Consider the following 57333-nt stretch of genomic DNA (forward strand, 5'->3'; position numbering starts at 1 on the left):
AACTCCGCCAGCAAGGCGTGCATGCGGTACCGGTGCGGCCACGGCTCCTCCACCAGTGACGTGTCGGCGAGCTCGTCGAGGACCGTGCGCGTGCGGTCCAGCGGCTCGCCGATCACCGCCGCGGCGGCGTGAGCCCCGAACTCGGGCACGGGGTGCAGGCCCAGACGGAGGAACGCCGCACGCGCGACCGGGCTCAGCGCGGACAGGCTCACCCGGAACGCCGCCTCCACGCTGGCCCTGCCCATGTTGAACGCCAGGAGCCGGTCGTGCGCCTGATCAAGTCGCCCGATGAGGTCGCAGAGGCACCATTCCGGATGCCGGCGCCACCGGTTCGCGAGCAGCCGCAGCGCCAACGGCAGGCACTCCGCCCGCCGCACCAGCTCCGCATACTGTGAGTACTCGTCCTCGGGATCCCGGCCCGCCAGCATGGCGAACATCCGGATCGCCTCATCCGGTGGCGGGGTAGCCAGCCGGTGTTCGCGCGCCCCTTCGAGCTCCGGCATCCGGTGCCGACTGGTGACCAGGACGGTACAGTCCGGCCCGCCCGGCAGGAGCCAGCGCACCTGGTTCTCGTCGCGGGCGTCGTCCAGGATCAGCAGCGCGCGCAGCCCGGACGTGGCGTCGCGCCACTGCCCCGCGCGCAGCTCCAGGGTCGAGTCCGCCTGCTCCCCCGGAACACCGAGCATGGTGAGCAGTTCGTACAGCGCCTCCATAGGGTCCTTGGGCGCGTGCTCCCGGTTGCCGTGCAGGTCGAGATGGAGTCGCGCGTCAGGGAAATCCTCGCGCAGCACGTGGCCGGCGCGGGTCGCCAGGGCGCTCTTGCCTACCCCCGGCATGCCGCTGATGACGTACACATCAGTGGCAGTGGTGCTGCCGCCGCGGGCGGATTCCAGGAGCGTTGCGAGCTCCGAGGCGCGCGCGGAGAAGTCCGGTACCCCGCGTGGCAGGTTGTCGCGTACCGGAAGGGCGGACGCGCGGTTCCCGCTCCGCCGTTCGAGCTTCGCGGATTGGCCCGCTCTGTCGCCCCGGTTCAGGACGCGGTCGCCGGTCCGGGATCCCAGCAGCGACTGGAAGGTCTCCTGTAGTTGCGAGTCGGGGTCGGTTCCCTGGGCCTCGGCGAGTCGGCCGCGCAGGCTGTCGTAGGTGTCCAGCGCCTCCTCCGTACGGCCGGCCTCGTGCAGGGCGAGCATCAGGTTCCGGGTGAGTGGCCCGCTGAGCGGGTACTGGTTGGCGTCCTCGGCGAGCTGACCGATCAGTTCGCCGGCCGGCCGTTTCCGCAGGGCGACGCGTCCCCAGTCGGCCAGGACCGAGCGGTGCAGCTTCCGCATCGCCTCGCGCATGTCGTCCGCCCAGGTTCCACGCAGTCCGGCGAGCGGCTCACCGCGCCACAACTCGCGCGCCTCCTCCAGCTTCGGCAGGACGACGTCGTCGTCTCCCGTTGGTTCGATCCGGAGTGCCTCGCTATGCAGGCGACTGAACCGCATCCAGTCGACGTTCTCGGGATCGATCGCCAACGAGTAACCGCCCGATCGCTCTGTCAGTACACTCCGATCAGCCCCGGCGCCTTGCAACCGGTTACGCAACCGCGCGATGTAAGAATGCAACGTGGCGGGATTGGGAGTGTCCCCATCGAAGATTCGCTCCAGCATGGACTCCTGGGGAAGCGGCTTTCCGCCGTTCAGGCCGAGCAGTGCCACCAGCAAGGCGAGTTTCCGACCGCGCCCGAGGTTCACCCAGCGGTTGCCGATGCGGAGCTCGATGGGGCCCAGAACACGCAGTTCCATCGCCCCTCCCTTACGAAGACTCGTTCCCATACTGGTAATTCCCGAAGTTTCGGATAATATAATCGCCGAAATCTGCCGACCAAGAACACCGCATCGACACCGGTTGGCCACAATCGCACTGACCTGCGCTTATCCTGGATCCTTCGACCGAATAGTACGTTTCCCGGTTACAGACGTCGCACCACAAGGTGAATTTCCGACCTTGTCATATGCAATTGCAAACGACTTTTCGGATGCATCTGCAGTACGAATGGGATAAATTCCCGGGATTCGTGAAACCGCGGATCACTATTGGTATTCGTGTGGCCGTTCGGGGACTGCACCGGGTCGAGTGTCTCCTGCTCTCGCGAGCACCGCTCTGGCCAGCCGAAACACCATGCCAGAGCAGTACGACTCGACCGTGGGAGCGGCCACGTCATGGTCAGGGCCGGTTGTCGCCCTCCAGGGGCGCTGCGGCGTAGCGGGCGACGGCACGGGACGGCTCCGTCACGGCGTCCATGTCGGCGAGTTGGTGATCGGGGGCGTGGAACCCGTCGACCGAACTGCGGGACTGGGCGCGTTCACGCAATCGGCGATCGTGGTGTCGAGGCGCCACTGGGCGACACCGAGCTATTTCGCGACCATCAGAGCGTTTCCCGGCCTCAGCGCGCCGCTTACCTCCGTGTCGCCGCCGGCACCAGCGGAAGCGTCCGCCGCGGAGCGTCAACCACACCGGCGACGTGGGGTTACGTCGATTCAGTTGACCGGTCTCGGATTTATCTCTCGGGAAGCTTCGCTGGTCAGCGGTGGTGGCTGTGACGTTGGGACCATCGCGGCAGTGTGACGGCGTTCATGCTCGGCAGAGCCGAGTTGGCTGTTGGCCGAGCAGGAACACCGTCACAGTTCACGCGTTCAGGAGAAACCTCTACGGGCATCCCGAGCCGTGAACCCCGGATTCACAGGCATCCACCAGACGAAACAATCTCAGCACCATGCCTGTCGAGTTGCTTGGCACAACCGGCCCCGCTAGCTGAGACCAGAACCACACTGCTTCCGCTCAACGGGTGAGCTGTACCTGGAGCGCGTCACGCCCGAACACGTCACCCCTGGTGTGGAGGATGACTGGGTGCGGTGCCGCCGCGCGGAGGCGGCGCCCGTTTTTGTCATAGCCAGGAAGAAAAATACGTGTGATGTCCGTTGCGACAGGAGTACCGTGACTTCGGTTCTCTTCCGCTCCTGCCGCTGAATCCACGCCATGTGAGGTACTACCCATGTCTGACGCCGTGAGCGCGTCCACGGCCCCCGAGGAGCGACCAGCGGCTCCCCGGGCCGCACTGCTGATCGGAGTGCTGGTCGTCTCCGCCTTCGTCATGATCCTCAACGAGACGATCCTGAGCGTCGCGCTGCGGGACCTGAGCGTCGAGCTTGATGTCTCGACCACGACAGTGCAATGGCTGACCAGCGGTTTCCTGCTGACCATGGCCGTGGTCATCCCGACCACCGGTTTCCTGCTGGAACGTTTCACCCCGCGTCAGATCTTTCTGGCCTCGCTCACCCTGTTCATCCTGGGCACGTTGATCAGCGGGTTCGCCCCGAGCTTCGGGGTGCTGCTGGCCGGGCGCGTCGTGCAGGCCGGTGGAACCGCGGTCATGGTTCCGCTACTGATGACCTCGGTGATGCGACTGGTTCCGCCCGAGCGGCGCGGAGCGACGATGGGCACGATCACCATCGTCATCGCCGTGGCACCCGCGGTCGGGCCGACCATCGGCGGTGCGCTGCTGTCCACCCTGGGGTGGCGCTGGATGTTCTTCACTGTCCTGCCCCTGGCGGTAGCGGCCCTGGTGATCGGCGCCGTGTGGCTGCGCCTCGACAGCCAGACCCGCCAGGTGCCGCTGGATCTGTTGTCGGTGGTGCTCTCCGCGGTCGGCTTCGGCGGGGTGCTCTACGGCCTGTCCTCGTTCGGGGAGTCCGGTGGCGGACAGCACTCGCTGCCCCCGTGGCTGCCGCTGGTCGTGGGGATCGCCGCGATCGCGGTGTTCGCGTGGCGTCAGATCCGCCTTCAGCAAGACGACCGCGCCCTGCTCGACCTGCGCCCCTTCACCCACCGCAGCTTCGTGGTAGCCCTGGCCCTGGCCGCCCTGGTGTTCATGTGCCTGCTGGGGGCCGCGTCGATCCTGCTGCCGCTGTTCATGCAGACCGTCCTCAACACCACCACGTTCGTCAGCGGACTGGCCGTACTTCCCGGTGGTCTACTGATGGGTCTGCTCGGTCGTCCCGTCGGCGCGTTGTACGACCGTTTCGGGGCCCGCCCCCTGGTGATCCCGGGAGCGATGGCCATGGCGACGGCGATGTGGCTGTTCTCCGCGCTGGGCCCGACCTCGCCGTTGGCCGCGGTCGTCGTCATCCACCTGGTGCTCATGGGCGGGCTCGGGTTGATGATGACCCCGCTGATGACCGACTCGCTGAGTGCCCTGCCCGACCACCTCTATTCCCACGGCAGCGCCATCCTCACCACACTGCAGCAGATCTCCGGCGCGTTGGGCACCGCCCTGTTCGTCACCGTCGCCGCGCTTGGCAGCGCCACCTCGTCCAACGCCCCTGACGCCGACGGTCTACGGAGTGCGTTCATGGTCGGCGGGGTGATCGGTGTACTCGCGTTGGTGGCGGCGTTGAGCTTCCGTCGCCGGACGAGCCCCGAAACCGCCGGCTCCGAGCCCGCCGACGCGACGGTGGCCGAGGTGAGCGGCAGCGGCGCGTCCCAGTAAGCGGCGGCACACGCCTGGCTGGCCTCGACGGATGCGGGGAGCTCCCGGGCTCATCCTCGTGGCCAGCCTGCTCGAGGGGATCCTCCTACAGGCGAGCAGACGGAGCGGAGGGCCGGTGCGGGGAGCAGGAGCAGTGCGCTTGCGTGATGGAGAGCTCAACCTGGTCCTTCCCCTCCCGCAGGAATCCGCCGTACTGGCGGTACGAGAGATGGACATGCCCGGCACCGCTATGGCGCAAGCCGTCGACACGACGAACCTCGCCACGCTCGGTCCGGAGGTCGCCATTGACGGGTACGCATGCCCGGCAACGCTCGACGCTGACAACGGCGGAGTGCGCACGGCCATCATCGGTTACAGTCCGCAGGCACTACGTACCTGGGATCCGTTCACCGGTGCCCTGGTGGCAGAGACTGCGCTTGGCGGTGCGGAAGACGTTCGTGATGCCATGGCGATCGCAGCCTGGCCGGCGCGGAGCACAACGACCGTCTTCGTCTTCGGAGAGTTCACCCCCAACTGGTACGGCTGGCGCGCGCATGATCTGCGCACCGGCCAGAAGGCCGAGCATTTGGGCACTGACGACTACGGATGGTTCATCCAGGAGGCCCGAGTCCAGGCGGTGGCTGACTTCCTGGTGCTTCCGGCACAGACCACACGATTCGATGAGAGATGGAGCGAAGTCGTCCACGATGGGCGTCTCGACGTCTTCCGGCTCCCCGAAGGGACGCTGTGCGGCTCTCTCGACCACCACGCGCCGGCACATTTCAGCACCGCTGTCGTTGGCGGGCGTCCGCTGCTGGCTGCGCAGGACGGAGTCTACGGGTTACCGGGTTTGGAGAAGGTCGCCTCCCTTCCGCACAGTTGCTTCTCGGGGCCGTGCACCCTGGGAGAGTTCGGTGGAGACGGCGTCGTTATAGGCCAATCGCCGGGAAGTCCGCAAGCCCTGGCAGTGTGGACACTCGACACCCCGGAACGGTCTCTCGGCGAGATTCCGGTTCCATGGGTAGGGCCAACCTACGACCTCGCCCTGACCGAGGGCGGAACGCTGTTCGCGGCCACTCAGTCAGGCCTCTACGCAGTCCCGGTGGCCGACATGTGTCGATCCCCTGGCCCCGGGAGCGCATCGCCGAGTAAGGCACACGATCCCAGTACTCCGGGGCACTGAGGAAACGAGTGCGGAGCTAGTGCCAGACCCCGGCGGCCGCATGTGGCACTAGCTCCACGGTGAGCGCTGGGGGAAGGGTGTTCCGGCCGGGCTTCCCTCAGGCGTGGGTGCCGCCGTCGATACGGACCTCGGTTCCGGTGACGAAGGCGCCGTCGGAGGAGGCCAGCGTGGCCACGACGCCGGCCACGGTCTCCGGCCCGCCGAAGCCGTCACCGATCATCGGGGACAGCTTGGCCAACAGGTCCATGTCGGCGTCGGCGGGCAGTCCCGGCCCGGCGTTGGCCTGGCTGCTGCCGCTGGCGTCGGTCATGCCGCTGGACACGGAACCCGGCGCCACGGCCACAGCTCGCAGGCCCTGCTTGCTGTACTCCACCGCCAGGGCGTGGGTCATCGACTGGATACCGCCCTTACTGGCGGCGTAGGCCGCCATGTAGGGGTGGGCGAAGGTCGCCGAGGTGGAGCTGAAGTTCACGATGACCGGCTGCTCGCCCCGCAGCAGGGCGGGGATGCACTCCCGGATCACCAGGAAGGTGCCGGTCAGGTTCACACCGATCACCCTGTTGAACCGCTCCAGGCTCATGGTGTGGGTGTGCTCGGAGCGCAGTATCCCCGCGGCGTTGACCAGGACGTCCAGTCCGCCCATCTCGTCCAGGGCCGCCGCGACCCCGGAACGCACCGACTCCTCCTGGGATATGTCCATCACGCGGGTGGTCAGCAACTGCCCGCACCGCTGGGCCTCCGCCTTCCTGGCAGTGGCGGCCAGCCCCTGCTCGTCGGCATCGACCGCCACGACCCGGCCGCCCTCGGCCAGTACCCGTAGCACCGTGGCCTGACCGATCCCGGATCCACCGCCGGTGACCAGCACCCGGCGCCCTACGAAACGTTCCATTGCGTCCTCCCCGTCGCTAACCGCCCGTTGCGGTTACACCGTATGTCTGTATGGCACAACATGCCACTATGGCTTTTTATGCCAAACGGTGGGGAGTGCTATAGGGTGGTCGCCGTGTCCGCTCGCAGCTCCCTCACCCAGCGCCGCAAAGCCGCCACGCAGTTGGACATTGCTCGCGCCGCCGCAGCGCTGTTCGCGGAACAGGGGGTGGAGGCCACCACGGCCGAGGAGATCGCCGAACGCGCGGGAGTCGCGGTCCGGACGTTCTACCGCTACTTCCCGACCAAGCAGGACGCGGTAGAACCGCTGCTCACCGCGGGCGGTGGACAGTGGCGCTCCCTGCTGGAGTCCGCCGATGCCGAGCAGGGCGTGCTGGCCGCGTTGGAGGAGGCCGCGACGCGGGTGCTGAGCGTGGCCCCGGAGCAGGAGGCGATGCTGGGCTGGACCCGGGAGCTGTTGCGCGCCGCCGGTGCGGACGCCGCGCTGCGCTCGGTGTGGCAGCGGGTCAACCGGGAGTCGGAGGAGCTGCTGCGTCCGGCGCTGACACGCCTGGCCGGTGACACGGCCTCGGAGCTGGAGGTGCGGCTGGCCGCCGCGGCGGCCACCGACTCCATCCGCGTCGCCCTGGAGACCTGGGCCGCCAGCGAGGCCGGGATGAGCGGCCCCGGCTGCCCCGCGGACCTCGCGGTGCGATGCCTACGCCACTTCTCCGGCGGCGTCCCGCTGCTCCGCCCGACCCAATCCTCCCAGGTGGAACCCACCGCAACGCCGTAGCGTTCGCGGGCGCAAGCGACGTCGGTCCGTGGTCTTCATCGCGCCCGTGGGGGCGCACGTGGCCGGTTGAGGACACTTCGTGGTTTTCTTCCGTTTCGCTGATGTGTGTCGGTGGCTGCTGCTATGACTGACTGTCAACGCCGTTGGGGTGAAGGAGGTGAGCACGCGTGCGGTTCCGGGTGGACGTCGCGGCCGCAGAACCCGAGATGGCCTGGACGGACGTACACGGCGCGGCCCGCTCCGTGGTCTATGACCTGATCAGCGCCCAGGACGCCGAACTGGCCACACAGTTACATGACACCGGGTGGAACAACTCCCCGCTGCGCCCCGTGGGGATCCGACCGCCCGTATTCCCCAACGCGGCCCGTGTGAAGGGGCGCTATGCCACCGCGGGCGCGGGCCTGCTCCAGCTGTCATCGCCCGTGCCGCGCATTGCCGCCTGCCTGCTGGCCGGAGCCGCCCAACGCAGCGACCTGCGGTGGGGATCGAGCCCACTCGCGGTCCAGGGGGTCCAGGTCGCCGCCACCCCCGACCACACCGGCGGAGAGGCGGTGCTGGAGACCGCCACCCCGGTGGTGGTCAAACACGACGGGCGCTTCCTCCTGCCCGACGACCCCGGATTCACCCACCGGCTGGAACACAACACCGCCCACAAGGCCGACGTGCTGGGGCTGGACAACGAGGTCGACATCACGGTGCTGGACTCCGGCCCGCGCCGCCGGTTCTCCACCCCCAAGGGCTTCCGGATCGGGGCCCGGGTGAGCGTGCGGATGGCGGCCGCACCGCCACTGCTGGACGCCATCCACGACTGGGGACTGGGACTGGCCACCAACCAAGGCTTCGGATGGATCGCATGACCACGACAACAACCGGCGCGGCAACACTGCGCCTGACAGAACACCCGCTGCAACGGTGCGGGAGGTGGCCCTGGTGAACGTCGGCCGTACCGAGCGCGGTTTCCGCGAAGAGGGAGACGCAGCGGCACTGGGCGACTCCGGCGTGGTGTGCAACGATAGCGCGGTGGCCAGCAAACCCGCCGCGGCACAGCGCTTGCACGACCTCGCGCGGCTGCGTCGTGTCCGCGACCGGATCGACCGGGAGTACGCCCACCCGTTGGACGTCGAGACGCTCGCCCGCGGGGAGAGCATGTCGGCCGGGCACCTCAGCCGCCGGTTCCGGGCCGCCTATGGCGAGTCGCCGTATGCCTATCTGATGACCCGGCGCGTCGAGCGGGCGATGGCGCTGCTGCGACGCGGCGACCTCAGCGTCACCGAGGTCTGCTTCACGGTCGGGTGCTCGTCGCTGGGTACCTTCAGCAGCCGCTTCACCGAGTTGGTCGGGGTGCCGCCCAGCGTCTACCAGCGCCAGGCCACGCGCGCGACGGCGGGTATGCCGTCCTGCGTGGCGAAACGGGTTACCAAACCGGTCAGGAATCGAGAAGCGCCGGCCAACGATCCGCGCGTAGCGTGACTCCCATGGGCATCACCGTTCACGCGAGTTTTCTCCCGCACGACGACCCGGACGCCTCCCTGGCTTTCTACCGCGACGCTCTCGGCTTCGAGGTCCGAGACGACGTCGGATATGACAGGATGCGCTGGATCACGGTCGGTCCCGCCGACCAGCCCGGCACGTCCATCGTCCTGGAGCCGCCCGTCTCCGATCCCGGTGTCACCGACGCCGAGCGCCGCACCGTCCTCGAGATGATGGCCAAAGGCACCTACGCCGGCATCCTCCTGGCCACCGCCGACCTCGACGCCACCTTCGCGCGGCTGCAGGACAGCGCCGAGGTCGTCCAGGAGCCGGCCGATCAGCCCTACGGCGTCCGGGACTGCGCCGTCCGCGATCCGGCGGGCAACCTGCTCCGCATCCAACAATCGCGCTGAGCCCGCCAGCGGGCAGCTCCGGCGCGGACCCGGACAGGTGCAGCTACGGAGGCCGCGAGCGTGGCCCCTCGAACAGATTGGAGACACGACGGGTATGGCCACGAGGACGGACACGCAGCCGCATGGGCGACACCCTGCCGACAGCCACGACCTGATCCGTGTGCGCGGTGCGCGCGAGAACAACCTCTCCGAGGTCAGCGTCGATATTCCGAAGCGTCGGTTGACGGTGTTCACCGGTGTCTCCGGGTCGGGGAAGAGCTCGCTGGTGTTCGACACGATCGCCGCCGAGTCGCAGCGGATGATCAACGAGACCTACAGCGCCTTCGTGCAGGGCTTCATGCCGCACCTGGCGCGGCCCGACGTCGACGTGCTGGACGGCCTGACGACAGCGATCATCGTCGACCAGGAGCGGATGGGTGCCGACGTCCGTTCCACCGTCGGCACCGCCACCGACGTCCACGCGATGCTGCGCGTCCTCTTCAGCCGCATCGGGGATCCGTATATCGGTCCACCCGGCGCGTTCTCGTTCAACACCGCGTCGGTGCAGGCGTCCGGGATGATCAAACGGGGAGAAGGCAAGGCCGAGAAGGCGACCTTCTCCCGCACCGGCGGCATGTGTCCGCGCTGCGAGGGGCGGGGCTCGGTCACCGACGTCGACGTGTCCGCGCTGTACGACGACAGCAAGTCCCTCAACGGGGGCGCTCTCACCATTCCCGGCTACAGCATGGACGGGTGGTACGGCCGCATCTTTCGCGGCTGCGGCTTCCTCGACCCGGACAAACCGATCCGCGAGTACACCGAGCGGGAGCTACACGACCTGCTTCACAAGGAACCGACCAAGATCAGGGTCGAGGGGACCAACCTGACGTACGCGGGATTGATCCCCACGATCCGGAAGTCGATGCTCGCCAAGGACCGGGAGGCGATGCAGCCGCACATCCGGGCCTTCGTGGACCGCGCGGTTGTCTTCATCACCTGCCCCGAGTGCGGCGGCACCCGGCTGAGCGAGGCCGCCCGCTCCGCGCGGATCGCGGGACTCAGCATCGCCGACGCCTGCGCCATGCAGGTCAGCGACCTGGCCGAGTGGGTACGTGGGCTTGAGGAGCCCGGGGGTGCCACCCGCGCGCACGATGGCTCCAGCAACGCGCGGGAGACGGTGGCGCCGCTGCTCACCACGCTGCGGCAGGCCCTCGACTCGTTCGTGGAGATCGGACTGGGATACCTCTCGCTCGACCGGCCGTCGGGAACACTGTCGGGCGGTGAGGCGCAGCGCACCAAGATGGTCCGCCACCTCGGCTCCTCGCTCACCGACGTCACCTACGTCTTCGACGAACCCAGCATCGGCCTGCATCCCCATGACGTCCGGCGGATGAACGACCTGCTGTTGCGGCTGCGCGACAAGGGCAACACGGTGCTCGTCGTGGAGCACGATCCGGAGACGATCACGACCGCCGACCACGTCGTCGACCTCGGCCCCGGCGCCGGTGCGGCGGGCGGCACCGTCTGCTTCGAGGGCAGCGTCGAGGGACTGCGGTCCAGCGGAACCGTCACCGGGCGTCATCTCGACGACCGGTCCGCCCCCAAGGAGACGGTGCGCGCACCCGCCGGCATGCTGAAGATCCGCGGCGCGGACGCGCACAACCTGCAGAACCTCGACGTCGACATCCCCCTCGGTGTGCTCTGCGTCGTCACCGGCGTCGCCGGCTCCGGCAAGAGCTCGCTCGTGCACGACTCGGTTCCCGGCGACGCGGGTGTGGTGTCGATCGACCAGGGCGCGATCCGCGGCTCGCGACGGAGCAACCCGGCGACCTACACCGGGCTGCTGGACCCGATCCGCAAGGCGTTCGCCAAGGCCAACGGTGTGAAACCGGCGCTGTTCAGCGCCAACTCCGAGGGAGCTTGCCCCAACTGCAACGGCACCGGCGTCATCCACACCGACCTGGCGATGATGTCCGGCGTCACCAGCACCTGCGAGGAGTGTGAGGGCAACCGTTTCCAGGCCGAGGTGCTGGACCACCACCTCGGCGGCCGCGACATCAGCGAGGTTCTCGCGATGCCGGTGTCGGAGGCCAGGGAGTTCTTCGGTTCCGGCGAGGCACGCACGCCGGCCGCCCGCAGGATCCTCGACCGGCTCGCCGACGTCGGACTCGGCTATCTCAGCCTCGGCCAGCCGCTCACCACGCTGTCGGGCGGCGAGCGGCAGCGGCTCAAGCTCGCCACCCGCATGGGTGAGAAGGGCGGGATCTACGTCCTCGACGAGCCCACCACGGGCCTGCATCTCACCGACGTCGAGCAGCTGCTCGGCCTGCTCGACCGGCTCGTCGACTCCGGCAAGTCGGTCATCGTCGTCGAGCACCACCAGGCGGTCGTGGCCCACGCCGACTGGATCGTCGACCTCGGCCCCGGAGCCGGCCACGACGGCGGCCGGATCGTCTTCGAGGGCACCCCCGCCGACCTCGCCGCCGCCCGTACCACCCGCACCGGCGAACACCTCGCGGCCTACGTCGGCGCGACCGGCTGAGACGCAGGGGGCGGAAGCGAGCTTCCTCCCCCGAGCCGGCCGGCCTGGGACGGGAACGCACGGGTGCGGCCCCGCTCAGGCGGTGTCAGTCGCTGGTGAACCGGTATTCGGACACGTGCTCGTACACCTCGCCGGGACGCACGACGGTGCTCGGGAACCGCGGGTGGTGCAGCGCGTCCGGGAAGTACTGCGGCTCCAGGCACAGCGCGCCATGCCGATCGTAGGTCCGTCCGAGCTTCCCGACGGGCGAGGACAGCCCGTTGCCCGAGTAGAACTGCAATCCTGGCTGGTTCGTCGACAGTTCCAGCACGCGCCCGGAGCCGGGGTGTCGCAGTGTGGCCGCCAGGCGCTTCTCGCCCTGGCCGCCGCGGAGGACGAAGTTGTGGTCGTAGCCGCCGGCGTTCGTCGGTCGTGGCAGCTCCCGCATAGCCGCACCGACGGGACCCCCGCCGCGAAAGTCCAGCGGGGTGTCAGCCACGTCGGCGTACTCCCCCGTCGGGATGAGGTCGTCGCGGACCGGTGTGTACTGGTCCGCGCGTATCTCCAGCTCGTGGTCGAGAATGGTGCCGGTGCCCGCCCCGCCCAGGTTGAGGTAGGCGTGGTTGGTCATGTTGAGCGGGGTGGGCTCGTCCGTCCTGGCCCGGTAGGTGACGGTCAGCGCGTCCCCGGTCACGTGGTAGACAGCCGATACCTCTACCTGGCCGGGATACCCTTCCTCCCCCGCCGGGGATACGTGGTGGAACTCCACCGTCCGCTCGTCGGCGCGCACGAGGCGCCAGACAACCCTGTCGAAGGATCGGAGCCCGCCACCGTGCAGGTGGTGGGGCGGCTCGTTGCGTGTGAGCTCGTACTCCTCGCCGTCCACGGTGAGCGCGCCGTGGGCGGTGCGGTTGGCGACACGGCCGACCGTGGCGCCGCAGTACGGGACCGCCGCCGACTGGTAGCCCTCCACCGAGTCGAACCCGAGCACGACGTCGGCCGGTTCGCCTCCGCGCCCCGGGACGTGCAACTGGACCAGAGTTGCCCCGTAGTCCGTCACTCTCGCCACGAGACCGCGCCCGTTGTCCAGCTCGAACAGCCGCGCGGGACCGCCAGCGTCCGTAGCCGCGAATGGTTCGCCTGTCACTTTCCTACCTAACCTTCCGGTCCTGTCGGTTTGGGATCGGATCCCTGGGTGATGGTTCCGGGACCAGTCGCGAGTGTCCAAGAAGCGCGCAATGCGTGCCATGGTCGTTTTTGTCGCGACTAGGGCCTGTTTGGTAATTGGTGCGATCAGGGGAAAACGCACCGATCCGGTCACACCAGGCGTGTCACCCCGCACATAAGCGAAGCCTTCGGTAGACGAGTCAACGACCAAGAAGACCACACCCACCGAAGGCTTCACTGTGACCCTACCCGGCCCCGCACGCGGTGACCTCACCGACGCCCAATGGGCGCTGCTCGAACCACTCCTGCCCACCCCCGCCGCCGGCCGCCCACCCTCACGCTCCAAACGCCAACTGATCAACGGCATCCGCTGGCGGGTACGGGTCGGCGCTCCCTGGCGCGACGTGCCCGAACGCTACGGCCCCTGGCAAAGCGTCTATGACCTCTTCCGCCGCTGGACCCGCAACGGCACCTGGGCCCGGATCCTGACCGCCCTGCGCTCGCGGGCCGACGCGGCGGGGCTGATCACCTGGGACATCAACGTGGACTCCACCGCGGTGCGCGCCCACCAGCACGCCGCCGGGGCCGCGGAAAGGGGGAAGGCCGGGATCACGAAACGGTCGAGCCCGACGATCACGGGCTGGGCCGCTCACGCGGAGGGTTGAGCACGAAGATCCATCTGGCCTGCGAACAGGGACAAAAGCCGATGTCGGTGGTGGTCACCGCCGGGCAGCGGGGAGACGCACCGCAATTCGCACCGGTGGTGGAGGGCATCCGGGTGGCCGGACACCAGCGGAGCGGTCCCGCGCGCACCCGACCGGTGCGGGTGCGCGCGGATAAGGCCTACAGCTCGACGGAGATCCGTGCCTACCTGCGCAGACGCAAGATCAAGGCGACGATTCCCGAACCCGCGGACCGGGTGCGCAACCGCAAACGCACCGGGCATCGCGGGGGCCGCCCGCCGGGGTTCGACAAGGTCGATTATCGGGCCCGTCACGCGGTGGAGTGCGGGATCAACCGGCTCAAACGGCACCGGGCGGTGGCCACGCGCTATGACAAGCTCGCGCTTCGCTACGAGGCCACCATCCAGATCGCGGCCATCAACGAATGGCTCTAACTTCCCAAACAGGCCCTAGGGGGACTGGCGGGACGAAGGCAACCGGAGCCCCGGGTGCGGGAGCCACGTCAACGTTCCGTGCGCGGCCGAATTTCTGGGACTGGCTGACACACTCCCCCGAGAAGAGCATCCTTCCTGTATGCGAACCCAATCCCCCATATCCTCACAGAGTTCCGATAGCGGAATTCGTATAACCCTGTCCCTTATCGGAACTCTGTTCGTTGTCGCCGTGGTCCTCGGCGGCATCCAAGGCTGCTCCAGTGGCAGTGCCGACGAGACCGGTGCTGCGGCACCGTCCACCTCCGCCGCGCCGACGGTGACGGTGTCCACCACACGGACGCAGGAAGTGGAGGTGACCACAACCGAGACCGTGGAGACCACCGCTACCGAGACCGTGCGGGAGACCGCCACCGAGGAGGAACCCGCCCAGGGTGGGAACGGCCCCGACGAGTACTACGAGAACTGCGACGCGGCCCGTGCGGCGGGCGCGGCGCCCGTACGGGAGGGCGATCCCGGCTACGGGCCCCACCTCGACCGCGACGGGGACGGTGTCGGATGTGAGTAGGGGTGCCTCCTCGGTACGCGGCCGTCTACAGTGAACGACCATGGACAGTCACCCCAAGGACGAGATCGACGCCGCGCGGTTCGCGGCGGTGGACATGCGGGTGGGACAGGTGAGCGCGGTCGAGGACTTTCCCGAGGCGCGCAACCCCGCGTGGAAGGTCGCGGTGGACTTCGGCCCGCTGGGCACGCTATGGACCAGCGCCCAGGTGCGGAACTACTCCCGCGACGAGCTGCTGGGCCGGCTCGTCGTGGGAGCCGTGAACCTGGGCACGCGGCGCGTCGCCGGTTTCCGCAGCCAGTTCCTGCTGCTGGGCGCCGTGGACGGCGACAGTGTGGTCCGGCTGCTGTCACCCGACGCGGGAGCCAAGCCCGGGGACCCCGTAGCCTGACTTCGGTGCCGCACCGAAGGAAAGCCGGGAACGGTCACTCCACGATGGGGACATCGGTGAACCGCCCGAAGTCGGCCCCGTTGAACGTCACCGACTCCACACTCTCAGGAGGAGCCGGAACGTACATGTAGGCGTAGGCGGTCTCCCCTGCCTGCTTCGCGGACGGCCAGGACAGGGAGGCCACCCTGTACGTGGCGTCCGCCGGATCGCCGAGCACGACCTCCTGGTAGATCTTGCCCGTCTTCGGGTCGACAACGCTGAAGTCGAACTTCCCGAAGGTCGAGCCGAACGGGTTGTACGAGGGAGCGATGTCGCCACCCTCGAATGTGAGGTCGAACCGAGCGACCAGATAGGCACCGTCCCGGTAGAACGGGTATACCCGCATAGTCCACGTCCGGTCCTGCCACCGGTCCCTGCTGAGTTCACCAGTGGCCACCGGCTCCGCGTCGGCGTGACTGCGGAAGTCCGCGGGTTCCCCGGCCTCGGCCGGGTCCACCTCGACGACCTCCTCCTCTACCTCCTTTTCCTCCGTCTCCTCGACGACCTCATCCTTGTAGGCGTAGGAGACCTCCACACGGCGGTTCTGCGCCCGCGCCCACGCGTCATCGTCACCGCCCTCGGTCTCCACCGGGTCAGAAGAACCGTGCCCCTCGGTCTCGTACTCGTACCCATCGCCGAGCTCCTCCGCCAACACCTGCTTGACCGACTCAGCACGCTCCTCGGACAGTTCCTGGTTGTAGTCGTCCCCACCGACACCGTCAGTGTGACCAGCGATCGTGATGGGGGGATTGTCCGGGTCGGCCCGTTCGCGGGTGTCCTCGATCACGTCCTCGAGGACCGACTCCGCGTTGTCCGTGAGGGCGGATTCATCGAACTCGAACAGCACGTCCGCGCGCAGTGACACGGTCTCCTCGTCCTCGGAGGTGTCTCGGCCCTGGACGACGTTGTGCACCACACCGCGCAGCTCGGCGTAGTCGCTCTCCAGCGGTTCCGGATCACCGGTGTCGACCGGGAAGGTGACCTCATCACCGCTGCTGGGACTCTCCTCGGGATCCTCGGTGGGATAGGTCCGCGGTTCCCCCTCCGTCACGGGAACACCGGCGAACTCCCCGATACCGCCGGGAGCGTGCACTGTCACCCGGTCGACACCATCCTGCAGCGGCGGAGAGAACACGACGATCTCGTAGGTGACCCCGGGCTGCCACTGCTGGCCCACTGGCAGCTCGGTTCCGATGTCGGAGTAGACGCCGTAGTCGCGCTGGTTCACCGGGTCGAGCAGGCGGAAGCCGTTGATGTTCTGGTCGAGCACCCCGGAGATAGCGAAAACGCTGCTGGACATGTCGACCGGCTCCTCCTCCAGACTGGTGAGGTGGACCGTGGTCCGGGTGCGGTCGTCCAGTCTGGCGACCTCGGCGACCTCCACCCGGGCATTGAGGTAGTGGTCGAACCGCCCGACGTAACCTTCCTGGACGAAACCGTCCGGACCCCCGCCCTTACCTTCCTCGCCCTTCCCGTCTCCGTCCTTTCCACCCTTGTCCGCGTCGTTGACCAGGCCGCAACCGCCGAGCAGCAGCCCTCCCGTGGCAAGGAGAGAGACGAGGGCAAGGGGGGTTCTCCGGATCACAGTTTCTCCACCTTCTCAGGACTCAGCTGTCACAACTGGAAAAGGGTGGCAGAACCGGTGAACCCCGACCAAGCTCGTGGCCGGATCCGGACACGCCGCCTCCGTGAGGCGGCACACCGCGGAGACGGCGCGGCGGCACGCTCTGCCCGGCGGCGACGAAGCGATGTCAAGACAGGGCGGCTCCGGACAGCCGCCGCAGGCGGTTACACGTGACGCTCCTCACCCAGTGCCGCGGGAAGGGGGTGCGCGTGCGCGATCCGCAGGGTGCTCACCGCACGGGTGAGGGCGACGTACAGGCGGTTGAGGCCGCGTTCGTCGGCGGCGATACTGGCGGGTTCGGCGACGACGGCCGCGTCGAACTCCAGCCCCTTGGCGAGGGACGCCGGGACGCACACCATACGGGATGCCTCCAGCGCGTCCTCGTCCTCTCCCACCAGGGCGGGGTCGAGGGCCTCGGCGGCGAGGCGGTCGCGGAGGGCCGCGATGTCGGCGTCGGCAGCGACCAGACCGACCGATCCCGCCCCCTTCAGCGCCTCCCGGCACGCCAGCACGAGCGTGTCCTCCAGCGCATCGGGGCCGGTCGCGGTCACCTCCAACGCGTCGGGAGAGTGGCGCACTCCGGTGGGGGTTCCCAACCCGGGGGCGATCTCCGGCAGGAGCCGGGCGGCGTAGTCGATGATCTCCGCCGGTACACGGAACCCGCGGTTCAGCACCGCCGGTTGGGCCTCGGGCTGGCCCAGATGGGTGAGGAGTGCGGGCCAGTCTCCGACCGCCCCCGCACTGGTTCCCTGGGCGATGTCGCCCAGCACGGTCAGCGACCCCCGGTTGCAGCGGCGGCTGATCACACGGCACTGCATCGGCGTGAGGTCCTGGACCTCGTCCACGACGACGTGGCCCAGGGTGGTGGGACGTTCGATGAGGGAGGAGGCCTCGTCGATCAGGGCGAGGTCGGCTGCGGACCATTTCGCCGTTTTGGCCCCGCGTGGTTTGCCCGGTAGGGAGACCGCCTCCTGCTCCTCTGGGGTGAGGATGCCGTCGGCGGCGCGGGCCAGCCGCTCGCGGTCGGTGAGCAGTCCCAGGACGAGCCGGGCGGGGTCGGTTTTGGGCCACATCCGCCGCACCGCGGCGGTGACCGCCTTGTTCCGGCGCAGCTGGCCCAGCGCGCGGGTGTCGTACTCCTTGCCGGAGTCCTCGATACGCCGCATGACCAGGTCGGCGATGCGTTGGGTGAGCAGCCCGGGCCCCGCGCCGTAACCGATCCCGCGGCTGCGCAGCTCGGTCAGTGCCTCGGCCAGCTCCTCCGGCGGGATCCGCCACTTGCGGGATGCGTGTTCCACGACCAAGGGCTCGTCGGGGGGTTGCACCTGGCTCCACAGGTCCCGGTGGATGACGTCGCCCATACGCGCATCCCCTTTGACGCGCGCCTCGTGCGCGGTGGCCGAGCGGCGCACGGTGACGTGCCCCGCGAGCTCCTCGATGGTGGTCTGGCGCACGCCCACCTCGCCCAGGGCGGGCAGGACCTTACGGATGTAGGAGAGGAAGGAGCGGTTCGGCCCGATGATCGCGACTCCCCCGTCCTGGCTGAGCCGTTCCCGCTCGGTGTAGAGCAGGTAGGCGATGCGGTGCAGCCCGACCGCGGTCTTCCCGGTTCCGGGGGCTCCCTGCACGCACACGGCGGGCCGTATGGGTGCTCGCACCAGGTCGTCCTGTTCCGGCTGGATCGTGGCGACGATGTCACGCATGGGGCCGGAGCGCGGGCGTTCGATCTCGGCCGCAAGCAGCCCGTCCGGCTCCGCGTCGTGGGAGGCGCCACCGGCGTGGGTGAGGTACTCGTCCTCGTAGGCGGTGAGTTCCGCGCCGTCGGAGAACCCGTATCGGCGCCGCATCAGCGCGTTCCGGGGGTTCTCGGGGGTGGCCTGGTAGAAGGCGGACGATATCGGTGCCCGCCAGTCGATCACCAGCGGGGTGCCGTTCTCGTCGTGCACGTGGCGGCGCCCGATGTAGACCCGGTCGGCGGTTCCCGTACGGGTCGGGGCCGCCTCGGGTTCGTCCTCGTAGACGGTCCCCGCCGGGTAGTCGAGGCGTCCGAAGAACAGCGGGACGTCGGTCAGGTCCACCAGCGCCTCGGCTCGGCGTTGGCGGGCCTGGTCCATCAGCCAGTTGGTGTAGGTGTAGTCGGCATCCTCGGAGTCGTCCTGGACCGTCTCCGTGGTGACGACGTCCTCGTGCATGCGCCGTAGTTCGGCTCGGGCCGTCTCGAGGAAGGCGCGTTCCGCGGCGATGTCGGAGGGTTCTGCGGGATCGGGGACGTGTTCGTCCATCAGGGGTGGCCTCGGCTTTCGTCAGGACAGCGGTTCGGCGGGCGGGTGGCGGACCGTGGAAACGTCAGGCGCTGGGATTTCCGCGGTCCGCAGGGTCACGACGGAGTCGGGTGGGAATCTGCCGACTCTGCGTCGGAACGCCACCGGTTGTCCTGCTGCGCTGCGGCCGAAGGCGCGACGGCGCGACTGGCGGACGTCTGCCACGGGGACGGAGAGGTCCGTAACGGTCGCGGGGTTCTACCGGAGCTCGTGCTCTTCTCGCGCGGTGCAGGCGGTGGCCGGGAGGAACCAGCGACGATTATAGGCGTGTTGCGTACGGAACCGCGAGTCGACGCGTGTGGCCCGGTTGGGTCCCCGCCCGGTGTCTGCTGCCGGAGCCGACCGTGCGAAAGCGGGAATGCCGGGGGCGGGCTCCCCGTCCCGCCCCCGTGTGGTCATTCCGTTTCGCGTTCCAGCAGTTCGACCAGTTCGGCCAGGTGGGTGTCGGCGTTCTCCCCGTCGGCGTGGAGGGTGACCGTGTCCCCGTGTTTGGCGCCGACGCCCATCACCATGAGCAGGCTTCGGGCGTCCGCGGGCGCGGAACCGTCCTTGGTGATGGTGACGGCGAGACCGGTGGAGCTGGCCGCTTCCACGAACAGGGCGGCCGGACGCGCGTGCAGTCCGACGGGGGAGCCGATGGTGGCGGTGGCGGTGGCCATGTGCGTGTCCTCCTCAGGGATGGCGGTTGGGCGGGACCCGGTCCGGCTCGGCGGGGCCGGGCCGGGTGGACAGGGGCGGTGGCGACGGTGTCAGACGGTCTCCGCGGCGGAGGCGGGTGCGGCCTCGCGGGAATGCCCCAGGGTCTTCGTTCCGATGACGGCTGCCGCTGTCACGGCGCTGCCGACCGCGACCGCCACGAGGAACAACAGCGGCTGCCCGATGAGCGGCGTCACCCAGACCCCGCCGTGCGGCGCGCGCAGTGTCGACCCGGACAGGGCCACCAGCGCTCCCGCTGTTCCGGAACCCGCCATGAGGGCGGGGATCACCCGCAACGGGTCGGCGGCGGCGAAGGGGATGGCGCCTTCGGTGATGAACGAGGCGCCCAACAGCCACGCCGCCTTGCCGTTCTGGCGCTCCGCCGCGCTGAACAGCCGCGCGCGCAGGGCTGTGGCCAGGGCCAGCCCGAGCGGGGGTGTCATACCGCCGGCCATGGTCGCGGCCATGATCGTGAACTCCGTGGAACCGGCCTGGGCCGTGGCTCCGGCCGCGGTGATCCCGGCTGTGGCGAAGGTGTAGGCGGCCTTGTTGACGGGGCCGCCCATGTCGAAGGACATCATGAGGCCCAGGACCGCACCCAGTAGGAGGAGGCTGCCTCCGGAGAGGGCTCCGAGCCAGTCGCTGAGCACCGCCATGAGGCTCGCCAGCGGCTGGCCGAGCACGGTGAACATGACCAGGCCGGTACCGAAGGCGGCCACAAGCGGCGTGACCACGACGGGCATGATGCCGCGTACCGCGGCCGGGACGGGTATCCGGGACATTCCCAGGGCGAGGAAACCGGCGAGGAAACCGGCGACGAGACCGCCGAGGAAGCCGGCTTCGGTGGCGATGGCGACGGCGCCTCCGAGGACCCCGGGGACCAGACCGGGCCGGTCGGCGATGGCGAAGGCGATGAAACCCGCCAGGACCGGCACGAGGAACTCGAACGTCAGCGACCCGGTGTGGAAGAGCAACGCCCCCCAGCTCTGGGTGGACAGGAGGGTGAAGTCCTCCACGACGGTGGAGGGGTCCGTGTCGGCGATCTCGTAGCCGCCCACCATGAACCCGAGTGCGATCATGATCCCACCGGCCGCCACGAAGGGGATCATGTAGGACACGCCGGTCATGAGCCACTGCCGGACCCGGGTGCCTACCCCTCCCCCCGAGGCGACCTTGGTCTCCGGGGAGGCCGCCGGAGGTTCGCCGACACCGGTGGAGTCGAGACCGTCGCCACCGCCGCCCTCCGGGGAGGGCTCCCCCGCGGAGGGGGCACTCCCGGTACGGGCCGCCTCGACCGCGGCGTCGAGCACGGCGGAGGCGTCGTGGATGGGGCCTTTCACCCCCACGTCGGTGGACGGTTTCCCGGCGAAACGCTCCTTGTCGCGCACTTCCAGGTCCGCCGCGTAGATGACGGCGTCGGCGTCGGCGATCTGCTGCGCCGTGAGGGGTTGGGCGCCGGTGGCGCCCTGGGTTTCGACGTGGATCTCGTGGCCGGCGTCCCGGGCCGCCTGCTCCAGCGCCTCGGCGGCCATGTAGGTGTGCGCGATCCCGGTCGGGCACGATGTCACGGCGACGAACCTCATGCCTGCCCCACCTCCCGGTTGACCACGGAGGCGATCTCCTCCGGGCCGCTCGCAGCGCGGATCTCGTCCCGGAAGGAGGCGTGGACGAGTTTGCGGGCCAGGGTGGACAGGATGTTCATGTGCTGCTCGCCGCTCTCCGGGGCGGCGATGAGGAAGACCAGCTGCGCCGGACCGTCCGGCCCCTGGAAGTCCACACCGTGCGGTGTGGTCGCGACCGCGAGGCTCGGGGTGCGCACGTGCGCCGAACGCGCGTGCGGCAGCCCGACCTGGCCGGGCATTCCCGTGGCCAGTTGCCCCTCACGTGCCGCCACGTCGTCCAGGAATCCCTCGGCGTCGGTGACGCGTCCCTGCGCGTGCAGCAACCGCACGAGGTGGCGGATGACCTCCTGCCGGTCGGTCAGGTCCAGTTGTGGCGCGACAAGGTCCGCCGTGGTCAGTGGGGATGGGTCGCTCATGGTCACAGCTCCTTGATGGGAAGGGTGGGCGGAAGGTCGGTGCGGACGTCGACGGCCGCGGTGTCGACGTCCGCGGGGCCGGGGACCGTCGTTCCGGGTAGCTCGACCGCGGCGCGCCCCCACGCCGCGGCGTGACGCAGACGTTCCCGCGGCGGGTGGTCCCCGGCGAGGTAACCGGCCAGCGCGCAGTCGCCGGCGCCGACCGTGCTGCGGGGGCTGCGGACCGCTCCCCCGGCCCATTGGCTCTCCTCGGCGGTCACCCGGAGCACGCCGTGGCTGCCGAGCGTGGCGAGGATGACGCCGTTGCCCCGCCGGATGATGTGGCGTGCCGCCGTGACCACCTCACCGACGGTGGGAAGCTCGCGTCCGGCGAGTTCCTGCAGTTCCTCGTGGTTGGGTTTGATCAGGTCGAAACCGCCCCGCTGCGCTGCGGCACGCAGGGTTTCCCCGGAGGTGTCCAGGGCGATGGGGACGTCGTGCTCCGCGGCTATGCGCGCGAAGCGGGAGTACAGCTCCTCCGGTGCCCCGTCGGGCAGGCTTCCGGCTGCCACGAGCCACTGGGGGGACCGGTCCAGCGCCGTGTCGACGGCATCGCAGAGAGCGTCGGACTCGGCCGGGATGAGGGCGGGTCCGGGTTCGTTGATCTTGGTGGCGGTCCCGTCGCTCTCGACGAGCGTTATGTTGCTGCGGGTGGGTGCCTGGCTCGGCACGGTTGTCGTGGTGACACCACAGGCGGACAGCAGCTGCGCGAGTTCGCTGCCGGCCGACCCGCCGCTGGGCAGCAGGGCCAGTGCGGCGTGTTCGTGGCGGGCCAGCGCCCGGGCGACGTTGACCCCCTTCCCCCCGGGGTGGGCGTGGGTGGTGTGGGACCGCGCAACCTCCCCCCGTTCCAGTCGGGGTAGTTCCAGGGTGCGGTCGAGGCTGGGGTTCGGGGTGACGGTGACGATCATGCGGTCCCGCCCCGCAGCACGCGGCGTAACAATGGTGACCTTTCCTCGGGTGGGGTTCCGTCCGTCATCAGTCCAGTTCGTGGACGCACAGTGACTCCACACGCACCTCCCCCTCCTCAGCGAAAAGCCGCACCTGTTCCCCGTCCTCGTCGGGGAACACCAGGTCGCTCAACACGGCCTCGCCGGAACCGCCGAACGCCTCGACACACGAACGGTCCACCACGATCCGCATCCGGACCACGTCGCCCTCCGGACGCAGGCTCATGGTGTGCACCGCCGGGAAGGCGGGTTCGACCTCGGCCCGGCCGTGCGCGGTGCGGTCGAGGAACATCTCCTCCCGGTCGGGCCGGTAGCCGACGCGGGTGCGGCAGTTCGCGCCGGCCAGCACCTCCACACCGAAGGAAAGGGCGCTTTGGAGGCGGAAGACCACGTCGATGTCGAGGGCGGTTCCGCGGGTGATCCGCTCGTTCCGGCCCTCTTCCACGGTGCCGTGCCACCGCCGCCGGACGGTGCGCCGCCGTTCGAGCTCGTCGACGGGCCGCTGGGTGAGCCGGTACCCGGCTCCGGTGCCGGTCAGGCCGAGCTGGCGGGGCAGGGTCATCGCTCCGCGCCAGGGCGTGGTGGGGACGTCGCCGGCGTAGTTCCAGTTGCTCATCCACGCGACCCACAGCCGCCGCCCGTCCCGGTCGGGAACGTCGGACCACGACTGCGCGGCGTAGAAGTCGGAACCCTCGTCCGCCCAGAGCACCCGCTGCGGTGGCCCGTCACTGGTGAAGGCGGTGCCGTCGAAGTCCCCGGTGAAGTACTGCACGGCCGACCCTCCGGCGGGTCCGCCCGGGTTGATGCTGACCACGAGGACCCAGCGGGTGGTATCCGGGTCGCTGTCCACCGGAAGCTCGAACAGCTCGGGGCACTCCCACACCCCGCCGTGCGCGCCGTGCTCGGAGCCGAAGTCGCTGACGTGCTCCCAGTCCCGCAGGTTCGAGGAGCGGTAGAACATGATGCGGTCACCAGCGGCGAGCATGAGCACCCACGCCCCCGAGGGGTCGTGCCGGATCACTTTCGGGTCCCGGAAGTCCGGGATTCCCGGGTTCGGGATGACCGGGTTCCCCTCGTACTTGGTCCAGCTTCGCCCCCGGTCCGCGCTGTAGGCGACGCTCTGGTGCTGCTCCTCCCCCGCGCTGGTGTAGAACGCGACCAGACCGGCCCCTCCGCCGAAGAACCCGCTGGTGTCGTCGTGGTCCACCACGGCCCCGCCGGAGAAGATCTCGCCGAGCTCGTCGGGTTCGAGAGCGACCGGGAGTTCCTCCCACCGCGTCAGGTCATTACTGACCGCGTGGCCCCAGCTCATGTTGGCGTGGTCCAGGCCTTCCGGGTTGTGCTGGAAGAACAGGTGGTACTCGCCGCGGAAGAACACCAACCCGTTGGGGTCGTTGATCCAGTTGCGCTCCGGTGTGAAGTGCAGCAGTGGACGCCACCGCGCGGTGGTCCGCTCCTGGGCTAGGGCGGCGGCGGAGGACGGGGGAAGGAACGCGCCCGTCAGGGCGAGCCCGACCAGGGTTCCGGTTCCGCCCAGGAAACGCCGCCGGCCCACGCCGGAAGCCCGGGGGATGTCACTGTGTCGCGGTTCCAATGTCTCCTCCTGGGGGTGAGGGGATGGGGACGCCGGCTGGCGGGTCGGCCCGGCCGGACGCGTGCTGGTTACTCAGGCGACCGACACCTCGGTGTCGGCGCGTTGCAGTTCCTCCCGCGCGTGCTCGTCCAGTCCGCTGTCGGTGACGACGGTGTCGACCTCCGAGAGAGCGGCGAACCGACTGAACTGGTCGTCTCCGTACTTGCTGTGGTCGACGAGCAGCACCCGCCGCCGGCAGGCGCGCACCATGGCGGCCTTGACGGCGGCCTCGGCGGGCTCGGGGGTGGTACCTCCCCCGCTGACCGAGAACCCGTTGGCGCCGAAGAACCCGATGTCGACGGTGAGTCCGTCCAGCACGTCCAGCGCCCAGGACTCCACCGAGGCCAGCGTGGTGCCGCGGACCCGCCCTCCCAGCAGGTACAGGGTGCAGTTGGCCCGCGCGCAGAGCTGGTTGGCCGCGGGAAGCGAGTTCGTCACCACCGTGAGCTCCCGGTCCTCGGGCAGCAGCCGGGCCAGGCGGGCTGTGGTCGTTCCGGCGTCCAGCAGGACCGTGCCGCGCGTGGGCAGCAGGTCCACCGCCGCCCGGGCGATGCGTTCCTTCGCCGCGGCGTTGGTCTGGTCCCGCGTGGCCACGCCGGGCTCGAAGTCCAGACGCTCGACGGGGATCGCACCGCCGTAGACACGCCGCACCACACCCTGGCGTTCCAGTGCGCTCAGGTCCCGCCGGAGCGTCTCCGGTGCCACACCGAACTCCTCGGCCGCGGCCGACACGTCGATCCGCCCGTCACGCCGCGCCCGCTGCGCCAGCATCTGCCTCCGCTCCGCGCCATGCATGCCCGTTTCCTTCCGATTAAATCTGTGTTGTTGCCTGATTCTGCCTTGTTTTGCCAGAGTTGTCATCCAGGTCACAGAGAAAAGCACGAGGAAGGGACTCCATGCCCGTGGAAACAGCAGAACGGGTCCCCGCACCGGGACAGCGCCTGCGCGGTGTCCCGGTGAGCCCGGGCCGCGCCTTGGGACCGGCCGTCCGGGTAGCCGACCCTCCGGCCGAACCGGGCCCCGCTCCAGCGCCGGAGGACCCCGGTGCCGAGGCGGCACGCATCCGCCCAGCGGCCGAGGCCGTCTCCCGCGCGCTGCGGGAACGGCCGGCGGCCACAGGGGAGACGCGCGCGATCCTGGACACCACGGCGGCCATGGCCAGCGATCCCGCGCTACTGGCGGAGGCGGAGAAGGCCGTCACCGAACGCGGGCTGCCGGCCGGACGGGCGGTGCACGAGGCGGCCGGGTACTTCGCCTCGACACTGGCCGCGAGCGGCGACTACCTCGCCCAGCGCGCCCGGGACATCCGCGACGTCCGCGACCGGATCATCGCCGAGCTCGCCGGGGAGGCCGCTCCGGGAGTACCGGAGATCACCGGTCCCAGCGTGCTCGTGGCCCGGGACCTGGCTCCGGCCGACACCGCTGACCTGGACCCCTCCCTGGTACTGGCACTGGTGACGGAAGAGGGCGGCCCGACCAGCCACACCGCGATCCTGGCCCGGTCGCTGGGGATACCCGCGGTCGTCGCCGCACCCGGTGCCGCCGGTGCCGACGTCGCGGGTGCCAGCGTGGACGGCGAGACGGGAGAGGTGGAACTGTTGGACCACGCCCCTCCGGCCGCCCCAGCGGCCCGGCCCCGTCCCGACCACCAGGTCGCTGCGGGCGCAACGGCCGACGGCCACCCGGTCGCCCTCCTGGCCAACGTCGGCTCCGCGGCCGACGCCCGTTCCGCTGCCGATCTCGGGATGGCGGGCTGCGGGCTTCTCCGTACCGAGTTCTGCTTCCTGGAGGCCGCGACCGAACCCGACGAGGACACGCAACGGGCCGCCTACCGGGAGATCCTGGCTCCGCTGGAGGGAAAGCCGGTCGTCGTCCGCACCCTGGACGCCGGTGCCGACAAACCCTTGCCCTTCCTCGACATGACCGGCGAGCCGAACCCCGCCCTGGGGGTGCGCGGCCTGCGTCTCGCCGCGGACCGCCCCGGGCTGGTGGAGCGCCAGTTGGCGGCGATCGCCGGCGCGGCGGCGGACACCGGAGCGGAGGTCGCCGTGATGGCTCCCATGGTGGCCACACCCGAGGAGGCCGCCTGGTTCGCCGAACGCGCCCGCGCCGCCGGCCACCCGCGAGCCGGGGTCATGGTGGAGACGCCGGCGGCGGTGATGTCGGGGCCCGACCTGCTCGAGGCGGTGGACTTCCTGAGCGTCGGAACCAACGACCTCGCGCAGTACATGTTCGCGGCGGACCGGTTGTCCGGTTCCCTGGCGAGACTGAACGACCCGTGGCAGCCCGCGTTGCTGCGGGCCGTCGCCGAACTCGCCCGCGCCGGCCGGGACCACGACAGTTACGTGGGTGTCTGCGGGGAGGCCGCGGCCGACCCCCTGCTCGCGGGGGTTCTCGCGGGGTTGGGCGTGACCGGGCTGTCCATGGCGGTGTCCGCGGCCCCCGCCGTATCCCACGCCCTGGCGCAGCACACGCACGACGACCACGAGCGGGCCGCCCGCGACGCGCTCAGCGCTACCGGTCCGGACGCCGCGCGGCGCCGTGCCCGCGCCGCCCTCACCCCGTCCGCGACACAGGAGTGACACGGTCACCGGCGTCCTCTCTCCGGTGGGTGGGAGAGAGGACGCCGCGCGGCACCGCACTGTCGCCGCCGGTGGACCGTTCACTCCCGGCCCGCCGTTCGGCCGCCCCGGAAGCGGAACCACCTCACCCGGTACGGCTCCCTTCCCCGTTGTTTCCTCCTCCCCGCTGCCGACGCACCGAACCTCCGCCCACAACGCCCCACCGGTTAATCTGATTACAGAGTTTGATATCTGTCATTCCATCCATGACAATGAAGGTATGCACCACCGCACATTGGGGGATACCGGCCCCCGGGTTTCCGCCCTCGGCCTCGGCCTGATGGGCATGTCCGACTTCTACGGCTCCGCGGACGAGTCCGAGAGCCTCGCCACGATCGACGCCGCCATCGGCAGCGGTGTCACCCTCCTGGACACGGGGGACTTCTACGGGAGTGGCCACAACGAACTACTGCTGGGCAGGGCTCTGCGCGGACACGACCGGGAGCAGCTGCGGATCAGTGTCAAGTTCGGAGCGCTGCGCGACCCCGCCGGTGGTTTCGTCGGTGTCGACGGCCGCCCGGAATCGGTGAAGAACTTCCTCGCCCAGAGCCTGCGCCGCCTGGGGACCGACTACGTCGACGTCTACCGGCCCGCCCGCCTGGATCCGTCCGTTCCCATCGAGGACACCGTGGGTGCCATCGCGGAGATGGTCGAAGCCGGTTACGTCCGCCACGTCGGGCTGTCCGAGGTGGGGCCCGAGACGATCCGCCGCGCGGCCGCGGTACACCCGATCGCCGACCTGCAGATCGAGTACTCGCTGCTCTCGCGCGGGATCGAGGAGGAGATCCTGCCGGCCTGCCGGGAACTCGGCATCGGGACCACCGCCTACGGCGTCCTCTCCCGGGGGCTGCTGTCCGGGGACTGGAGCAGGGAACGCGCGGCCTGGACCCAGGACGCCCGCAGCCACATCCCCCGTTTCGCCGGCGAGAACCTGGAGCACAACCTCGCCCTGGTGGAGGCGCTGCGCGGTGTCGCCGACGCCAAGGGCGCTCGTGTCTCCCAGGTCGCCATCGGGTGGGCGCTGTCCCGCGGTGCGGACATCGTCCCGCTTGTCGGGGCGCGCCGCCGCGACCGGCTGACCGAGGCGTTGCGGGCGCTGGACGTGGAGCTGACACCGCGGGACCTCGCGGAGATCGAACGGGCCGTTCCCAGCGGGGCCGCGGCGGGCGAGCGTTACGACGTCGCCCAGATGGCTCTCCTCGACAGCGAACGCGCTGCGGGTCGGGATGAGTAACGCGCCGCTGACCCCGCAACGGATCCTCGAGGCGGCGGAGGAAACCCTGCGCCGTTTCGGCCCGGACAAGACGACCGTCGTGGACGTCGCCCGGGCGCTGGGGGTGAGCCACGGCAGCGTCTACCGCCACTTCCCGACCAAGGCCGCGCTGCGCGACGCCGTGGCGCAGCGCTGGTTGGAGGGTGTCTGCGCGCCCCTGCGCCCCATCGTCGAGGACGAACGGGAGGAGGCCGCCCCGCGACTGCGGCGGTGGCTGGAGTGCCTCAGCACGACGAAACGCCGGATGGCCCGGGAGGACCCGGAACTGTTCACCACGTACCACAAGCTGGCTCTGGAGTCGCGCGGGGTGGTGGACGAGCACCTCGAAACGCTGGCCCGGATGGTCACCCGGATCGTCGCCGACGGCAGGGCCCGCGGGGAGTTCGCGGTGCGGGAGCCCGAGGCGGCCGCCCGGGCGGTGCTGTCGGCCACCAGCCGGTTCCACGACCCGGTGCACGTGTCTGCCTGGGAGGAGCCCGGCATCGACGCCGAGTTCGAGGAGGTCTGGGCCCTGCTGCTGCACGGGCTCGCCACCCGGTCGGCACCCACCACCTCAGGGGAGTGAAACGCGCCCCGGCCGGGGCGCCTGCCCACGGGAGCGGTCCCGCCCCGGTCTCTCACGAGGTGCCGGTCGCGGTACGCGTCGTGAGTCCCTCGAAAGCCCCCAGGACCAGAAGGAGCACGACGGCGGTGGCGGCCGCCCACAGGGGGCCCGGCAGGACCACCGGTGTGAGGGCGAGCAGCAGCGCGCAGAGCGGGTAGCGGCCTCGCGCCCACCCCGGGACCCCTCGGCCGGCGGGAAGCACGCAGACGAGCCAGAGGGAGAACACGACCACGGCGGCCGCGGCCACCAGCGGGGAGGCGTCGGACGGACGCACGGCCGTCTCGGGCGAGGAAACGGTCTCAGCCAGGAAACGGGCCCCGGCCCCCACGGCGCCGACGGCGCCCACGACCAGGTAGTGCCCGTACTCCCAGAGCCGCCGGTGGGGGCCGCTGGCCAGCTCCGCGTGCGGCAGGGCGTGGTAGAGCCACAGAAGGGGGATGACAGTGGTCACGGCGAGGACCGCCACAGCAACGAGAGAGGCGCGTGGCGGCCCGTCGGCGACGCCCAACTGGACGGCGTGGATGGCGGCGGCGACGACCTGCGCGGCGACCGTGAGAGTGAAACGTCCGTACCGTCCCGCCATGTGGGCGGGGTTGGTGGGGATCCGACCGCGGCGCTGGGCCCAGAAGGGCACGGCGAGTTCCGCCGCAACGAGCACGAGGAACGCGGGTGAGAGCCACTGTTCCGGTAGCGCCAACCGCGTCAGCCACACCACCTGGAGCACCAGAAGGCCGACGGCGTAACGCAGGCACGTCACCCGCCGCGACGGGTCACCGACCGCGGCCCGGCACCACTGCGCCGCCAGAGGCAGCCGCATCACCGCGTAGCCGAACGTGATCACGGCGAAGTCCCGTTCGGTGAGGGCCGCGGGGACTCCGGCCGCCAGCACGCACGCCCCCAGGATCTGAAGCGTGGTGACCGTCCACGTCACACCGTCGTCGGTGTCGTAGGCCGAGGCGTGCCAACTGAAGTTCAGCCAGGCCCACCAGATCGCGAAGAACACCATCGCGAACCCCAGCACCGCCTGCCCCCACCCGCCGGTGGTGAGGCTGCGGGTCAACTGCACGGCGGCGAACCCGGAGGCGGTGGAGAACGCCAGGTCGAACAGCAGCTCCAGCGGTGTCTGGCCGCGCCTCGCGTCCGGGTCGCGGGCCCGCATCGGGCGGTAGAGCGGATGCGCCAGCGGATTCGCGCGGTCCATGGAAGGTACTCACGCACCCGCGGTCTGGGAACGGACGCGGTTGGCGAACACGGCCAGACCCAGCATGCACAGGGTGGTCAGTGCTGCCAGGGCGAGCGGCGTCAGCAGGTGGGTGGCGCTGGCCACCGCCGCCAGTACCAGCAGGAACCCGGCCACGACCAGGCGCGACCAGGCGATGGCCAGGGTCCGGGCGTGGATGTAGAGCAGGTTCCCCAGCAGGTACAGGAGCGGCCCGCCGACCACGCACCCCACCACGGCCGGTTCCGGGTGGCCCATCGGGTGCGCCGTGACCTGTTCGATGGACACCGCGAGGACGATCGCCCCGGCGATCATGACCGCGTGCGCATAGGCGAAGGCGGAGCGTGCGATGTCGGCCTGCTCCGCGGCCTCCGGGTTGGTGGAGCGTTCCTCCTCGAACCGGAACCCGAAGTAGTTCCACCACAGCAGGAGCAGCCCGAGGAAACCGATGATGGTCGCGAGCACGACCGGAGTCGTCAGTTCGACCTCGTCCAGGGTGAAGCCCATGATCAGGATGGACTCCCCCAGTGCGATGATGAAGACGAGCCGGTTGCGTTCGGCGAGGTGTTCGCGGTGCAGCGGCCACGACGTTATGGGCACCGACCCGAAACCGGGCACGGCGAAGTTCGCGATCGGGGCCGCGTAGTCGATCACCACCGCGAGCAGCCACACCCACAGCTGGTACTCCCCCGGGACGAACACCCCCGCCACCCACACGATCCCGGCGAGGACGTTCCAGGCCAGCAGATGGGCGAAGTTCGCCCCCAGCTGCCGCCCGCGCAGCGCCCAGACCATGAAAGCGGTGCGCACCACCTGGAGACAGATATAGGACCCGGCGAAGAGGAGCGCCTCGTCCTGGAAGGCCGCGGGCAGCGACACCGCCATTCCCAACCCCGCCAGCATGAGGAACGCCGTCAGCACCCGGACCGTGGTGTTCTGCGGGTTCAACCAGTTCATGGCCCAGGCGGTGTAGTTCCACCCCCACCACACGGCCAGGAACAGCACCGCGGTCTGTGCGATCCCGGCGGGGTCCAGGCTGTCCAGCAGGAAGTGGGAGAGCTGGATGATGGCGAAGACGTAGACGAGGTCGAAGAACAGCTCGATCGCCCCGACCTCCGACGCCTCGCTGGACTGCCGGTCACGGAGCACCGGCTCGTGCCCGAAGCGGAGTTGCATGACACAAAGTTAGCAATTAAACACACACTGACGTATCACCGCATCGCGCGGTCTCCTCCCGGCCCGTGGCCGGAGACCGGAGGAGGTTGCGCGTGGAACGGGGCGGCTTCGCCCCCAGGCCGGGAGCCGCGCCGGGAGGAGCCACCGCGCCGGGTTCCGAGGAGGCGACGCTCTCCTCCGGCGCGGAGACCCTCGGGCCGCGGGTTTCCGTGCCACTGCCCTGGCTAGACTGCACCCCGGCACGGGCATCCCCTCCCCCGGACGACAGCGAAGGCAAGGTGGATTATGGCGCGGCCGAACGACAGCGGCACCGAGCGGGCCCTGGTGGTCATGGCCCACCCCGACGACGTGGACTTCGGGTGCGCTGGGACCGTGGCGCTGTGGACCGGCACCGGGATCGACGTCACCTACCTCATGGTGACCGACGGGGACGCGGGCGGCGACGACCGCAGTCTGGACGGAACGAGCATGGCCGAGCTCCGGCGGTCGGAGCAGCGGGCGGCCGCCGCGACCGTGGGGGTGCACGACGTCCGGTTCCTGGGCTACCCGGACGGGCGCCTCACGGCGACCCTGGAGCTGCGGAGGGACATCGCGCGGGTCATTCGCCAGGTACGGCCGCACCGGGCCATCATCCCCAGCCCGGACCGCAACTGGGAGGCGATCGCTCCCAGCCACCCCGACCACCTCGCCACGGGCGAGGCAGCGATCAACGCCGTCTATCCGGACGCGCGCAACCCGCACGCACACCCCGAGCTGCTATCCGAGGAGGGGCTGGCGGGGTGGGTCGTCCCCACAGTGTGGTTGTCCAACGGGACCTCACCCAACCACTACTCCGACATCACCGACGTGGTCGACCGCAAGATGGCGGCGCTCGCCGCGCACGAGAGCCAGATCCCGGACTTCCCGCGTGTAGAGGCGTCACTGCGCGAGGGACTGGCCTCCCACGCGCGTCGCGGTGGTCTGGCCGAGGGGAGGATGGCCGAGGTGTTCCAGATCGTCGACACCGCTTAGGTCCTGTTCGGTGGATGCTGTTCGTGGCGGGCGGCGCGGCCGGTTCCGCTCTGGCAGGGCCGAGGCGGGGCACGGCCTCTGCCGGAAGGGCGGGGACGCCGCCGGCGCGGTGCCGGAGCGACGCGCACGCGTGCGCCGAACAGGGCTTAGTGTCGGGAGCGGTTCTCCAGTTCCGCAACGACGTCAGGAGGAAAACGTGACCCAACCGCCCTCTCCGTACAACTTCCTTCCCGAGGTTCCGTCGTTCACTGTAACCAGCAGCGACGTCACCCACGGCCAGACTCTTCCGAACTCCCAGGTCAGCGGCATCATGGGAGCGGGTGGGGAGGACGTGTCCCCGCAACTGTCGTGGAGTGGTTTCCCCGAGGGCACCAGGAGTTTCGCCGTCACCTGCCTCGACCCGGACGCCCCCACCGCGAGCGGTTTCTGGCACTGGGCCGTGTGCGACATTCCCGCGACGACCACCGAGCTCGTCCGCGGCGCCGGGGACGAGAACGGCACGGGGCTTCCGGCCGGGGCGGTCACGCTGCGCAACGACGCCGGGAGCAAGCGCTACATCGGTGCCGCCCCGCCGCCCGGGCACGGGCCGCACCGTTACATGTTCGTGGTCCACGCGGTGGACGTGGAGTCGTTGGGAATCGACGACTCCGCGAGCCCGGCGTTCCTCGGATTCAACCTGTTCTTCCACACTCTGGGCCGCGGGGAGATCACCCCGGTCTTCGAACTGGCCTGAGCGCACACGTGTCCGGGGCCGTCCCCGTGGCGACGGCCCCGGACCGCCCCCCGCCCGGAGACCGCTGGCGTTCGGAACACGGACCGGCCTGCTTGCCCGCGCGGGAGGGAACGGTTCTCCACCCCCTGAGACCCCACCGAAAGGCCACGTGAACAGCCATGGACACAACCCTTCCCGCGGCGCCCGCCGACACGACGGTCATCTTCGACTACGGAGGCGTGCTCTCCCAGCCACAGCCGCCGGAAGCAGTGGCCGAGCTGGAACGGCTCGCGGGCGTACCGGCCCCGGACTTCTGGGCAGCCTACTGGGACCAGCGGCGCAGCTACGACGGTGGGCTCACGGCTGTGGAGTACTGGGACCGCGTCGCCCACCAGGCCGGCGCCGAATGGGACACGTCCCGGACGAACGAGCTGTGGGCGGCCGACGTGAGCTCGTGGCTGCACGTCGCCCCCGAGAGTGTCGACCTTCTCCACCGGGCCGCCGCCACCGGCGCCAACGTGGCGCTGCTCTCCAACGCCCCCGCGGGGATCGCGAACGCGTTGCGGAGTTCGCCCGCCCTGTCCGTCCTGCGTGCGCAGTTCTTCAGCTGCGACCTTCGGATCTGCAAACCCGATCCGGCGATCTACACCCGGGTACTCGACGCGTTGGACCTCCCTCCCGAGCGCAGTGTCTTCGTCGACGACCGCGAGGAGAACGTACAGGCCGCTCTGCGGTTGGGGATCGACGCGCACCGTTTCACCGGGAGCGGCGAGCTGGAGTCGTTCCTCACCCAGCGTCTGGGCCCCGTGTGAGCGGTGTCCTCCCCACCGCCTCCCGGCTCGGGTAGTTCCCGGGCGGCGGGGAGCCGGTCACTCGCTCCGACACTCGGAGGCCGCTGTCCCACACGATGTGCGGATCGCGGGTTTACGCTCGGTACATGCGCGTTGACCGTATTCACTCTGAGAACAGCGCATTCCTCACCCCGAGCGGAGGAGCCCATACCGTGTCCGCCGCACATTTCCCCGACCGGTCCACCGTCATCGTCACCGCGGCCGGGTCGGCCGCGACGCCGTCCACGGTCCTGCACCTGCGCCGGCACGGGTTCCGCGTCGTCGCCACCGACACCGATCCCGAAGCACCGGGACTCTACCTGGCGGACCGCAGCTACCTGGTCCCGTCGGGGGACAGCGGTGTTTTCCTGCCCGAGCTCCGTGCCATCTGCCGACGGGAGCAGGCCAGCGCGCTCGTCCCGTTGGTCGACGAGGAGCTGGTTCCGGCCGGGGAACTGGAGGACAAGGGGATGGCCGTGCTCCTCCCCCGTGCCGAGTTCGTCGCGACATGCCTGGACAAGTACGTGCTGATGCGACGGTTGGCGGCGGCCGGGCTCCCCGTCCCGGCCACCCGCCTGTTCGGGGAACGGTTCGGTTCTCCGGCGCCGCCGCTCGTGGTGAAGCCCCGCTCCGGACGTGGCAGCCGCGGGGTCCGGACGTGCGCCACGGCGGAGGAGTACGAGCGGTTGTCGGCCAGTGGCGAGCATGCCCCGGAGAACACCGTCGTCCAGGAGTGGATCGGCGGGACCGAGTTCACCGTGTCCGTGGTCTGCTGGCGGGACGGGACCGTGCAGGCGGTGGTTCCGAAGGAGGTGGTCCTGAAACGTGGGGTCACCACGTTCGCGGTGTCCCGCGAGCACCCGCGGGTGTCCGAGGTGTGCCGTGCTGTCCAGCACGAGCTGCGGGCCGACGGGCCGTTCAACGTTCAGCTCGCGCTGGACGGTTCCGGTGAGCCCCGCATCTTCGAGATCAACCCGCGGTTCTCCTCCACGGCCCCTCTAACCGCGGCCGCCGGGGTGGACGAGATCGCGGGGCTGATTCTGCAGGCGAGGCACCACGGACCGCGGTTGCGCGACACGTGGCGCTCGGGTGTGGTGATGGTGCGGCGCTGCACCGAGGAGTTCCTCACCGAGGAGGAGTTCTCCGCCTGTGGCATCGTCCCGGGAGCGGAAACGCCGCGGACCGCGCGTCCGGCGGACGTGGGAAGCCTGACGTAACCGGCACCGCCCCGGGCGGTTGTCGGGATCGCGGACCCGTCCGCCAGAGATCCGGAAATTTATCCAGACATTTCCTGGATAGTGGTCATGGATAGGCAGCGTCGCTAGCGGAAAGAACCCTGTCGAGAAGAGGACGTAACGGTGCGCCCTGCTGCGTGGCGGACTCGTCACGACGGCGCGGTTCTGACGCGGCGCTTTTCTCGTACGAAGGCGGGACGTATCGTGAAATTCCCCAGCATCGTGCGGTAGGGGGTGGGACGTTGAGCGAGGAACAGGTCCCGGAAAACCGCATGCGCGCCTCGGACGCTGACCGGGACGCCACAGCCGAACGTCTCGCGATCGCCCTTCAGGAAGGCCGGCTCGGCGTGACGGAGTACGAGCAGCGCCTGGACGCGGCGATGAACGCAACCGTTCTGGGCCAGCTATGGAAACTATCGGCTGACCTTCCCGAGCCTCCGGAACCCGAGGAGTCCGACAGGGAACTGGCCACCGCGGACCAGTCCGGTTTCGTCTCACCGTGGAAGGACTGGATCGACGAGTGGCGGTGGTGGCTCGGTGGAGCGGTCATCATGACGGGAATATGGGGGGTAACCAGCATCATGGGCGGAGCACTGCTGCCGTTCTGGCCGCTGGTTCCGCTCGGAATCTGGGCAGCGATCCTGGTGGCGGCTGCCATCTGGCCGGACGAGAGTTCCGGCAGTCGGAGATAAACGCCGTCCGGTTCGGGGGACGGAAGGCGAGTATGGACGAGGAACAAGTACCGCCCGACCTCATGCGCGCCGGCGACATCGACCGCGATGCCGTCACCGAACGCCTGACGTACGCCTTCCAGGAAGGGCGGCTGACGCTGGACGAGTACCACGAGCGTCTGGACCGCGCCATGCGTGCCGTTGTCATGCGCGACCTCGCTCCGCTCACCAGCGACCTTCCCGCTCCACCGCCGCCAGCCCCGAGAACCGAGTCGGAGGCGGGGCAGGAGGTTTCCGACGAACGCCAGGAACGGTGGCGGCAGCGGCTGGAACCGTGGCGCGGTCTCGCGGCGATCTCCGTCATCCTGGTGGGGATCTGGGGTGTAACGAGCGTGATCTCCGGTGAGCTGCTGCCGTTCTGGCCGCTGATCCCCATCGGTTTCATGTTCATGTTCACGCTGGCGGGAGCGGTCGGCGGAACGTACCTCGACGGGAGCGAGCAGCGTTCCCCGTTGGAGCGTCCGGACAGCGACGACCCGTGACGGACGTGTCCCCTCCCGCCGCCGGAGGAGTCAGCCGGCGGCGTGCAACCAACGCACCGGGGCGCCCTCCCCGGCGTGGCGGAACGGTTCGAGTTCCTCGTCCCACACACGGCCGGTGAGCCGGTCGAGTTCCTCGGCGAGGTCGGTCCCGTGCGCCGCCGCGCTCTCCATCGCCGCACGCAGCCGGGACTCGGAGACCATGACCTCCCCCGCCGCGCTCGTGACGGCGGTGAAGATGCCCAGTGCGGGGGTGTAGCTGTAACGCACCCCGTCGCATCCGGGCGTCGCCTCCTCGGTCACCTCGAAGCGAAGCTTCTGCCAACCGTTCAGCGCGGAGGCGATGGCGCCGGACACACCCGGCGTGCCCTGCCAGTTCAGCTCGGAACGTTGCACTCCCGGGGCGGCCGGCTGGGCTGTCCACTCGAGTCGCACGGGTACACCCATCACCCCGGCGACCGCCCATTCGACATGCGGGCACAGCGCCGCAGGAGCGGAGTGTACGTACAAGACGCCGCGTGCGGACACTGAACCTCCTGATACGAACGAGTGCGCTTCCCCGACGCCCTCGTACCGGCAGAGGAGCTGTCCGTATTGGGTACTCTTCGCACCCCATTGTGCCCCATGCCCCCCACGGGCACCAGAGGCACCGACCGAATCCGGCGTTTCCCCGGCGTAGGGCGATGAAAAAGGCTAACGTGCTCCTGCATATAGACGTGAACCGAGATCCTACTGGGGGTGCGGGTGCGAGACCAGCCCGACGGAGACGTCCCAACCGGCGAACTGGTCAAACGTGCCCTGGAGGGAGGGGATCCCGCAGCGTGGGAGTCCCTCATCGGCCGCTACGTCCGCAGGGTCCGTGCGGTGGTGCGTTCCTACGGCCTCTCCACCCACGACGCCCAGGACGCGGAGCAGACGGTGTGGTTCCGCCTCTCCGACCATCTCGCCCGCATACGTTCCCCCGACCGGATCGGCGCCTGGCTCGCTTCCACGGCACACGACGAGTGCCGCAAACAGCTGCGTCTGAGCCGCCGCGTCACTCCCGCCGACCCCGCCCAGCTCGACGCCGTCGACCATCACAGCCCCGAAACGTTGCATCTGGACGCTGAGACGGCCCGCCGGGTACACGGGGCCATAACCCAGCTGGGCGAGCCGGACCGGACCGTGGCCGCCCTGGACCTGCACGCTCCCCGCTCTCCCGCGAGTGACGTGGCGGAGTTCACCGGATTGCCGCAGCGGGAGGTTCCCACTGTGCGCCGCCGCGCGCGGCGGCGGCTACGCCGGATCCTCACGTCGAACGACCAGCGGAAAGGGTCAGGATATGTCCGATGAGGACGCAGTCGAGGACGCGCTGTTCATGGAGGAGCTCCGGCGCGCCCACGCCGCGCCGGAACCCACGACCGACGAGATCCGCGCCACCGCCCGGGCGCTGAGCTCGAACCGCCGGCACGGTGCGCTCCTCGCCGAGTTGGAGGAGGACTCGGCGGACTGCCCCGCAGGCGGGTTGCGGGAGACGTCCGCCCTCACGGACACGCGCTACGCGTGGTTCCACGACTCCACTGTCACGGTCCGGTTGGAGATCGTCGCGTTCGACGGGCAGCGGGATGTCGTCGGACGCGTCACGCCCGCCCCGGACTCCCCCGTCCTACTGCAGCGCGCGGACAGCACGAGCAGCCATCCCGTGGACCCCGACGGTGCTTTCACGGCACGGGGCCTCGCGCGGGGGCCGCTCAGCCTGCTGGTGCTGCCACCGGGCGGCCCTATGGTCGCGACCCGGTGGATCACCGTGTAACCGCGCCGGTGGCACTGTCGGGGTCGCCATACCCCCGGCGCGACGTTGACACGTCGCGGAAACGCTTCGTGTAGAAGGAATTCCGGAGTGTTATCACTGCTGTGGGCCGGACCTCCTCTCCGCCCCGCAGTTCCGGTAGCTCTCGAAAGGCGCTGTCTCGTGACGGTTTCCCGTGCCGACGGAATCTCCCTCTCCCGCACCCTCATCGCGCAAAGCCCGGACGTCGCCCGCCGGCGGGCGGAACAGACACTCGCGGAGGACCCCTCCCCCCGCCCACGAGCCACAGCGTTGTGGCTGCTGGGAATGGCGCGGCGGGAGCTCGGGGAGTCCGACACCGCCCACCGCCTGCTGTACCAGGCGGCCGCTGTCGCCTCCCGGGCCGGCGTACCCGACACAGCAGCCCACGCGCGGGCCTCCCGGTTGGGTTCCATGGCCATGCGGCACGGCACGAGCGGTATGGCGGGAACCTCCCTGGGACGTATGAGTACCGCCGTTTCCTCGGCACGCGCCCTCGTTCCGCTGCACCTCGGGGTCGCCGCCGCCCAGCGCGGACGGTTCGGTTCCGCGTTGGCCGGTTTCGACACCGCCCTGGGCGAGATGGCCGGTGCGGACGAACAGCTGCTGTGCGGGCTCCTCAGCAACCGCGGCCTCGCCCTGATGTACTCGGAGCGTTTCGGGGAAGCCCGCCACGACCTGGAACGGGCCCGCTCCATAGCGGAGGAGCGCACGCTGACCTACCTGCACGGCGTCACCGTGCAGAACCTGGGGTGCCTCGCGGTCCGGAACGGCGACGTTCCCGGCGCCCTCTCCCTCTTCGCCGAGGCCGCTCCTCTGGTTCCCGCAGCGAGGCAGGCCGCGTTGTGGCTGGACCGCACGGACGCGCTCCTCACCGCCGGCATGACGGGCCAGGCCGAACACGCCCTCACCGAGGTGCAGCGCCTCCTCCCACCGCGGGGAGCCTCCACCTCCGACCTCACCGCCTTCTCCCTGCTGCGCGCCAAGATCCACCTCGCTCGGGGCGCCTCTGAGGAGGCGGGCCGCCACGCGCAGCGTGTGCGCCGCTGGTTCCCCTCCGACTCCATGTGGGCACGGCTCGGCGCTCTCCTGGAATGGGCGGCCCGCAACGGGACCAGTCACAGCCACGCTCTCGGGCCGGTCGCGGAGGAGGCAGCGCGCGGCACCGGAATACGCAACAACCGTAAGGCTCCACGGCCGCGTTCCCGTGCCCGGCCGCACTCCTCGGTTCCGGACGTCCGCACGGGGGCGGCGTCGGCCGCGCTCGCCCGTTGCGTGCCGACTACCCCGTTGGGTCCGCTCTCCGTGGCTGTCCCCAACCAGCGGCACACCGACGCGCTCGGTGCTCTCGCCCTCGGCGAGCACGAACGGGCCCGAAGCGAGCTCCTGCGGCGGCCGGCGGACGGGCAGCCGGCCGTCGCCGTCCACCACGTGGAAGCGATCGCCCAGACCCGCACGCACAGCCAGGAGATCGCCAGCGCCGGCGCGGAGATAGCGATGGCCGACGGGGACGCTGCCGCCGCACTGGAATGGGTCGAGCACAGCCGCACGCCCGGGATCCGCCCGTCCCCGTGCCGGGACCGGGAATGGGGCGGGCTGCTGGAGCGGTGCCGTTCCGAGTACACCAGGGCCGACGACGGGGAAGGCACAGCCCCGGAACAGTTGCGCAGCACGACCGCCCGGCTGGGGATCGCGCAGTGGCACAGCGGATGCGCACGACCCTCCGCTCCTCCGCGAACGGTGGCACCCCTGCCGCAGGAGTTCCGCCGCCACCTACGGGACCGGGTGTTCCTGTGTTACGCCCATGTCGGCGGCGCACCCGTGGCGTTCACGTTCTCCAACGGCCGGAGCGGCATCCACGAACTCGCGCCCCGGGGAGAGATCGAGGACGCGGTGGCGAAGCTGGTGAGCGCCGCGCGGTTCAACGCCGTCTTCCCTGGCGGAGCTGCCCAGCGGGACCTCACCCGCGCGGCGCAACGGGTGGAACACGCCCTTCTCCGTCCCGTCGCCGCAGCCGTCGGCGACCGTCCGCTGGTCATCGCCCCGGCAGCGTACGCGCAGTCGCTTCCGTGGGGACTCCTCCCGTCGCTGCGCGGCCGCGACATCACCGTCGTACCGTCCGGACGGTCCTGGCTGGAGAGCCTCGACCACTGCCGAGGCGCACGCGGCACGGCGCTGCTCGCCGCCGGGGCGGGGATCGGCGGCGGCGAGACGGAGGTCCGGAGTCTGCGTCGGCTCTACCCCGGCGCACGCGTCCTTACCGGGAAGGACGCCACGGTGAGGACACTGCTGGAAGAGCTCGGCGGCGCCGACGTGGCGCACGTGGCGGCGCACGGCTGGACCCCCGCGTCCGCTCCCATGCTGTCCGGGCTGTCCATGGCGGACGGGCCCGTCTTCGCCTACGACCTGGAACGGCTCCCCCGCGTTCCCAATCTGTGCGTGCTGTCGTCCTGCTGGCTCGGACGGTCGGTCCCCTCCGACACCGGGAGCCCACTCGGATTGAGTTCGGCCCTCCTGGCGCTGGGCTCGGCGACCGTCGTCGCCGGGGTCCTTCCGGTGCGCGACCACGACATCACCCCCGCGATGACCCGCATGCACGGTGCCATCCACGCGGGGGCGACACCGAGCCGCGCGGTCGCCGACCATCTGGCGGACGCCGGGTTCGTCTGCTTCGGCGCCGGAGCGTAGAGCGCCACCGCGGCGAACGCGTGACAGCGCGCTCCCCGCCGCCGTAGGGCGTTGCCCCGGCACGGAGCGGTCCGGGCGCCGCGGGGTGCGTCACCTCCCCGGGGCGAGGCACAGCAGCCTCGGCGCGGGCGCGATAGCGTACACACATGGAGGATGACACAACCCGTTCGCACGAGGCGGGCGAGGCACACGTTTTCACGGTGGCGGAGGCGCGTGCGCTCATGCCCGAGGTACGCAGCAACGCGGCGGACCTCGTCTCCCTGCGGGCGGACATGGCCGAACTCGCCGCCGAGGTCCGCGGGGTCGGCGGTTCCGCGCTGGGCGGGGTCGCCGAGCTCAAGGCCATGGAAGCGCGGTTCAGCGAACTGCAGACCTGGTTCACGGACAAGGGGATCGAGGTGAAGGGGATAGCACCGCTTCTCATCGATTTCCCGGCGTCACTGGACGGTGTGTCGGTGCGGTTGTGCTGGTTGGAGGACGAGACCGAGCTGGGCTGGTACCACCGGAGCGACCTCGGTTTCCTCGGCCGCCGCCCTCTCCCACCCGAGGCTTCCTGACCCGACGCGACCGCGGAGGTTCCGCCTCCGCACCCCATCCAGCGAACGCGCCCCCGGCACCCGGACCCGCGTCACACGGCGGGACCGGGCCCCGGGGGCGGGATCCGGTTCCGCCCCCGGGCGCGTTCCGGTCGTACGAGGCGCCACTCCGCGAACGGCAACAGCGCAGCACGAGTACGTATCTCTCCGGGAAACAGGGGTGTGCCCGCATCAGGTCGGTTTGCTAACGGTGAGCCGAGTGCACCCGCGGACCCGAGCGGTGCAGCATTGGAGGGGCACCTCCCGCCGCGGGTCCGGTGCGGGACACGAGCGCCCGACTGAGGGGAGAAACGCGTGCGCGTCATCGGCCTTTCCTCGGGAACGTCGATCGACGGTATCGATGTCGCGGCCGCCGACCTGGAGCTCACCGGCGATCTGCTGCGTATGACCCCGCTCGGCCACCGCACCGTGCCGTACTCCCCCCACCTCCGCCGGACCATCGGGGAGGCGCTGCCGCCGGCCCCCACGACGATGGAGACCGTGTGCCGCATCGACACCCTGGCCGGACAGGAGTTCGCTGCCGCAGCGGCGCGCGGAGCAGCGGAGCTCACCGGCGACACGGCCGAACTCGTCGCCTCCCACGGCCAGACCCTCTTCCACTGGGTGGAGGAGGGGCGCACCGCGGGTTCCCTGCAACTCGGACAGCCCGCCTGGATCTCCGAACGGACCGGACTACCCGTTGTGGCGGACCTCCGCGCCGCCGACGTGGCCGCGGGAGGCCAGGGGGCGCCCCTGGCCTCCGTCCTCGACGTCCTCCTGCTCCACGACCGCCCGGCGCCGGCGGCGGCGCTGAACCTCGGCGGTATCGCCAACGTGACCGTCGCACGCGGGGACGCGCCTGAGACCGCCTTCGACACCGGCCCCGGCAACGCGCTGTTGGACGCTGCCGCCAGCCGCGTGACCGACGGGCGGGAGCACGCCGACACCGGTGGGCGGTGGGCCGCCTCCGGAAACGTCGCCGACCACGTGCTGCGCCACCTGCTGTCGGACCCGTACTACCAGCGCGCTCCCCCGAAGACCACCGGAAAGGAGCGTTTCCACGCGGGATACCTCGCGGACGCGATCGGCGGAAGCGACATCACCGCCGCCGACCTCATGGCCACCCTCACCGAACTCACCGCGGTGACCGTGGCGGACGCGCTCCGTCCCCACGGGGTGGGTGAGGTACTCGCCTCCGGTGGGGGAACCCGCAACCCGGTTCTGATGCGCCGCCTCGCCGACAGGCTGCGCCCCGCCCGTCTCATCCCGACGGACGACATCGGTCTGGACAGCGACGCGAAAGAGGCGTACCTGTTCGCGCTTCTCGGGTTCCTCACCTGGAACGGCCTCAGCGGTTCCCTGCCCGGTTGCACCGGAGCCCGACGAGCACCGGTAGCGGGAAGCATCACTCCCGGAACCGCACCACTGCGGCTTCCCGCTCCCCACCCCACGTTCCCGACACGGATGCGTATCGACGACGCCCGACACTGACCGCGTCCCGCGACCCCCTGGAGGCCCCAGTGCAACCACTCGATCTCGTCGTCATCGCCGCCTACCTGCTGTGTTCCGCGTGGGTGGGGCTGCGTCTCTCCGGCAAGCAGCACAACGTCAGGGACTACTTCCTCGGCAGCAGGCAGCTGCCGTGGTGGGCCGTGTGCCTCTCCGTCGTGGCGACGGAGACCAGCGCGCTGACCGTGATCAGTGTCCCCGCGGTCGCCTACATCGGCGACATCACCTTCCTCCAGTTAGCCATCGGCTACCTGATCGGACGGATCATCGTCGCGTTCGTCCTGCTACCCCGGTACTACAACGGCGAGATGGCGACCGCCTACGCGTACTTCGGCCTGCGTTTCGGCCGCGGCATGCAGAGCACGGCCTCGGTGGCGTTCCTGTTCACCCGGCTACTCGCCGACGGGGTGCGGCTCTTCGCCGCCGCCATCCCGATGAAGGTCATCCTGGACTCCTACGGCCTGGAGATGTCCTACTTCACGATCATCGCCGGCCTCGGTGTCGTCACGATCCTCTACACCTTCATCGGCGGCATCAGGGCCGTCGTGTGGGTGGACGTGCTGCAGATGGCCCTGTACGCGGCCGGAGCCGTCATCGCGCTGGGGTTCATCACCAGCAGTCTCGACGTGAACTTCCTCAGCGTCGCGGCGGAGGAGGGCAAGACCCGGTTCCTGGACCTCACCTCCAACCCGTTCGCGGCCCCCTACGCCACGGTCACCGCGCTGGTCGCGGGAGCACTGCTGTCGACCGCCTCGCACGGCGCGGACCAGATCGTCGTCCAGCGGCTGCTCGGCTGCCGGAGCCTGCGGGACGCGCAGAAAGCCGTCATCGGCAGCGCCGTCGTGGTGTTCTTCCAGTTCGCCCTGTTCCTCACCGTGGGACTGGCGCTGTTCAGCTACTACGAGGGCGCCTCGATCGAACAACTCGGTCTCGACCAGAACGACGAGATCTTCCCGACCTACATCATCGAGGGACTGCCCGCCGGACTGTCCGGCCTGCTCCTCGCCGGGATGATGGCCTCGGCCATGAGCACGCTGTCCTCCTCCCTGTCCGCCCTGTCCTCCTCCACCATGGCCGACCTCTACCAGAAGTTCACCCGCCGGTCCCTCTCCGAGGCCCAGGGGCTCAGGCTCGGCAGGATCTTCACGCTCGGCTGGGGGCTCGTGTTCATCGGTGCCGGCGCCCTGTTCACCGGCACCGACAACCCCGTCATCGAGTTGGGGCTGTCCGTCGCGGGACTCACCTACGGCGGGCTGCTCGGGGCGTTCTTCCTCGGGCTGTGGGTCCGCAGGGCGCGCCAGCTCGACGCCGTCATCGCGTTCACCGCAGCCGTGGTCACGACGGTGTGGCTGTTCGTCTTCCAGCCCGAGGTGGTGGAGTTCACGTGGTACACGGGTATCGGTCTGGCCATCGTGCTCGTGGTCGGCTACCTCCTGTCCCGGCGGCACCGGGACGGCGCCCCGGGGGCCGACGCCGCCCGCGCTCCCGACCCCCACAGCACGGAGGAGGCACAGGACCACGCATAGCCTCGCCGGCCGTGGTTAGCGGAACGGACATGACGGAGAGGAACCCGGACGGACACGGCGACCCGGTCAACGAGGAAGCCGCGGACTGGGAGGAAGCCGGACTACCGGCCCAGGAGGACAGCACCGAGGACCAGACGCTCCCGGGCGACCGGCCGAGTGCCATGTCGGAGTTCGGCTCCGCCGGCACGGAGCGGGAGGCCGGGGAGCCCCTGGACACCGCCCTCTCCCGGGACCAGCCGGACACCCGGGGAGCACGCGGCAGCGCGGCACGCGTGGAGGAGGAGCGGACACCGCAAAGCCCCGACGACCAGGAGGAGGGGATGCGCCTCGTCGCGGAGGACGAGGGAGTGCGCCGCGACGAGGAGGACACGCTCATCGCCGAGGACGCGGGAGAGGACCGCGGAGCTCACACTCCCGAGGAGCAGGCGGTCCACGAGCGCCACGAACGCGGGCGGCGGTGAGGACCCCTTCCACGGCCGCGGCCGGGGCGAGGGTGGTGGAGTCTGACGGCGCGGCCGCAGGCTCCACCAACGCGGTCACCGTCCGGACGGTTGGTTCGCTGTGGGGGGCTCACCAGCCGCGGGCACGCCACTCGGCCAGGTGCGGGCGCTCGGCGCCCAGCGTGGTGTCCTTCCCGTGGCCCGGGTACACCCAGGTGTCGTCGCCCAGCTCGGCGAAGACGCGCCCCTCCACGTCGTCGATCAGTGACGTGAACGCCTCCGTCGAGAAGGTTTTCCCGACACCTCCCGGGAACAGGCTGTCCCCGGTGAAGAGGTGCGTGCGCCCGTCCGGGCCGTCGTAGCGCAACGCGATCGACCCCGGGGTGTGGCCGCGCAGGTGGATCACCCCCAGCTCGCTCTCCCCGACCGGAACCCGCTCACCGTGCTCCACCGGATCGTCCACGGACACCGGAAGTTCGGAGCTGTCGTCGGGGTGGGCCACGGTCCGCGCCCCGGTCACTCCCACGACCTCGGCCAGGGCTTGCCAGTGGTCCTGGTGCCGGTGCGTGGTGATCGCCCTCGCCAGCCCCGTGCCGCCGATGAGTTCCAACAGGCGGTCGGCCTCGTTCGCGGCGTCGATGAGGACCGCTTCCCCGCTGCGTTTGCAGCGCAGCAGGTAGGCGTTGTTGTCCATCGGCCCCACGGCGAGTTTGCTGATCGTCAACTCGGACAGGTCACGTGTGTCGGCGGGTCCACCGACCCGCGTATCTCCGGAGTAGGTCACATCTCCCATTACAACACCCAGTTAGGCTGACGTTTCTCGCGGAACGCGGAACGCCCCTCGGCGGCATCCGCACTGTCGAAGAACTCCGCGGACAGCTCTCCCATCTCGGCGAACGCCGCCTCCCGTTCGGAGGCGTGGCCCGCCCCCAACAGCTCCTTCGTGCGCGCCAGTGCCCGGGGGGCACCCTGGCGCAGACCGTCCAGAACGCTCTCGGTGGCGGCGTCCAGCTCCTCCGGAGGTACGGCGCGGGTCAGCAACCCACTGTCCACAGCAGCGGCCGCGTCGAACGTCTCCCCCGTCAGGAAGTAGCGGCTCATCCAGCGGTGGTGCATCCGGGCCGCGACCGGAACCGAGATTATCGCGGGGACGACTCCGATCCGGACCTCGGTGAAGGCGAACGTGGCCTCCGTGGTGGCCACGGCGATGTCGGCGGCCGCGACCAGGCCGATGCCGCCGGCGCGCGCCGGACCGTTCACCCTGGCGACCACCGGTTTGGGAGCGTCCATGACCGCGGAGAACAGTTCCGGCATCCCGGGGGCGTCGGCGGGAGCCGGTGGGTGCCCCGCGCGCTCGGCCGCGATCTCCTTCAGGTCGGCACCAGCGCAGAACACCGACCCGGACGCGGTCAGGACCACCCCGCGCACCCCGTCGTCGGCCATGGCCGCCGCCAGTCCCCGGGAAAGCTCGGCGCGCAACCGGGCCGACAACGCGTTGCGGTTGCCCGGCGAATCCAGGGTGAGAGTGGCTATTCCCCGGTCGACCTCCCATCGGACCAACTCGCCTGTCGTCTCCGCCATGTCTCTGCTGCTCCCATCCGACCGTGTTCGTCTGCCACCGTACGCGGGTGGGGACGGAACCACCGGACCCGCTCCCCCCACCCCGCGTCTCAACGGACCGCCGCCCCAGCCCCGCCGGACGCGGTACTGACGCTCAGCAGCGGGACGCGCAGTTCGTCGGGAGTCAGCGACCCGTGCTGCCCCACGAGGGAGCTCTCCACGCGTTCCGAGCGTGGGGCGACGAGCGCCGTGTCACCACGGGCCAGGGCGAGCACGTCGCCGATCCGGGGGCGCAGCTCCTCCGAGACCGGCCCGAACAGTCCCGCCGAGATCGCCTGCTCACGGCTGACGACGTCCGCGCGGGCGGCGAGCTCCTGCCGCCACGCCGCGAGCACGTCCTCCTGGGCGCCCGGGCGGGTGTACACGTGGCGGGCGCGGGCCTCGCCGGCGAGCACGCGCACTCCCGCGGACAGCTCCGGTGGGGACTCGACGTCGACGCGGCTCCCGGCGTTCGTGTCCACCATCCCGTGGTCGGCCGTGATGTACAGCGCGGCGTCGGGGGGCAGCGCGTTGGCGAGCTGTTCGGCGAGCCGGTCCACCTGGCCCAGGTGCAGCCGCCAGTGGGAGGAGTCCACACCGAACATGTGGCCGTAGGTGTCCAGGTCGGAATGGTAGACAACGGCGAGGCACCGGTCAGCGGAGGAGAGAACCGCCCCGGCCTGCACCGCGAGTTCGGTGACGCTGTCGGCCGCCACGTAGCGGCTTCCCCGCGTGGAGGCCAGGGTCAGCCCGCTTCCCTCGTAACTTCCCGCGGCGATGTAGGAGGTGGCGATACCCGCCGTCTCCGCCCGTTCGTACACGGTGCGCCGCGGCTGCCACGTTTCCGGGTCGATGTCCCCGTTCCAGCGCAGCTGGTGCAGTACCCGGTCACTCCCCGGGATCGCGACCTGGAGCCCGACGACACCGTGCTGTCCCGGCGCGGCCCCCGTTCCCAGCGTCGTGAGACTGGTGGCTGTGGTGCTGGGAAACCCGGCCGTGATGGGGCTGGCGCCGTCCGCCAGCGACGCCAGGAACGGAGCGTGCCCGCGGCGCGACGCCAGCGCCTCCCACCCCATACCGTCGACCAGTAGCACACAGGCCCGACGGACCGGGGGAAGCCCCAGCGGATTGGGCTCCTCAACCGCGCCGAGCGACGACACCACCGAGGGCAGGAGGTCAGCCAGCGACGCCCGGCCGTACCGGGGGACTTCGAACGCGGCGTCCATGGTCAGGCCGTAGTGGCTTCGGCCAGCACGTTGGCGAAGTTCACCATGTTGGACACGGACTCCGAGCCGTCGGCGGTCTGACTCACCCGCAGGGTCAGTGGTTCGGCGGTGATCGCTCCCGTGTAGCCGTGGTCGAGGTCGCACGACTCGTCGGCGCACGACGCGGGTTCGAGGTCGATGTGGGCCAGCGCTCCCCAACTGACGTTGAGACTGACGCTGAGGACGACCTCGTCCGGCAGTGTCCCGGGCACGTAGTTCGCCGGGTCGGATACCACTCGGGTCAGTGCGACGGACTGGATGTTGCCGGTCTGGATGGCGTCGGTCGTGGTCGACGCGTGTGGGCGCCCTCCGGCCTCGGCCGGGGGGTGTTCGTCCGTGTGGCACACGATGAGCCGCGTGGCGGTGAGCAGCATGACGGTGATGTGCCGCCGCATTTCCATCGCTGGGTCGAACGTGGCCTCGTGGTGGACGACGGACGCCTCGGCGGTCTCGCTTCCGAGGGCGGTTGCCACAGCGTCGATCACCAGCGCTGGGTAATACCCGCTGCGCTCGATTTCCAAGCGCCAATCAGTAGACACGGCGCGCGTTTTCCTCATGACTCCATCCTGCCTTGTTCCGCTGACAGGTCGCATCCACGAATCGTTTCCCCCACACGGAGACGATATGGGTAAGAACAGCACAAACCGGGTAAGGCGTCGGCATGACCGTGCCTCCAGTACCGACACCGCCGCCCCCGGGGCCGCCCATGCCGGAACCGGAGCCGCTACCGCCCGAACCCTCTCCGTCCCCGCCGGAGCCTCCCGAACCCGAGCCCGAGCCCCAGCCCGAACCGGCCTAGGGTCTGTCCGGTGGACGCGCCGCTCGCCACGGACAGCATCCACCGAACAGACCCCGGCCGCGCTAGCCATGCTCGGAGGCCACCCCCCGCAGGCGGCGGGGGCCCGCGTCCGGGCGCACGTCGGCGGCCTCGTCCAGCCACACGCGGTGCCCCAGCACGTAGGCCCCGGAAGCGTTCACCATGACCGGGTCGAGCTCCACGTGCGCCACCTCCGGGAACGCGTCCACCAGGCGGGACAGCCGGATGAGCAGCTCCTCCAACGCGGCGACGTTGGGCTGGTCGGCCAGGGAGGTGGCACCCGCGGGGAGTCCGAACAGCAACGGTGAGGAACGGACGGCGTGCACGAGGCCGGCGGCGTCCACGTCGGTCAGCGGGGCGAGCCGGAAAGCGCGGTCGTCGAGCAGTTCCGCCGTGGCGTCGGCGAGGCCGAACCCGACCACCGACCCGAACGAGGGGTTCTCTCCCGCTCGCACCACCGTCGGCACCCCGGGGGAAACCATCGGCTGCACCACGAGCATGGCCTCGTCCCCGAGCCGCTCGTACAGCGCGGCGTAGGCGCTGCGCACCTCCTCGGGGGAACGCAGGTCGGCGCGGATTCCGGTTCCTCCGGCACGCAGCCGCAGGTCCGGAGCGTTGGCCTTGACCACCACGGGGTAGCCCAGCTCGTCCGCTGCCGTGACGGCCTCCTCCTCGGAGGAGACCGGTGTGTCCGGACACACGGTTATGCCGTAGCAGTCGAGCAGTTCCCGGGCCGCGGACGCGGGAATCGAGGTGGCCTCGCTGCTTACCGGTTCGCTGGTGAACCACACGTGGCTACCGGACTCTCCGCCTCCGGTCGAGGCGAGGGTACGGCCGATGACCTCGCGCGCGCGGGCCCCGTCGATCCCGGGGAGCTCCGGGTGCCTGCCGGCGTCGCGTTCACGCCACAGGGAATAGTGGGTGGCGCGCGACAGCGCGCGCACCGCGTCCTCCGGGGCGGGGTAGGAGGGAACCGAGCCGCGCAGCGTCTCCCCGCTCTCGTTGACGCGTCGCAGTTCCTCGGGCATCCCCTGGTAGCCCAGGTAACTGGTGAGGATGGGCTTGTCGGAGGTCGCCGCCTTGGACCGCATGACCTCGGCGACGTCGTCGGAGATCGGGGTCAGTGCCGGGATGAACACGACCACCACGGAGTGCACGGAGTCGTCGTCCAGCGCTGAGGTCAGCGCGGCGTCGAACCCCTCGGCGGTGGCGTTCGGTCCGAGGTCGACCGGCTCGTGGGGTTTCAGCCCGGAGCGCACGCAGGCGTCCTTCACCAGGAGCCCCAGCGAGTCCGAGTTGCCGAGGATTCCCACGCGCGGCCCGGCCGGCAGCGGCTGGTAGGCGAACAGCTGGGCGACGTCGAACATCTGCGTGATGTCGTCCACCCGCACCACACCGGCCTGCTGGAACAGCGAGGTGACGGCGTAGTCGGGAAGCGCGAGCGTGTCGGCGGCGTGACCGGTGGGAACCCCCTCCGACGACCCTCCGCTGCGCACCGCCACCACCGGCTTGTGCTGGGCCAGACGGCGGGCGAGCCGGGTGAACTTCCGGGGGTTTCCCAGGGACTCCAGATACTGCAGGACGACCTCGGTGGAGGGGTCCTCCTGCCAGTACTGGATCAGGTCGTTACCGGACACGTCTGCCCGGTTGCCCGCGGACACGAACGTGGACAGCCCCATCCCCCGTTCGGACACCCGCTGCAGGATGGCCCGCCCCAGCGCTCCGGACTGGGAGAAGAATCCGATCGGACCACGCGGCGGCACGTGCGGGGACAGGGTGCTGTTCAGCGAGGTGACCGGATCGGTGTTGACGATTCCCAGGCAGTTGGGACCCACCACGCGCATGCCCGCGGCACGGGCGGTGCGCACCAGTTCGTCCTGGCGGCCGCGGCCCTCGGGGCCGGCCTCCCCGAAGCCCGCGGTGAGCACCACGAGCCCGTGCACACCCTTACTCGCGCATTCGGCCACGACACCGGCGACCATCTCGGCGGGGACGGCCACGACCGCGAGGTCGACCCGGTCCGGGATGTCCAGCACGCTCGGGTAGGCACGCACCCCCGCGACCGCGTTCGCCTCCGGGTGCACGGGGAACACCGGGCCCTGGAAATCACCGGCCAGCAGGTTGCGCAGCGCGGTCTGGCCGATCGTGTGCGCGGTACGGCTCGCCCCGATGACGGCCACCGACTCGGGGAACAGGAGCCGGGCGATGGAACGCGACTCCGCCCGCTGCTCCCGGGCGCGCATGACCTCTGTGGACGTCTCGGTCGGTTCCAGGTCCAGGGTGAGGCGGATGACACCCTCGTCGAAGGTCTGCTGGGCGGTGTAGCCCGCCTCCCGGAACACGTTGATCATGCGCCGGTTCTCCGGGAGCACGTCGGCGATGAACCTGCGCACCCCGCGTTCGCGGGCCGCCGCACCGATGTGCTCCAACAGGACGGAGGCGAGACCGCGCCCCTGGTGGGCGTCCTCCACGACGAACGCCACCTCGGCCTCGTCCGCACCGATCTTGTCGTAGCGGACGACGGCGACCATGACCCCGGAGATGGTCGCGATCAGCCCCACCCGGTCCTCGTAGTCCACTGTGGTGAACCGTTCGACATCACGTGTGGACAGTTTCGGATAGGGCGCGAAGAAGCGGTAGTAGATCGTCTCCTGTGACAGGCGTTCGTGGAACGCCCGCAGCATGTCGGCGTCGTCGGGTGTGATCGGGCGGAGATGGGCGGTGCCCCCGTCGGTGAGGACGACGTCTGCTTCCCAGTGGTTCGGGTATGGCTGCACGCTCTTGACTCTAAACGACATCACGGCGATCGCCGAGGGCCATCGGAAAGAACAAACTCTGCGACTTCGTTACTCGCCTGCCAGCTTCGACCTGTTAACGTCTAGCCCGATAAGGCTTCGCTTTCAGTGGGAATCGGCACAATCCGGTCTTCCGGTCGGCAAGGTGTTAGGGGACGCGAATGACACACGTGGTCGTGATCGGCGACCTCATGACCGACTCCATCGCGCGGGCTTTCTACGCGCTGGCGCGCGGAAGCGACACCCCGGCCTCGGTGCTCACCTACGGCGGCGGTTCCGGCGCCAACGTGGCCGCGTGGCTGGCTATCGACGGTACCGACACGACGTTCGTCGGCCGCCGCGGCTCGGACATCACCGGACGCACCCGGGAGATGGAGCTCATGGGCTACGGCATCGACTCCCGGCTCGTCATGGACCCGGAACGCGCCACCGGCACCTGTGTCGTGATGATCACCCACCGGGGTGACCGGACGATGCTGAGCGACCCCGGTGCCAACGCCCGGCTGCAGCCCGAGGACCTCCCCCGCGACGCTTTCACCGCGGACGCCCACCTGCACCTCTCCGGGTTCACCCTGCTCAACGAGTCCTCCCGTGAGGCCGGACGGACAGCGCTGCGCATGGCACGGGAGAAGGGGATGACGATCTCGGTCGACGGCGGCTCGCACGCCCCGCTCGAACGGGTGGGCGCGCAGCACTTCCTGGAGTGGACGGAGCACGCTCGCCTGCTGTTCGCCACCACCGCGCTGGCGCGGGTCCTGACCGGCAAGGAGGACGCGGAGGCCGCGGCCGCGGAGCTGACCTCCCGGTTCCCCAACGTGGTGGTGCACGACGGCGAGAACGGCGCGTTGTGGGCCTCGCGAACGCGGGACGACACGGTCAGCGTGCCCACCGAGCCGGTGGAGCCGGTCCCGGACGCCATCGGCGCGTGGGACGCGTTCATCGCCGGCTTCCTGCCACCGTGGCTGGCGGGCCAGCATCCCAAGGACGCGCTCTCCATGGGCCAGCGGCTCTTCGCCCGGGCGCTGCAACAGCCCGGAGCGCGCCCCGACCTGGGAGAGGCCTGACACCGCGGCCCGCTCCACCGGCCCCGCTCCCGCTGCAGAGGCACCACCATGGCAGTCAACGACACCGACCTGGACTTCCTGCGACGCGCGATCGCGTTGAGCCACACAGCGCGTGCCGAGGGGAACCCCCCGTTCGGCTCCCTGCTGGTGGGACCGGACGGGACCATCCTGGCGGAGAGGACCAACACCTCGAGCACCGACTCCGACATCTCCGCGCATCCGGAGTTCAAGCTCGCGGTGTGGGCGGCGCGCGCGCTTCCGCCAGAACAGGCGGCGCACACGACGATGTACACGAGCTGCGAGAACTGCGCCATGTGTTCGGGTGCCATGGTGTGGTCAGGGTTGGGACGCCTGGTCTACGCCCTGAGCTGCGCCCAGGTGACCGCCCTCCAGCGGGGAAGCGTTCCGACGCTCGACCTCGCCTCCGCCGAGGTCTTCGCCCGTGCGGACCGTCCTATCCTGTCCGAGGGGCCGGCCCTCTACGAGGAGGCGGCCGCGGCGCACGAAGGGTACTGGTAGCCCTCCCGGCCGGGCCCCGCCACGGCCGTACCCGGGAAACCCGCGGGTGATTTCGCCGAACCCCCAGCGCAGACTCGCGCGCAGCGTCTAGAATTCCGGCCACCCGTCGTTTCCCCGGAGGTGACAGCACGATGGCGCGTACCTGCCCGCGTTGCAACGGTTCCGGTATCAGCCCGGACGGTTCCGGAAAATGCTACTTCTGCAAGGGAACCGGCAGCACATCACACTCCGCTGGATAGCGCTGATGGGCGTCGATATCACCGACCTGTCACCGGGCGGCTCGTTCGACACGGCATGGCGGGAGTGGGCGGAGGGACACGCGGCCGTGTCGGGGGGTTCCCCCCTGGAGCCGGACGGGCAACCGCTGCACCTGTACGACCTGCTTCCCACCAGTGTCCTGAGCCGGCTGGACTGGGTCACGTTGCAGTGCGCCGCCATCACGAAGATCCTGTCCGGTAACCGGTGCGACTCCGACCTCGTGCTGCGGTTCGTCGCGACGTACCGGGAGCCCGGACTGCAGCGTGTCGTGGACGACATGCGCCGCCATCCGCCGTAGGGGATCCCGTCTCCCCGAGCGTCCCGTGAGTGGGACGCGGCAGGGACCGACGGCCCCTCGGACAGGGTCAGTCCCGGTCCGCCTCGCGCACCCCCTCAGCGAGCTCGTCCACGACGAGGTACTCGGGGTTCGCCTCCCCTCGGCTGTACGCCACCCGGCCCAGCGTCTGTGCGAGCACGGGGACGGTGACGAACTGGAACAGGACGACGAGAATCAGCGGCGCGGCGGCACGCGGACCGGAGACCTGGAACGCCGTGCCCAACAGGATCAGCGCCAGACCGACCGTGTCGGGTTTGGTAGCGGCGTGCATCCGGGTGAGGAGGGTCGGGAACCGGACCAGACCGATGGTTCCGACGAGCGTGAACAGCGCGCCCACCGGCAGCAGTACGGCGGTGACCCAGTCAGCCGCGGTCATGCGCCCTCCTCTCTGCGAACCGTGCCGCCGTCAGGGTTCCCACGAAGCCCAGCAGCGCGATCGTGACGAGCAGCCCGAAATAGGCGGTGTCCGCCCGCACTGCCGCCTCCACCGCGATGAAACTGACCACCAGCACCGACACCGCGTTCAGGCACACGATCCGGTCCAGCACCGTCGGTCCGCGCACGAGGCGCAGCACGGTGAACAGTGCGGCGAGGGAGAGCATGACGAAGGTCGCGGTGTAGACATGGTCCAGGATGCTCACTGTTCCCCCCTCCCGTCCGGGGTGTCGGTGGGTCCTTGCGTTGTTCCGCCGGTGTTGGGGTCCGACGTGTCGGGAAGCGCCGCGAACTCCCGCTCGGCCGCCTCGAACTGCGCTATGTCGTCCGGAGTGCCGAACGCGCGGACGAACTGCTCCTCCGTGCGCTGGATCTGTCGGCGTAGTCTGCCGACCGACTGCGGGGAGTGGATCGGTATCCCGTGCACGTAGACCACCCCCCGGTCCCGGTTGAGCTCGATCACCAGGCTGCCGGTGATGAGGGAGAGACCGCCGCTCACCATCGCCAGCAGCAGGTCGGAGTCGGTGCGCATCGGTACCGCCACGATCGCTCCGCGCACCCGGCTCGGCCGCCACAGCACGTGTACCGCCACGTGCACGCTGGAAGCGACCAGGTCGAACGCGATGTAGGCGGCCAGGCGCAGCGCGGGCACCGGGCTGAACCTCAGCTTGACGGGGATGTGGGGTAGTTTCGCCACGGCGTAGCACCCCGACGCGACCACGGCACCGGCGATCACCGTGCCCGGGGAGAAGTCGCCCCACAGCAGCCCCCACATCACCGTCAGCCAGAGCACGGTGGGCAGCCGGCCGAGCATCCGCCGCGCCCAGGTCCGGCCCGCGGGCGCCGCGTCACTCGTCACGTGCCGGGCTCCCGGACTGTCGCCGTCTTGCCCAGTGGGCATACCATCCTCCTTCCCCGGGATGCGGGCTCTCCACGCCGACTGCGCCGCGGCCCTCGGCGGGCGGAGCGCGACGCCCCCGTCACTGGGTCCCCGTACCGAGGACCGCCTCGATGTAGGGTTGCCGTTCCACCAGGTCGCGCGCGGCGGTGAAGGCCACCTCGGACAACGGTCCGCTCACGGCGGCCACCAGGAGACCGATGCCGACCATCACCCCCGTCGTCGCTGTCATGAACCGCAGCCCCCGGCGGTTGGCGCCCTGCCGGAGTTGGCTGCGGGCCTCCACCATGTCCGGCATCGGTTCGCCCCAGAAGGCGCGGGTCCATACCCGGAATATGGCGAGCAACGTGAGCAGGCTGGTGACGACGCCCGCCGCCACGCCCACCAGCGCCAGCCAGTCACCAGCGGCGACACCGGCCTCGAACAGCGCCACCTTGGCGATGAAGCCCGACATGGGGGGCAGCCCCGCGAGGCTCATGGCGGGCAGGAAGAAGAACAGCGCGAGCTTGGGCGACACCGCGTTCATCCCCCGGATGGCGCTCAGTGAGGTGTGCCCCACGTGCTGCCGTATCAGGCCGTTGACGAGGAAGAGTGTTGCCTGGACGACGATGTGGTGGACCAGGTAGATCACCGCCCCGGCGATACCGGCCACGGTTCCCACGCCAAGACCGAAGATCATGAAACCGATGTGGCTGACCAGCGCGAACGACAGCACCCGGTTGATGTCGTCCTGCACCAACGCTCCCAGGATGCCCACGAGCATGGTGGCGATGGCCAGGACCAGCAGCACGGTGGAGATGTCGTCCCTGCCGAACAGCAGGGTCTGGGTCCGGATGATGGCATAGACCGCGACCTTGGTCAGCAGCGCCGCGAAGATCGCGGAGATGCGGGTGAGCGCGACGGGGTAACTGTCCGGCAGCCAGAAGTGCATGGGCACCAGGGCGGACTTGATCCCGAACACGACCAGGAACAGCAGCGCGAGCACCGTGCGGAGCTCGGCCGGGGCACCGCCCAGTTTCTGGGCTATGTCGGCCAGGTTGACCGTCCCGGTGAGCCCGTAGACCAGCGCGATCCCGGTGAGGAACAGGATGGAGGAGGTCAGGCTGACCACCGTGTAGATCATCCCGGCCCGCACTCGCTCCCGGGTGGGTGCCTGGGTGATCAGGGTGTAGCTCGCCGTGAGCATGACCTCGAACCCGACGAACAGGTTGAACAGATCCCCGGCCAGGAAGCTGAGACACACCCCGGCGGTGAGAACCAGGTAGACGGGGTGGAACACCTGGGGGATGGCCCGGCTGAGACCGCCGACGTCCTGTCCGATCGCGTACAGCAGCACGATGAGCAGCACCACGGCCGAAACGGTCAGCAGCAGCGCGGACAACGGGTCGGCCACCAGGGTGATGCCCAACGGGGCGCTCCACCCGCCGGCCTGGCCGGCGAGCACCGTCCCGTCCGCGGTGACGACAAGCAGCGCCGCGGCGGCGGCGATGACAGCCGACACCGCGAGCACGCTGACGGTCTGTTGCGAGCGTGGTGTGCGGCGCAGAAGCAGGGTCGCTGCCGCTCCGAGAAGCGGCACGATGAACGGCGCGGCGAGCAGCAGGTTCACGAGGAGTCCTCCGGCTCGCTCAGCCGCCCGATACGGCGGTCCTCCACGTCGTCGGGAACCTCGTCGTTGTCGTCCCCCAGCCACACCCGGTAGGCGAGCGCGAGCAGGAACGTCGTCACACCGAAGGTGATGACGATGGCGGTCAGCGCCATGGCCTGGGGCAACGGGTCCGAGATCGCGCCCTCCTTACCGGTCAGGATCGGAGGCAGTGTGATCGCCCTGTCGGTGAGCATCAGGGAGAGGTTCGCCGCGTGTCCGAGCACGATGATGCCGAACACGACGCGCATCAACGACCGTTGGAGCAGCAGGTAGAACCCGCTGGAGTACAGCACGGCGACAGTGGCGACGAGGACGAGTCCGGGTGCGCTCATGGCCGCGCCCTCCTTCCGCGCCAGAGTCTGGCTTCGCTCTCTTCGGCTTCCATCCGCGCCCCCAGCGCGGCGACCACGGACAGCACGAGACCCACGACGATGAGGAACACCCCCGTTTCGAACACGAGGTAACCGGCGAACTTCACGTCACCGAACAGCGGGAGGGAAACCGTGGCCGCGGGCATGTCCAGCACGGGCTGACCGAACAGCAGCGGGATCCCCGCGGCGCAGCACGCCAGGAACATCCCCAGCGCCAGGAACCCGTTCGGACGCATCGGCACGCCCGCGGCCAACTCGTGCCGGCCGCCGGCGAGGTAACGCAGCACATAGGCCATGCTGGCGACCAGCCCGCCGGCGAACCCTCCGCCGGGGCGGTCGTGTCCGGATACCAGGAGGAAGACGGAGAAGGTCAGGATGGCCGGGATCAGCAGTCGCGCCACGACCTCCAGAAGTACCGAGCGCGGGCCGAACGCCGGACGGACGGCGGTACTCAGCCAACGTTCGCGCGGCGCCTCCCACCCTTCGGGAGGCGAGCCGTCGGTCCCAGGGGTCACGCGTGTTCCTCCTCGGTCTCGTCGGGTTCTTCCTCCACCACCCGGTTGCGCCGGTTGAGCAGC

The 57333-nt window shown here is 70.0% G+C and carries 55 protein-coding genes and 1 pseudogene (2 of these 56 only partly in view); 29 read left to right on the forward strand and 27 right to left on the reverse strand.

Going from position 1 to position 57333, the window contains the following annotated elements; all coding sequences use genetic code 11:
* Positions 1-1784, reverse strand: partial view of an AfsR/SARP family transcriptional regulator gene (locus FHX37_RS10695; RefSeq protein WP_170181555.1) — the 5' portion only. It extends 1438 nt beyond the left edge of the window; the window shows 1784 of its 3222 coding nt (coding positions 1-1784); the start codon lies at positions 1782-1784; its stop codon lies beyond the left edge, outside the window.
* A gap of 421 nt (positions 1785-2205) precedes the next feature.
* On the reverse strand, positions 2206-2352 hold the full coding sequence (locus FHX37_RS22840) for a hypothetical protein (protein WP_170181556.1): 147 nt from the start codon (positions 2350-2352) through the stop codon (positions 2206-2208).
* A gap of 682 nt (positions 2353-3034) precedes the next feature.
* Here FHX37_RS22840 and FHX37_RS10700 point away from each other — a divergent pair.
* Positions 3035-4528 (forward strand): MDR family MFS transporter, encoded by a 1494-nt coding sequence (locus FHX37_RS10700; protein WP_141923761.1) that lies wholly within the window; start codon positions 3035-3037, stop codon positions 4526-4528.
* Between the two features lie 139 nt (positions 4529-4667).
* The gene (locus FHX37_RS10705; RefSeq protein WP_141923762.1) at positions 4668-5690 is read left to right on the forward strand and encodes a hypothetical protein; all 1023 of its coding nucleotides are present in this window, start codon (positions 4668-4670) and stop codon (positions 5688-5690) included.
* Positions 5691-5787: 97 nt separating this feature from the next.
* On the opposite strand, the gene FHX37_RS10710 is transcribed toward FHX37_RS10705, so the two are convergent.
* A complete protein-coding gene (locus FHX37_RS10710; protein WP_141923763.1) occupies positions 5788-6579 on the reverse strand; it encodes an SDR family NAD(P)-dependent oxidoreductase in 792 nt (263 codons plus the stop codon).
* A gap of 114 nt (positions 6580-6693) precedes the next feature.
* Here FHX37_RS10710 and FHX37_RS23870 point away from each other — a divergent pair, with 114 nt between their 5' ends.
* The 5 genes from FHX37_RS23870 to FHX37_RS10735 all read left to right on the forward strand — a co-directional run bounded on the left by FHX37_RS23870 (position 6694) and on the right by FHX37_RS10735 (position 11757).
* Positions 6694-7353, forward strand: a complete 660-nt coding sequence (locus FHX37_RS23870) for a TetR/AcrR family transcriptional regulator (RefSeq protein WP_281288292.1) — start codon at positions 6694-6696, stop codon at positions 7351-7353.
* A 167-nt stretch (positions 7354-7520) separates the two neighbouring features.
* Positions 7521-8210, forward strand: a complete 690-nt coding sequence (gene cas6 / locus FHX37_RS10720) for a CRISPR-associated endoribonuclease Cas6 (protein WP_141923765.1) — start codon at positions 7521-7523, stop codon at positions 8208-8210.
* 163 nt (positions 8211-8373) lie between these two features.
* Positions 8374-8823, forward strand: coding sequence for a helix-turn-helix transcriptional regulator (locus FHX37_RS10725; protein WP_141925187.1), 450 nt, complete (start codon positions 8374-8376; stop codon positions 8821-8823).
* Between the two features lie 5 nt (positions 8824-8828).
* On the forward strand, positions 8829-9236 hold the full coding sequence (locus FHX37_RS10730; RefSeq protein ID WP_141923766.1) for a VOC family protein: 408 nt from the start codon (positions 8829-8831) through the stop codon (positions 9234-9236).
* Positions 9237-9330: 94 nt separating this feature from the next.
* A complete protein-coding gene (locus tag FHX37_RS10735) occupies positions 9331-11757 on the forward strand; it encodes an ATP-binding cassette domain-containing protein (RefSeq protein ID WP_141923767.1) in 2427 nt (808 codons plus the stop codon).
* 85 nt (positions 11758-11842) lie between these two features.
* On the opposite strand, the gene FHX37_RS10740 is transcribed toward FHX37_RS10735, so the two are convergent.
* On the reverse strand, positions 11843-12883 hold the full coding sequence (locus tag FHX37_RS10740) for an aldose epimerase family protein (protein ID WP_170181557.1): 1041 nt from the start codon (positions 12881-12883) through the stop codon (positions 11843-11845).
* 259 nt (positions 12884-13142) lie between these two features.
* Here FHX37_RS10740 and FHX37_RS10745 point away from each other — a divergent pair.
* The 3 genes and pseudogenes from FHX37_RS10745 (at position 13143) to FHX37_RS10755 (ending at position 14973) form a co-directional block, all read left to right on the forward strand.
* Positions 13143-14020, forward strand: a pseudogene (locus FHX37_RS10745) (IS5 family transposase).
* A 352-nt stretch (positions 14021-14372) separates the two neighbouring features.
* Positions 14373-14585, forward strand: coding sequence for an excalibur calcium-binding domain-containing protein (locus FHX37_RS23565; RefSeq protein WP_246062238.1), 213 nt, complete (start codon positions 14373-14375; stop codon positions 14583-14585).
* Between the two features lie 40 nt (positions 14586-14625).
* Positions 14626-14973: a tRNA-binding protein gene (locus tag FHX37_RS10755; protein WP_141923770.1), complete on the forward strand. Its 348-nt coding sequence runs from the start codon at positions 14626-14628 to the stop codon at positions 14971-14973.
* A 34-nt stretch (positions 14974-15007) separates the two neighbouring features.
* Here the strand turns inward: FHX37_RS10755 and FHX37_RS10760 are convergent, their stop codons facing one another.
* The 8 genes from FHX37_RS10760 to FHX37_RS10795 form a co-directional block, all read right to left on the reverse strand.
* Complete coding sequence (locus FHX37_RS10760; RefSeq protein ID WP_141923771.1) at positions 15008-16597, reverse strand: OmpA family protein; 1590 nt, start codon at positions 16595-16597, stop codon at positions 15008-15010.
* A gap of 203 nt (positions 16598-16800) precedes the next feature.
* Positions 16801-18918, reverse strand: coding sequence for a HelD family protein (locus FHX37_RS10765; protein ID WP_141923772.1), 2118 nt, complete (start codon positions 18916-18918; stop codon positions 16801-16803).
* Positions 18919-19352: 434 nt separating this feature from the next.
* Positions 19353-19616: an HPr family phosphocarrier protein gene (locus tag FHX37_RS10770; RefSeq protein ID WP_141923773.1), complete on the reverse strand. Its 264-nt coding sequence runs from the start codon at positions 19614-19616 to the stop codon at positions 19353-19355.
* Between the two features lie 90 nt (positions 19617-19706).
* Positions 19707-21236: a PTS fructose transporter subunit IIC gene (locus FHX37_RS10775; RefSeq protein WP_141923774.1), complete on the reverse strand. Its 1530-nt coding sequence runs from the start codon at positions 21234-21236 to the stop codon at positions 19707-19709.
* Positions 21233-21691, reverse strand: coding sequence for a PTS sugar transporter subunit IIA (locus tag FHX37_RS10780; protein ID WP_141923775.1), 459 nt, complete (start codon positions 21689-21691; stop codon positions 21233-21235). Before FHX37_RS10780 ends, FHX37_RS10775 begins: the two co-directional genes overlap by 4 nt.
* Positions 21692-21693: 2 nt before the next feature.
* On the reverse strand, positions 21694-22641 hold the full coding sequence (locus FHX37_RS10785; RefSeq protein WP_141923776.1) for a 1-phosphofructokinase family hexose kinase: 948 nt from the start codon (positions 22639-22641) through the stop codon (positions 21694-21696).
* Between the two features lie 67 nt (positions 22642-22708).
* Positions 22709-24274, reverse strand: coding sequence for a glycoside hydrolase family 32 protein (locus FHX37_RS10790; RefSeq protein WP_246062239.1), 1566 nt, complete (start codon positions 24272-24274; stop codon positions 22709-22711).
* A 72-nt stretch (positions 24275-24346) separates the two neighbouring features.
* A complete protein-coding gene (locus FHX37_RS10795; protein ID WP_141923777.1) occupies positions 24347-25108 on the reverse strand; it encodes a DeoR/GlpR family DNA-binding transcription regulator in 762 nt (253 codons plus the stop codon).
* 101 nt (positions 25109-25209) lie between these two features.
* Here FHX37_RS10795 and FHX37_RS10800 point away from each other — a divergent pair, with 101 nt between their 5' ends.
* The 3 genes from FHX37_RS10800 to FHX37_RS10810 all read left to right on the forward strand — a co-directional run bounded on the left by FHX37_RS10800 (position 25210) and on the right by FHX37_RS10810 (position 28772).
* Positions 25210-26895: a putative PEP-binding protein gene (locus FHX37_RS10800; protein WP_141923778.1), complete on the forward strand. Its 1686-nt coding sequence runs from the start codon at positions 25210-25212 to the stop codon at positions 26893-26895.
* 259 nt (positions 26896-27154) lie between these two features.
* Positions 27155-28168: an aldo/keto reductase gene (locus FHX37_RS10805; protein WP_141923779.1), complete on the forward strand. Its 1014-nt coding sequence runs from the start codon at positions 27155-27157 to the stop codon at positions 28166-28168.
* Complete coding sequence (locus FHX37_RS10810) at positions 28161-28772, forward strand: TetR family transcriptional regulator (protein WP_141923780.1); 612 nt, start codon at positions 28161-28163, stop codon at positions 28770-28772. Before FHX37_RS10805 ends, FHX37_RS10810 begins: the two co-directional genes overlap by 8 nt.
* A gap of 52 nt (positions 28773-28824) precedes the next feature.
* Here FHX37_RS10810 and FHX37_RS10815 read toward each other — a convergent pair whose 3' ends face one another.
* Positions 28825-30012: a low temperature requirement protein A gene (locus FHX37_RS10815; RefSeq protein ID WP_141923781.1), complete on the reverse strand. Its 1188-nt coding sequence runs from the start codon at positions 30010-30012 to the stop codon at positions 28825-28827.
* Positions 30013-30021: 9 nt separating this feature from the next.
* A complete protein-coding gene (locus FHX37_RS10820) occupies positions 30022-31206 on the reverse strand; it encodes a low temperature requirement protein A (protein WP_141923782.1) in 1185 nt (394 codons plus the stop codon).
* Positions 31207-31491: 285 nt separating this feature from the next.
* On the opposite strand from FHX37_RS10820, the gene FHX37_RS10825 reads away from it, so the two are divergent.
* The 6 genes from FHX37_RS10825 (at position 31492) to FHX37_RS10850 (ending at position 36207) form a co-directional block, all read left to right on the forward strand.
* Positions 31492-32217, forward strand: coding sequence for a PIG-L deacetylase family protein (locus FHX37_RS10825; protein WP_141923783.1), 726 nt, complete (start codon positions 31492-31494; stop codon positions 32215-32217).
* A gap of 196 nt (positions 32218-32413) precedes the next feature.
* The gene (locus FHX37_RS10830) at positions 32414-32950 is read left to right on the forward strand and encodes a YbhB/YbcL family Raf kinase inhibitor-like protein (RefSeq protein WP_141923784.1); all 537 of its coding nucleotides are present in this window, start codon (positions 32414-32416) and stop codon (positions 32948-32950) included.
* Between the two features lie 158 nt (positions 32951-33108).
* Positions 33109-33741, forward strand: coding sequence for an HAD family hydrolase (locus FHX37_RS10835; RefSeq protein ID WP_141923785.1), 633 nt, complete (start codon positions 33109-33111; stop codon positions 33739-33741).
* Positions 33742-33968: 227 nt separating this feature from the next.
* The gene (locus tag FHX37_RS10840; protein ID WP_141925189.1) at positions 33969-34976 is read left to right on the forward strand and encodes an ATP-grasp domain-containing protein; all 1008 of its coding nucleotides are present in this window, start codon (positions 33969-33971) and stop codon (positions 34974-34976) included.
* Positions 34977-35266: 290 nt separating this feature from the next.
* A complete protein-coding gene (locus FHX37_RS10845; RefSeq protein ID WP_141925190.1) occupies positions 35267-35686 on the forward strand; it encodes a DUF1707 SHOCT-like domain-containing protein in 420 nt (139 codons plus the stop codon).
* A gap of 32 nt (positions 35687-35718) precedes the next feature.
* On the forward strand, positions 35719-36207 hold the full coding sequence (locus FHX37_RS10850; RefSeq protein WP_141923786.1) for a DUF1707 SHOCT-like domain-containing protein: 489 nt from the start codon (positions 35719-35721) through the stop codon (positions 36205-36207).
* 30 nt (positions 36208-36237) lie between these two features.
* On the opposite strand, the gene FHX37_RS10855 is transcribed toward FHX37_RS10850, so the two are convergent.
* Positions 36238-36732, reverse strand: coding sequence for a DUF3145 domain-containing protein (locus FHX37_RS10855; protein WP_170181558.1), 495 nt, complete (start codon positions 36730-36732; stop codon positions 36238-36240).
* Between the two features lie 210 nt (positions 36733-36942).
* Here FHX37_RS10855 and FHX37_RS10860 point away from each other — a divergent pair, with 210 nt between their 5' ends.
* The 7 genes from FHX37_RS10860 (at position 36943) to FHX37_RS10890 (ending at position 44770) form a co-directional block, all read left to right on the forward strand.
* Positions 36943-37536, forward strand: coding sequence for an RNA polymerase sigma factor (locus tag FHX37_RS10860; RefSeq protein ID WP_246062240.1), 594 nt, complete (start codon positions 36943-36945; stop codon positions 37534-37536).
* A complete protein-coding gene (locus FHX37_RS10865; protein WP_141923787.1) occupies positions 37526-37996 on the forward strand; it encodes a hypothetical protein in 471 nt (156 codons plus the stop codon). The genes FHX37_RS10860 and FHX37_RS10865 overlap by 11 nt, the downstream gene beginning before the upstream one ends.
* Positions 37997-38155: 159 nt before the next feature.
* Positions 38156-40699, forward strand: a complete 2544-nt coding sequence (locus FHX37_RS10870) for a CHAT domain-containing protein (RefSeq protein ID WP_141923788.1) — start codon at positions 38156-38158, stop codon at positions 40697-40699.
* 146 nt (positions 40700-40845) lie between these two features.
* Positions 40846-41256: a DUF2203 domain-containing protein gene (locus FHX37_RS10875; RefSeq protein ID WP_141923789.1), complete on the forward strand. Its 411-nt coding sequence runs from the start codon at positions 40846-40848 to the stop codon at positions 41254-41256.
* 333 nt (positions 41257-41589) lie between these two features.
* Positions 41590-42765: an anhydro-N-acetylmuramic acid kinase gene (locus FHX37_RS10880; RefSeq protein ID WP_141923790.1), complete on the forward strand. Its 1176-nt coding sequence runs from the start codon at positions 41590-41592 to the stop codon at positions 42763-42765.
* Between the two features lie 29 nt (positions 42766-42794).
* Entirely contained in the window at positions 42795-44309 is a 1515-nt protein-coding gene (locus FHX37_RS10885) for a sodium:solute symporter (protein WP_141923791.1), read from the forward strand.
* A 29-nt stretch (positions 44310-44338) separates the two neighbouring features.
* Complete coding sequence (locus FHX37_RS10890; protein ID WP_211351804.1) at positions 44339-44770, forward strand: DUF5709 domain-containing protein; 432 nt, start codon at positions 44339-44341, stop codon at positions 44768-44770.
* A gap of 109 nt (positions 44771-44879) precedes the next feature.
* Here FHX37_RS10890 and FHX37_RS10895 read toward each other — a convergent pair whose 3' ends face one another.
* The 5 genes from FHX37_RS10895 to FHX37_RS10915 form a co-directional block, all read right to left on the reverse strand.
* Positions 44880-45533, reverse strand: a complete 654-nt coding sequence (locus FHX37_RS10895; protein ID WP_141923792.1) for an MBL fold metallo-hydrolase — start codon at positions 45531-45533, stop codon at positions 44880-44882.
* Positions 45534-45541: 8 nt separating this feature from the next.
* Positions 45542-46330 carry an enoyl-CoA hydratase-related protein gene (locus FHX37_RS10900; RefSeq protein WP_141923793.1) on the reverse strand — a complete coding sequence of 263 codons (789 nt, stop codon included), beginning with the start codon at positions 46328-46330 and terminating at the stop codon, positions 45542-45544.
* 89 nt (positions 46331-46419) lie between these two features.
* Positions 46420-47574, reverse strand: coding sequence for an alkaline phosphatase family protein (locus FHX37_RS10905; protein WP_141923794.1), 1155 nt, complete (start codon positions 47572-47574; stop codon positions 46420-46422).
* Between the two features lie 2 nt (positions 47575-47576).
* Complete coding sequence (locus tag FHX37_RS10910) at positions 47577-48170, reverse strand: DUF5998 family protein (RefSeq protein WP_141923795.1); 594 nt, start codon at positions 48168-48170, stop codon at positions 47577-47579.
* A gap of 304 nt (positions 48171-48474) precedes the next feature.
* Entirely contained in the window at positions 48475-51207 is a 2733-nt protein-coding gene (locus FHX37_RS10915) for a bifunctional acetate--CoA ligase family protein/GNAT family N-acetyltransferase (protein WP_141923796.1), read from the reverse strand.
* A 179-nt stretch (positions 51208-51386) separates the two neighbouring features.
* Between FHX37_RS10915 and FHX37_RS10920 the strand changes: the two genes are divergently transcribed.
* The 3 genes from FHX37_RS10920 to FHX37_RS10930 all read left to right on the forward strand — a co-directional run bounded on the left by FHX37_RS10920 (position 51387) and on the right by FHX37_RS10930 (position 53364).
* Positions 51387-52289, forward strand: coding sequence for a carbohydrate kinase family protein (locus FHX37_RS10920; RefSeq protein ID WP_211351805.1), 903 nt, complete (start codon positions 51387-51389; stop codon positions 52287-52289).
* Positions 52290-52337: 48 nt separating this feature from the next.
* Entirely contained in the window at positions 52338-52808 is a 471-nt protein-coding gene (locus tag FHX37_RS10925; protein WP_141923797.1) for a nucleoside deaminase, read from the forward strand.
* A 190-nt stretch (positions 52809-52998) separates the two neighbouring features.
* Positions 52999-53364: a hypothetical protein gene (locus tag FHX37_RS10930; protein WP_141923798.1), complete on the forward strand. Its 366-nt coding sequence runs from the start codon at positions 52999-53001 to the stop codon at positions 53362-53364.
* Between the two features lie 67 nt (positions 53365-53431).
* Here the strand turns inward: FHX37_RS10930 and mnhG are convergent, their stop codons facing one another.
* The 7 genes from mnhG to mbhE all read right to left on the reverse strand — a co-directional run.
* Positions 53432-53779 (reverse strand): monovalent cation/H(+) antiporter subunit G, encoded by a 348-nt coding sequence (gene mnhG / locus FHX37_RS10935; protein WP_141923799.1) that lies wholly within the window; start codon positions 53777-53779, stop codon positions 53432-53434.
* Complete coding sequence (locus FHX37_RS10940) at positions 53766-54044, reverse strand: monovalent cation/H+ antiporter complex subunit F (protein WP_141923800.1); 279 nt, start codon at positions 54042-54044, stop codon at positions 53766-53768. The genes mnhG and FHX37_RS10940 overlap by 14 nt, the downstream gene beginning before the upstream one ends.
* Positions 54041-54739: a Na+/H+ antiporter subunit E gene (locus tag FHX37_RS10945; protein ID WP_141923801.1), complete on the reverse strand. Its 699-nt coding sequence runs from the start codon at positions 54737-54739 to the stop codon at positions 54041-54043. Before FHX37_RS10945 ends, FHX37_RS10940 begins: the two co-directional genes overlap by 4 nt.
* A gap of 79 nt (positions 54740-54818) precedes the next feature.
* On the reverse strand, positions 54819-56345 hold the full coding sequence (locus tag FHX37_RS10950; RefSeq protein WP_141923802.1) for a Na+/H+ antiporter subunit D: 1527 nt from the start codon (positions 56343-56345) through the stop codon (positions 54819-54821).
* Positions 56342-56716, reverse strand: a complete 375-nt coding sequence (locus tag FHX37_RS10955) for a sodium:proton antiporter (RefSeq protein WP_141923803.1) — start codon at positions 56714-56716, stop codon at positions 56342-56344. The genes FHX37_RS10950 and FHX37_RS10955 overlap by 4 nt, the downstream gene beginning before the upstream one ends.
* Positions 56713-57270 carry an MnhB domain-containing protein gene (locus FHX37_RS10960; RefSeq protein WP_141923804.1) on the reverse strand — a complete coding sequence of 186 codons (558 nt, stop codon included), beginning with the start codon at positions 57268-57270 and terminating at the stop codon, positions 56713-56715. Before FHX37_RS10960 ends, FHX37_RS10955 begins: the two co-directional genes overlap by 4 nt.
* Positions 57267-57333, reverse strand: partial view of a hydrogen gas-evolving membrane-bound hydrogenase subunit E gene (gene mbhE, locus FHX37_RS10965; protein WP_141923805.1) — the 3' portion only. Its footprint extends 2300 nt past the window's final position; only the last 67 of its 2367 coding nucleotides appear in the window; its start codon lies off the right edge, out of view; it ends in the stop codon at positions 57267-57269. Before mbhE ends, FHX37_RS10960 begins: the two co-directional genes overlap by 4 nt.

It is taken from the genome of Haloactinospora alba (genome assembly GCF_006717075.1).
Lineage (GTDB): Bacteria > Actinomycetota > Actinomycetes > Streptosporangiales > Streptosporangiaceae > Haloactinospora > Haloactinospora alba.

Bases quoted from the DNA above. Each gene is read 5' to 3' on its own strand.
- FHX37_RS10710 (WP_141923763.1), bottom strand. From the start codon at position 6,579: ATGGAACGTTTCGTAGGGCGCCGGGTGCTGGTCACCGGCGGTGGATCC.
- FHX37_RS10795 (WP_141923777.1), bottom strand. From the start codon at position 25,108: ATGCATGGCGCGGAGCGGAGGCAGATGCTGGCGCAGCGGGCGCGGCGT.
- FHX37_RS10905 (WP_141923794.1), bottom strand. From the start codon at position 47,574: ATGGACGCCGCGTTCGAAGTCCCCCGGTACGGCCGGGCGTCGCTGGCT.
- FHX37_RS10875 (WP_141923789.1), top strand. From the start codon at position 40,846: ATGGAGGATGACACAACCCGTTCGCACGAGGCGGGCGAGGCACACGTT.
- FHX37_RS10825 (WP_141923783.1), top strand. From the start codon at position 31,492: ATGGCGCGGCCGAACGACAGCGGCACCGAGCGGGCCCTGGTGGTCATG.
- FHX37_RS10730 (WP_141923766.1), top strand. From the start codon at position 8,829: ATGGGCATCACCGTTCACGCGAGTTTTCTCCCGCACGACGACCCGGAC.
- FHX37_RS10800 (WP_141923778.1), top strand. From the start codon at position 25,210: ATGCCCGTGGAAACAGCAGAACGGGTCCCCGCACCGGGACAGCGCCTG.
- FHX37_RS10765 (WP_141923772.1), bottom strand. From the start codon at position 18,918: ATGGACGAACACGTCCCCGATCCCGCAGAACCCTCCGACATCGCCGCG.
- FHX37_RS10820 (WP_141923782.1), bottom strand. From the start codon at position 31,206: ATGCAACTCCGCTTCGGGCACGAGCCGGTGCTCCGTGACCGGCAGTCC.
- FHX37_RS10890 (WP_211351804.1), top strand. From the start codon at position 44,339: ATGACGGAGAGGAACCCGGACGGACACGGCGACCCGGTCAACGAGGAA.
- FHX37_RS10775 (WP_141923774.1), bottom strand. From the start codon at position 21,236: ATGAGGTTCGTCGCCGTGACATCGTGCCCGACCGGGATCGCGCACACC.
- FHX37_RS10930 (WP_141923798.1), top strand. From the start codon at position 52,999: ATGCTACTTCTGCAAGGGAACCGGCAGCACATCACACTCCGCTGGATA.
- FHX37_RS10785 (WP_141923776.1), bottom strand. From the start codon at position 22,641: ATGATCGTCACCGTCACCCCGAACCCCAGCCTCGACCGCACCCTGGAA.
- FHX37_RS10835 (WP_141923785.1), top strand. From the start codon at position 33,109: ATGGACACAACCCTTCCCGCGGCGCCCGCCGACACGACGGTCATCTTC.
- mnhG (WP_141923799.1), bottom strand. From the start codon at position 53,779: ATGACCGCGGCTGACTGGGTCACCGCCGTACTGCTGCCGGTGGGCGCG.
- FHX37_RS10945 (WP_141923801.1), bottom strand. From the start codon at position 54,739: ATGCCCACTGGGCAAGACGGCGACAGTCCGGGAGCCCGGCACGTGACG.
- FHX37_RS10850 (WP_141923786.1), top strand. From the start codon at position 35,719: ATGGACGAGGAACAAGTACCGCCCGACCTCATGCGCGCCGGCGACATC.
- FHX37_RS10810 (WP_141923780.1), top strand. From the start codon at position 28,161: ATGAGTAACGCGCCGCTGACCCCGCAACGGATCCTCGAGGCGGCGGAG.
- FHX37_RS10815 (WP_141923781.1), bottom strand. From the start codon at position 30,012: ATGGACCGCGCGAATCCGCTGGCGCATCCGCTCTACCGCCCGATGCGG.
- FHX37_RS10845 (WP_141925190.1), top strand. From the start codon at position 35,267: ATGCGCGCCTCGGACGCTGACCGGGACGCCACAGCCGAACGTCTCGCG.
- FHX37_RS10780 (WP_141923775.1), bottom strand. From the start codon at position 21,691: ATGAGCGACCCATCCCCACTGACCACGGCGGACCTTGTCGCGCCACAA.
- FHX37_RS10900 (WP_141923793.1), bottom strand. From the start codon at position 46,330: ATGGCGGAGACGACAGGCGAGTTGGTCCGATGGGAGGTCGACCGGGGA.
- FHX37_RS10955 (WP_141923803.1), bottom strand. From the start codon at position 56,716: ATGAGCGCACCCGGACTCGTCCTCGTCGCCACTGTCGCCGTGCTGTAC.
- FHX37_RS10770 (WP_141923773.1), bottom strand. From the start codon at position 19,616: ATGGCCACCGCCACCGCCACCATCGGCTCCCCCGTCGGACTGCACGCG.
- FHX37_RS10805 (WP_141923779.1), top strand. From the start codon at position 27,155: ATGCACCACCGCACATTGGGGGATACCGGCCCCCGGGTTTCCGCCCTC.
- FHX37_RS10735 (WP_141923767.1), top strand. From the start codon at position 9,331: ATGGCCACGAGGACGGACACGCAGCCGCATGGGCGACACCCTGCCGAC.
- FHX37_RS10700 (WP_141923761.1), top strand. From the start codon at position 3,035: ATGTCTGACGCCGTGAGCGCGTCCACGGCCCCCGAGGAGCGACCAGCG.
- FHX37_RS10925 (WP_141923797.1), top strand. From the start codon at position 52,338: ATGGCAGTCAACGACACCGACCTGGACTTCCTGCGACGCGCGATCGCG.
- FHX37_RS10920 (WP_211351805.1), top strand. From the start codon at position 51,387: ATGACACACGTGGTCGTGATCGGCGACCTCATGACCGACTCCATCGCG.
- FHX37_RS10865 (WP_141923787.1), top strand. From the start codon at position 37,526: ATGTCCGATGAGGACGCAGTCGAGGACGCGCTGTTCATGGAGGAGCTC.
- FHX37_RS10755 (WP_141923770.1), top strand. From the start codon at position 14,626: ATGGACAGTCACCCCAAGGACGAGATCGACGCCGCGCGGTTCGCGGCG.
- FHX37_RS10910 (WP_141923795.1), bottom strand. From the start codon at position 48,170: ATGAGGAAAACGCGCGCCGTGTCTACTGATTGGCGCTTGGAAATCGAG.